This is a genomic window from Streptomyces sp. ISL-36 (assembly GCF_018614205.1).
Lineage (GTDB): Bacteria > Actinomycetota > Actinomycetes > Streptomycetales > Streptomycetaceae > Streptomyces.
Genome location: NZ_JAGGOS010000112.1, coordinates 1 through 42,518 on the forward strand (window position 1 = coordinate 1; position 42,518 = coordinate 42,518).

Sequence of the window (42,518 nt, forward strand, 5' to 3'; positions counted from 1 at the left end):
CGCGGCTTCCAGGCCACCGACCGCTGACATTCCCTGCGGACACCCGAGGAGGCCGCCGTGGCCGGCTACGTACAGCACAAGGAAGACATCATCAGGCGCCTGAGGCGCATCGAGGGGCAGGTACGGGGGGTGCAGCGGATGGTCGACGAGGACGTCTACTGCATCGATGTACTGACCCAGGTCTCCGCCATCAACGCGGCACTCCAGTCCTGCGCCGTGGCCCTCCTGGACGAGCACCTCAGCTGCTGCGTCACCGAGGCGATCGCCCAGGGCGGGGACCAGGCGAAGGTGAAGGTGGGCGAGGCGTCCAAGGCCATCGCCCGGCTGATCAGGACCTGACACTCCCCCAGGCGAGGGATCAACCGCTCTTGCGTGAAGGGCAGTCGGCGGACAGCGTGACGCTCAGGCGGAGACAGAGCCCGAGCACCTGCCGAAGGAGCACCAGCTCCGCCGAACCGGGCAGACCGGGGCCGCAGACCTTCGCGCAGGGGCGGTTCGTCATGAGGGTCGACATCCCGCCATCGTACCCCTGGGGGGTATATCTATGCCGGGTGGACGGCCCGTACGATGAACTGCCCGTGGTCCTGTCCGGTCGATCAGCCCGGCAAGACCGGCCGGACAGGGCCGTAGGGGGAGGGGATGCGCGTGCGCCGGCTGGGAGAGCTCGAGGCCGAGATAATGGACCGCCTGTGGGCCTGGCGAAGGCCCGCCACGGTCCGCGAGATCGTCGACGACATCAATCTGGGGCGCCGGGTCGCCTACACGACGGTGATGACGGTGGCGGACATCCTCCACCGCAAGGGCTGGCTCCGCCGCGAGAAGGCGGGCAGGGCCTGGCTGTACGAACCGGTCCGCAGCCGCGAGGAGTACACCGCCGCCCTGATGCAGGACGCCCTGGGCGACAGCGCGGACCGCCCGGCCGCCCTCCTGCGCTTCGTGGAGACCATCTCCCACGAGGACATGGAGGCGCTGGACGCGGCCCTGCGCGCGGCCCGCGGCACGGGGGGCGGCGACCCGGACTCCCCACGGCCCGACACAGCGAGTCCCGACTCCACGGCTCTCGACTCCACGCATCCCCACTCCCCACGGCCCGACACAGCGAGCCCCGACTCCACGGCTCTCGACTCCACGCGGCCCGACTCCCCACGGCTCGACTCCACACGGCTCGACCCCGCAGGTGCCGACTCCCCACGGCTCGACCCGACGGGCCCCCGGGTCCGCGGCCACCGGCCCACCACCCCCGGGCCCGCCGCTCTCCACCGATCCGGTGCCGCGGGCGGCCCGCCCACCGGCGGCGGAACGACCGGATCCGCGCCGGCGCGCTCCCATCCCCGCCCGGGTGATCCGGAGCACGTCCCACGCCACGGCCCCGCCTCCGGCCCGCCGGCCGGCCCGCGGACCGGCACCCCCGACGCACGCCCCCACGGAGGCACCGCGTGAACCATCACGCGCTGCCGCCGCTCGGAGTGGCGCTGCTCTCCGGACTCCTCATCCCCTGGCTTCTCGTACGCGCCCGCTGGGCCCAGCAGGTGCCGCGCCTCGCCCTGGGTGTCTGGGCGGCCAGCGGCGCCCTCTTCGCCGGCTCCGCCGCCCTTTTCCCCGCGCAGCTCGTCCTGCCGGCAAAGATCAGTCACCGGCTGACGGACATGGCGTTCACCCTTCAATTCCCCTCCTTCAACCGCCTTCTCGAAATGACCGGCCGCGAATGCCTGGCCCTTTCCCTGGCGCTCGCCGTCCTCGCCCTACCCACCGCCGGATTCGTCCGCGAACTGCTGCGGGCCCGGCGGGCACGCCTGCGGCACGCGGGGGTGCTGCGGCTGGTCGGACGGTACGACCCCGCTTTACGGGCGACGGTCCTCGACCACGCCCGGCCCGCCGTGTACTGCCTGCCCGGCCGCTCGCGCCGCGTCGTCGTCTCCTCGGGCGCCGTGGACACGCTCACGACGGCCCAGCTGGCGGCGGCGCTCGCGCACGAGCGGGCGCACATCGCCGGCCGGCACCACCTGCTGGTCGCGGCGGCGGAGGCCTTCGCCGCCGTGTTCCCCCGGCTCCCGCTCGCCCGGCACGGCGGCACCGCCGTACCGCTGCTGCTCGAAATGACCGCCGACGACCGGGCGTTGCGGCGCTGCTCGCGGGACGCCCTGGCCACGGCGCTGTACGCGCTCGCCTCGGGCAGGGCACCGCGCGAGGCGTTCGCGGCGGGCGGGCCCTCGGCGGCGCTGCGCATGCGGAGGATCCTCACCCCGCACAGCGCGGGACACCCGGTCCTGCGGGGCCTGTTGACGATCGCGGCGGCGGCGACGGCGGTGGCACCGTTGATCGTCGCCTGCTGTTCCATCCCGGGGTAATCGACTCGGTTCAGCGCTCGGCCAGTACGTATTTACTAAGTGAATTCGTAGATTTCGCATCGGTCACATCGGCCTGAATTCCCGGCTATTGTGGGTATGTTGGGGCGCAGGCTCGGCACGTCGAAGGGTACGAACCAATGCAGCTGGCTGACGTGCGGACGGCAGCAGCCGCCGACGCGACGACGATATCCAGGCTGCTGGCGGACGTCATTCGGGGCAGCTACGACGGAATACTCGGCGAAATCCCGGCGCGCCGTCTGGCCTCCACTCAATGTGCACTTCCGCGTATCCGTGCGGAAATTGAAATTCCCGGTGGCGCGCCCGGTTGGCTGGGCTGGCTGGTGGCCACCGACACGGACGGCGCGATCGTCGGCGCGGCCGCGGGCGGGGTCCCGGTGCCGGGCGAGGGCGAGCTGTACGCGCTGTGCGTGGCGGAGGGTTCACGCCGGCGGGGGGCGGGATCGGCGTTGCTGGCGGCGACGACGGACCGGATGCGTCGGTTCGGGGCGCGCGAGATGCGGGTGACGCTGCCGACTCCCGAGGACCCGGCGCTGCCGTTCTACGAGAACCAGGGCTTCGGCCCCCTGACGCCGACGCGCCTGGCGCGGGCGCTGTGACCCCGGCGGTCGCCGCGACCGCCCCAGTGCCGTAGCCCCCTGAGCGCCCCAACCGCCCCAGTGCCGTAGCCCCCGAGCGCCGCAATCCCCTGAGTGTCGCAACCCCTGAGTGTCGCGACCCCGTGACTGTCCTAGCCGCCCGGCCGCCGAGTGCGTGGCATGGCCGAAGTACGCCATCGCGTGTTCACGCCGTCCGATCCGCTGGATCCCGCACCCCTGCCCCCGTCAGGATTGATCCAGCGGCGCGGCCCCGGCGGCACGGGCGCCCCGCCCGGACGGCATGGACCGAGCGAGCCCCTGGAGGAGCGGATGCACACACCGAGCGGCACATCCCTGCCCGTCGTGCCCGCAGCGCTCGCGCCGGTCCTGCCGTCCCGATACGACGGCGGAACCGTCCCGCCCCCCGGCGCCGGCATCCGCGTGACGTCCGACAGCCTTCCCGGACTGGAGTCCGTCGCCCCCGGCGGCCCGGAGTCGATCTGGCTGTACGACGCCCTTCTCGGCCCGCACAGCGCGGACATCGTCCGCTATCTGAGTCTCGCCCGCACCACCGGCGGCCCCGTGCTCGACCTCGGTTCCGGCGCGGGCCGGCTCGCCGTCCCCTTCGCCCGGCACGGCTTCGCCGTCGAGGCCGTCGACCGGGACGTGTCCGCCCTGGAACGGATCGAGACCTGGGCCCGGCGCATCGGACCGCAGGTCGCCGAACTGATCCGGACGACGCGGGCCGACCTCGCCGGACTCCGCCTGCAGCGCAGTTACCGGCTCGCGCTCCTCGCCGGCGCCATGGTGTCCGCCGTCCCCCCGCGGGCCCGCCCCGGTCTGCTGCGCGAGATCGCCTCGCACCTGGACACCGGCGGCGCCCTCGCCCTGGACTACACCTCCCACCTCCTGCCCGGCCTGATCGCCGAGCCGCAGCGGACCTGGGCCTTCCAGGTCCCCCGGTTCGACGGGATCGACGAGTGGGTGGTGGCCCGGCAGGTCTTCGACCTGCGCGCGATGAGCGAGCGGATCACGTACTACGCGGCCAGGACCGGCAAGCTCTCCACCGAGCGGGCCGTCCTGACGACCGACAAGTGGATCATCGACCCCGAGCGCCTCGCGGCCGAGCTGCACTCCGCGGGCCTGCACATCGAGGGCCGGCGCCGGCACCGTATCGACGAACGCACGGAGAGCGTGCTGCTCGTCTGCCGTACGGACGGCTGACCCCCATTCCGAAGGGGCAAGAGGTACGATGCCCACAAATGTTTGAGCCGACCAGGTGGCGGGCGGGCGGAGAAGATGGCAGTCGTGGATGAGCTGACGGGCCGCGAGGCGGTGATCCAGCGCCTGCGTGATGTCGGGCTGCGGGTCACGGGTCCGCGCCTCGAGGTGCTCACGGTGCTCGCCTCGGCCGGCCATCTCGACGTGGAGGCGATCACCGCCACCGCTCGCGAGCGGCTCGGCACCCTCACCAGCCAGGCCGTGTACGAAATGCTGCGCCACTTCCAGGAGACCGGCCTGGTCAGCAAGTTCGACCGGCCCGGGCTGCCGGCCGTCTTCGAGATCTCCGGCCCGCCGCACCAGCACGCCCTGTGCGTGCAGTGCGGCCGGGTGGAGAACGTCGAGGCGGACGCCCCGAAGCCGCCCCGCCGCGCGCTGCCCGACTGGAGCATGAGCGAGGCCGAGATCGTCTTCAAGGGCCTCTGCCCGGACTGCGCCCGCGAGAGCGCGACGGGCTGAGCCCGACCCGGACACGGCCGGCGCACGGCCGGCGCGCAGCCGGGGCAGGGCCGACGCAAGGCCGGCCGGCACATGGCCGAAACCCGGCTTCCGTTCCGGCTGCGGCCCAGCTGAGACCGTATGAACACCGTGCGTGGCGTTCGATTCTGTGGCAGGGTCTAGCGGGGCGATTCAACGGGATCCACAGGGGTCCGAGGGGAGTCTGCTGCGCTGTGACCAAAAACGCCACCGGAACGCGTACGGGAAGCGATCAGGCTCTCGCCGTCTATCTCGAGCTCCGTGCCCGCCCCGCCTCCGCCTTCGACGAGGTCGCGGACGGGCTCGCCCTCTCCGCCGACGAGCGGGAGCGATGTCGTGGCGAACTCGCCACCCTCGGACTGATCGAGCCGGCCGCGTCCGACGCGCACGCCGTCGTCGACCCCGACATCGCGCTGGTCCGCCTCCTCCAGTGCGAGCGCGACCGGCTGGAGAACCGGCTCGCCGAGACCAGCCGGGCGCAGACCACCCTGGCCACCCTCGCCGGCCCCTTCCTGCGGGCCGGTAGCGCCCCCCGCTCCGAGGTCGAGGTCGAGATCGTCACCGATCCGCAGCGCGTACGGCAGGAACTGGCCAGGCTCACCGACACCGTGCGCACCGCCGTCCACTCCATGCACACCGGCTCCGTGCGCCGCGAGGACATGGCGGACGAGCTGGAACGCGACCGGCGCAGGACCTCCCGGGGGGTGCGTGTCCGCGCCATGTACAGCCGCCGGATCACCTCCGTACCGGACATGGGGCAGCATCTGGAGGAGCGGGCCGCCCTCGGGGTGGAGGTCAGGTTCTCCCCTGTCGTGCCGATGAACATGGTCCTCGCCGACGAGAACTTCGCGCTGCTGCCGACCGATCCGCACGACCCGGACTCCGCCACGAACCTCGCGCGCGGCCCCGGCCTGGTCCGCTCCTATCTCGCGCTGTACGAGTACTGCTGGCACGCGGCCACCGCCTACGGCGACGAGGGGACGGCCGAGCACGGCGGCGACGGGCTCTCCGACCAGCAGCGGGCCGCGCTCCACATGCTCGCCTCCGGCATCAAGGACGAGCAGATCGCGAAGAACCTCGGGGTCTCCCTGCGGACGGTCAGCCGGCTGATCTCCGAGGTCATGCAGGAGCTGGACGCGGCGAGCCGCTTCGAGGCCGGCGTGAAGGCGGCCCGGCTCGGTCTGCTCGACGGCGTCGATCCACGCGAACCGGAGGCCTGACACCGGGAGTTCACGTGACGCACGACACATCCAAGATCGGCATGAAGGACTCCCGCCGAGCCGTGTGACAAGGTGAAGCGGGGCGACTCGGGACGGACGAGGGGGGTCACTTCGCCATGGTCACGACGGGCGACGGCATCGGAGAACACGCGACCGAGGCGGCGGTACTGGCCCTCTATCAGGAGCTCCGACGCCGCGGGGTGTCCAGCTTCGAGGAGGCCTACGCGGAGCTGAAGCTGGCGCCGGAGGAATTCGAACGATGTCGCGCCGAACTCACCTCCCTGGGTTTGATCGTTCCGACGAACGCCATCCACGCCACCGTCGCCGATGTACGGGACGGCAACTGGCGTCCCGAATCGGACACGGTGGCCGCGGTCGACCCGGAGATCGCCCTGCTGCGGCTCCTGGAGCGGGAGCGCGAGCGGCTGCGTGAGCATCTCGCCGAGGCGGACAAGGCGTACAGCACGCTCGAGATCCTGGCGGGCACGTTCCTCCGGGCCGGTGCGCTGACCCGTTCCGAGGTGGAGGTCGAGGCGTTGACCGACTACCGCCGTATCCAGCAGGTGCTGGAGGACATCACCGATGTGATGCAGGAGAGCTCGGCCTCGATGCACCCGGGCGGACCGACCCGGCAGATCCCGGAGCGCATGCTGGACCGGGACCGCCGCCAGCTCGCCAACGGGGTGCGCGTACGCGCCATTTACGAACAGCGGGACGTCGGCCGGCCGGAGATGGCGGAGTTCCTGCGCCGGCGCGTCGAGCTGGGAGTGGAGATCAGACTCGCCCCGGCCGTCCCGATGAACATGATCATCGCCGACCAGCAGTTCGCGCTCGTCCCCATCCGCCCCCAGGACCCCCGAGAAGGCGCCATCCTGGCGCGGGGTTCGGTGCTCGTGCGCTCGTATCTGGGTCTGTACGAGCACTGCTGGCACACCGCCTCGCCCTACGGGGACGACGTGGTGCCGGAGCGGGGTGGCGACGGGCTCTCCGAGCAGCAGCGGGCGGCTCTGCGGATGCTGGCCTCGGGAATGAAGGACGAGAAGATCGCCCGGAGTCTGGGGGTCTCGCTGCGGACCGTCAGCCGCATGCTCTCCGAACTCATGCAGGAATTGGGGGCGTCGAGCCGATTCGAGGCCGGGGTGCGTGCCGTGCGGCTGGGCTGGCTCGACTGAGAAACCGTTCCGGGAAATACGATCGGCCCCGCAATCGCCGTGCGGCGATTGCGGGGCCGTCCTGTTTCCAGCTGATACCCGCTGACTCCCCAGCTGAATTCAGCTCGTCGGTGCCTCAGTTGGTGGGGGCGACCGGCGTCGGGGAGGCCTTGGGCCAGTCGTTCTCCGCGCCGGCCTGCTGCGAGACGGGGGCGGAGGCGGAGTCGGGGGCGGCGACCAGGGCAGCACCGCCAGCGACGGCCATACACGCCACGACCGCGACGGAGAACTGGCGGACGGTCTTGCGAACACCGGCGATACGCACAGCAGACATGATTCCTCCAGGAGTTGGAATGTGAATTCCGCCTTCTGGGGGCCCGTGCCGCCGGGCGCTCCCTGAAGACATCTCCATATTGGCCCGCCCCGGGAAACGGATCCAGAGTTTCTCCATGCGTGGACTCGCCATGGCGTGGATGCGTCAATGTGCCACGGTGGCAACGGAATTAAGGGATCCGGAGCCCCCCATACCTTTGGTTAGACCAAAAGAGATGCTAGGCTTGTGGTACGGCCTTCTCGTTCCTCCAGGAGAGAGGGGCCGCCGGGGCAGGAGCGTGCCGCCGCTCCTGCCCCACCCCGCGCCCCGCTGCTCCCCGCCTCCCCCAGCGCGGCCTCGTAGACCTCGATCGTCCGAGCGGCGGAAGCCCGCCAGCTCATCCCCCGGGCGTGCCGGACCGCCGCCTCCCCCATCGTGGTCCGCGCCTGCCGATGCGCCGCCAGCCACAGCAGCCGGCGGGCGTACTCCACCGGGTCGTGGCCGCGTACCAGCATCCCCGTCACCCCGTCCCACACCGCTGTCGGCAGCCCGCCCACCGCCGCCGCGAGCACGGGAGTCCCGCACGCCTGCGCCTCCAGGGCCACCAGACCGAAGGACTCGCTCCGCGACGGCACCACGAGCACGTCCGCCGCCCGGTACCAGTCCGCGAGCCGCTCCTGCGGTACGGGAGGACAGGGCCGCAGCACATCGGTGACGCCCAGCTCCGCCGCCAGCTGCCAGGCCGAACCCTGCCGGGTCGCCCCCGAGTGCCCGCCCACCACCGGCACGAGCAGCCGACGGCGCAGGTCGGGCGCCATCGCCAGGAGCTCCGCCACCGCCCGTACGAGCACATCAGGGCCTTTGAGGGGCTGGATGCGGCCCGCGTAGAGCGGGACGAAGGCGTCAGCCGGCAGCCCGAGCCGGGCACGTGCGGCGGCCCGGCCGTCGCCGGGGCCGAAGGTCCGCAGATCCACCCCCGGCCGGACGACCTCCGTGCGCGGCGGCTCCGCCCCGTAGAGCGACCGCAGCGCCTCGGCCTCGTCGGCGGTGTTGGCGATCAGCCGGTCGGCGGCCCCGACCACCTGGTGCTCGCCGCGGATGCGGAGCTCGGGCTCGGGGGTGTCACCCGCCGCCAGAGCCGCGTTCTTGACCTTGGCCAGGGTGTGGGCGGTGTGGACCAGCGGTATCCGCCAGCCGACGGAGGCGATCCGGCCGGCCTGCCCGGAGAGCCAGTAGTGGGAGTGCACCAGGTCGTAGCGCCGCCGCTCCTTGAGCAGCGCCAGCGAGAACGGCACGACGAGGTCGGGCATGGCCTCCTTGGGGAGGGCCTGGCGCGGGCCCGCGTGGAGATGGCGGACCCGTACCCCCGGGGCGAGATCGACGAGCGCGGGGCGGCCCTCGCCCCGGCAGCGGGTGAAGAGGTCGACCTCCGCGCCCTGTTCGGCCAGGGCTCGGGAGAGCTCGACCATGTAGACGTTCATGCCGCCGGCATCCCCGGTACCGGGCTGGTGGAGCGGGGAGGTGTGGACGCTGAGCATGGCGACGCGCAGGGACACGTGGGGCTCCTGTGAGGGTGGGCCACGTGTCCCTGCGTCGCGCACGGCCACGCGGCGGTGAGGAGGAAAGGCGGTGACGGTGGTACAGGTGGTGACGGTGTGACGGTGGTACGGGTGGAGACGGTGCCACCGGTCGTGGCGGTGGTACGGGTGGCTCAGAAACCGAAGACCGGGCCGGACGGCGGAGCCAGCCGGGTCCCCGGAAGGGGCGCGTTCAGCGCCGACACGTCGATCGCCCGCCCCGGCTCCACCTTGAGCGCGGCGGCCAGCCGGTCGGCGCCCTCCGGCATCACCGGCCGCGCCCATGCGGACAGGGCCGAGGCGACCGCCAACTGGGCGGCCAGGGCGGGCAGATGGCGGCACGCGGTGGTGGGCCGGCAGCGTTCGTGGGCGTTGACATGGCCGAAGTCGGCCACCGAGCGGACCATCTCGTCGAGGACGGCGACCGCCCGGCGCGGGTCGAAGGCGTCGGGGCCGTACGCGTCCCGCAGATCCTCCACGCCCCGGCCGAGACGCCGCTCCAGGACCTCCCAGCCGGTGCCGCCGGGCAGCGCCTGTGGGGCGAGACCCGCGCACTCCTCCCGTACGGAGGTGAAGAGCCGCGACAGCCAGCTGTTCCAGTTCTCGTCCAGCTCCTGGCGGGCCGTGGCCAGCCGGTCGCGGTGGAAGACCGTGCGACGGCCGGTCGGGCGGGCCTGCAGGACGTGGCGGCGCAGGGTGTCGGAGCCGTACTCGGTGAGCAGGTCGAGCGCCCAGACGTTGCCCTCCTGGACGCCTTCCTGGACGACGTACGACTCGTTGACGCAGAAGTCCTGCGGCAGCTTGATGTCCTGGGCGAGGAGCAGCACCGGCAGCAGCACGGCGTGGCAGAAGGCGTGCCCGAAGCCGCAGAAGTGGATGGCGCGGCGGGGCAGCGGACCCTTGGTGTCGTAGCCGAAGAGGTGCATCGCGGCGGCCTCGAAACAGCCGTCGATACGGTGGTCGGGGAAGCCCTCGACCGGCACCGGCAGACCCCAGTCGGCCGGGTGGCCGACCGCGATGTCCGGCAGCCCGTCCTCGACGAGCGACTCGCACAGCGCGGCGAGGCGGGGCGGGAGCCCGGCCGCGGCCCAGTAGTCGGCGAGCGTCTCACGGAAGGGTTCGAGGGGGACGTAGAGACGCCGGCACCGCTTGGCGAGCGCCGGGGTGTCGCAGAGCGAGCAGCGCGGCGCGATCAGGTCGCCGCCGTCGTTGGGGCGGGCGCACTCGTGGCACATCCCGCCGTCGCTCGCCGCGCCGCAGTGCGGGCAGGTGCCGGTGACGTGCGCGCCGTACAGCCAGCGCTCGCACGGCTCGCAGTAGGGCAGCAGGCGGGTACGGGGGGCGATGACACCGTCCGCGTACAGACGGCTGAAGAGGTCCTGCACCCAGCGGCTGTAGCCGCGGTCGCGGCGCGGCCGGACGATGTGGTCGAACTCCACGCCGGAGCGCAGCCAGTCGGCGGTGATCGCCGCGCGGTAGCCCTCGGCGACCTCCTCGGGCTTGCGGTGGTGGCGCAGGGCCCTGACCTCGACGGAGCTGGCGTGGTCGGCGGTGCCGGTGGTGAACCGCACGGGCTCGCCCTCGGCGCGCAGGAAACGGCTCAGGACGTCGGCGGCGACGTACGGCCCCGCGAGGTGACCGATGTGCAGTTCGCCGTGGGTGGCCGGAGGGGTCGCGGTGATCCAGACAGGGGTGCTCATGGGACCTCCTTGACGCTGTGGTGCGGTGAGCTCAGCGAGGTTCGAAGTGGAAGGAACGGATGAAGCAATCGCGAGGCTGCTCGACCGCGTAGACAATGCATTCGAAAAGCGCCTGGGTGGTCAGCTTCTCGTCCGGCGCTATTCCGTCCGGATTCGATCCGTCCCATTCCGCGAACCGCGGATCCGACGTGGAGAAATCCGGCGGGTAGAGGGAGAAGACCCGTACACCGGAGGGCCGCAGGCGGCGCGAGAGAATGTCGGCGAAACCGGCCTGCGCGCTCTTGGCCGTCCAGAAGGCCTCATGGGCGACGCCCGCGGTGGCGGCGGAGGCGCCCTCGGCGTCCCGCACCGCCACCATGTTGACGATGTCCGGGCGCAGCGAGCCGCGCAGCAGCGGCAGGAAGTGTTTGACCATCAGGACGGTGCCGCCCGCCGTCGACTCGATCGTCTCCACGATCTCGTCGTCGCTGGCCGCCTCCAGGTCCATGCCGTCGAGCCAGCGGGCGCCGTTGTTGACCAGCAGGTCGACGCGGTCGGTGTGTTCGCCGACCCGGGCGGCGAACTCCCGGATCTCGGCCGGCCTGCTGAGGTCGCAGCCGAAGGCGTGGATGCGGTCACGGGCGGATCCCATGACTTCGGTACGTGTCCGCTCGGCGGCCTCGACGGTACGGGCCGAGACGTACACCTCGGCACCGAGGTGTGCGAATCCGACGGCGAGTGCGCGACCGAAATAGCGGGACGCTCCGGTCACGACGACACGCAGATTCTCGAATTTCATGCTCGTCTGCTCTCCCCTGCCCGGCGGGCGAATGCGGTCGAATTCAGCGTGGCAGAGGAAACGGCGCCGGGGCCTGGTGAGAGGGGTGCGCGTTCACGCCGTTGCGTGGATACGCCACGGCAGTTCCAGCCTGTCGAGGACGGTCGCCCGCTTGTGGTGGACGCCGACGCCGCGGGGGCCGGCGGAGACGGTGACGGGCCCGCCGGGGGTGCGCAGCGGCCCGTCGAGAGGGGGCACGACGGTCCCTTCGAGGTGTGCGGCGGTGGCGAGTGCGGCGGCCCCGGTGAGGGCGAGCCGGGGGTGCCAGCCGCCGACGGTGAGGGCGCGGACGGCTCCGTCCCCGGTGAAGGCGGCGACCTTGGGCAGGGCGGAGTGCGGCGGGTGACCGAGCAGGCGGGCGGCCTCGGCGCGCAGGGCGAGGAGGCGGCGCAGGGTGGCGTCCCCGGCCCGGAACAGTTCCTCGGCGGTGCGGAGGCCGAGGTGGGCGGCGTCGACGAGGACGTACGGATTCCCGTACCGGACGAGGGAGACGGGCAGCTCGTCGACGATGTCGAGGGGCCGTCCGGTGGGGAGTGTGCCGGGGGCGTCGGGAGGCCGCAGGAAGCGGAGGGTGTGGGCGGCGGGCGGCGCGTACGGGGACTCCGGTCGCGGCCTCGGCTCCGGCCCTGGCCCCGGTCCCGGCTGCAGCGCTGAGTCCGGCCCGGACTCCGGTCCCGGTCCCGGCCCCGGCCCTGACTCCCGCCCGGGCTCCGGCCCCGGCTCCCACCCGGACTCCGGTCCCGGCTCCGGTCCCGGCTCCGGCTCCGGTTCGCACCGGATGTCGTCGCCGGTCGTGACGGCACGGACGGTGACCGGCCCGGGGTGGGCGCCGGCCACCACGCAGGCCAGCAGCGAGTGCCCGCACCCCGTGCGGAAGTCGAAGCCGCCGTCGGGCAGGGCCTGGACGAAGCGGTAGTCGAGATCGTGCCCGGGGCGGGCGGAGGGCCCGTACAGCGCGATCTTGTTGAGCCGTGCGTACGGCGTGGCCGCGAGCGCCCGGCGCAGCGCCGTCAGCTCACCGCGCAGGGCCAGCGCTCCGGCGGGGAGTTGGGACAGCTGGACCACGAGGGTGGGTCCGGGGGCGTCCTCGGCCCGTACGACGGCGGCGATCACGCGCCCGCTCCCCCGCCCGGCACGGCCGGGCCCGCCACCCGGGCGGACCCTCACGCCGCACAGCCCACCGGGATCCGCATGCCCTGGACGACGTCCGACCACAGTTCGTGGACCGCGAGCCCCCACAGGGCCAGCGCGTCGCGCTGCGAGGGCCGTTCGAGGTGGCGGGAGAGGAGTTTGCGGACACGGTCGGCGCGGACCTTGCCGCCGAGGACCAGGCGGGCCGGTGAGAGGAGTTCGCGGACCGTGTCGAGCAGCGGACCGCCCGGCGCCAGCATGGCCGCGATCGGCAGGGTGAAAGGCTGCTTGGGACGGCCGAGGACCGACGCCGGCAGCAGTTCGCGCCCGGCCTCGTACAGCGCCCGCTTCCCCCGCAGGGCCGACGGCGGCAGCGAGCGCGCGTACGCCACCACACCCGGCTGGCAGAACGGCAGCCGCGCCTCGACCGCCCAGGCCATCGACAGATGGTCCAGGCGCCGCAGGTGGTACGCGGGCAGCCGCCACCGCGTCTCGAACGCGGTCATCGCCGTCAGCCGGTCGGCGCCCACCGCCTCCGCCGAGCGCAGCTCCTGTTCGATGCGGTCGGCGGCCGAACCCTCGTCGGCGAGGTAGGCGCGGTACGCCGGGGTGTACAGGTGCTCGCGCAGCATCCGCGGCGCCGCCGACAGCGCGTCCGCGTACGCCCCCGCCCAGTCCGCGCCCTCCGGCGCGTCGAGCGCGGCACGCATCCGCTCGTACCCGCCGAAGAGTTCGTCGGCGCCGTCCCCCGTGAGCGCGACCGTGAAGCCGGCCTCCCGTACCGCGCGGAAGAGGGCGTACGTGGAGAGCGCGATGGGGTCGGCGTTGGGCTGGCCGAGATGGCGGACCGTACGGGTCAGCAGCGAGCCGAGCTCGTCGGGGTCGAGCGCGACCTCGTGGTGGGTGGTCCGGGCGCGGCGGGCCACCGAACGGGCGTGGGCGGCCTCGGAGTCGGGCCATTTGCCACGGTAGGTGAGGTGGAAGGTGTGCAGCGGGGGCGCGTCGCTCTCCCGGGCGTACTCGGCGGCGAGCGCGGTGACGAGCCCGGAGTCGAGCCCGCCGCTCGTGATCGCGCAGACGGGCATGTCGGAGCGCGCGAGCCGCCGCACCTCGCGCCGCAGGACGTCCTGCGCGTCGCCCACCGGCGCGGCCGGGCGCGGGGCCCGGCGCCGGACGAAGGGCGCGCAGCCGGGCCGTACGACCGCTGTGGCGCCCGGCGGCAGCACGTCGATGCCGTCGAGCGCGGTGTGGGTGGAGAAGGAGGTACGGGTGGCGAGGACGGTGTCGAGGGAGTCCTCGCGCGGGGATATCCGTACGCCGTCGAAGGCGAGGAGCGCGGGGATCTCGGAGGCGAAGCGGAGGGATCCGTCGTGAGGGTCGTGGTGGACGTGGATCGGCTTCATGCCCATGTCGTCGACGGCGAGGACGAGTCGGGGGCCGGGGCCACCGGCCCTGAGGTCGAGGATAGCGACGGCGAACATGCCGTCGAGGTGCTCGGCGAAGGCGGGGCCGTACTCGGCGTAGAGCGCGGGCAGCACGTTGCCGTCGCAGCGGTCGGGGAAGCGGTGACCGCGGGAGGCGAGGTGCCGCCTCAGCTCGGTGTGGTTGTAGATCTCGCCGTTGAGGACGGCGAGGACGCCGGGCAGGTGCGGCAGCCGGTAGGGCTGCTGCCCGCCGCAGGGGTCGGTGACGGCGAGCCGGTCGCACCCCAGCGACCAGCCGGCCCCGCTGAGCACCTGGTGCTCGTCGGGACCGCCGTGGCGCTGGCGGGCCGACACCGCCGAGAGCTCGGCCGGCTCGGGGCGGACCGCCCCGGCGGCGAAGGAGCCGAAAATCCTGCACATGCCGGTCGCCTCCGGTTCGTCTGCGGCTCCACCGCCGCATGTCTCATGTCGCATGTCTCATGTCGCACCCAATGATTTGAATCTACCAACTTTTTGAATGGCGCGTAAGTGCCATGTCCAGTTCACGCCACGACATGGCCTTGCGACGCCCCCGCCACCCCAACAGGCTGGCCCCATGGAGGACTTCGCGACCGATCTCGGCGATCTCACAGACCGCAGCGCCCCCGCATCCCTACTGGTGGTGGCCGCGCACCCGGACGACATCGAGTTCTGCGTCAGCGGCACGGTCATGCAGTGGATCGCGCGCGGCACCCGCGTCACGTACTGCATCGTCACGGACGGCGGCGCCGGAGGTTACGACGAACAGCTCCCGCGCCAGGCGATGGCGGATCTGCGCCGCGCCGAGCAGGTCCACTCGGCCAAGCTCAGCGGCGTCGCGGACGTGCGCTTCCTCGGCTACCCCGACAGCTTCGTGGAACCGAGCGTCGAGCTCCGCCGCGACCTGTGCCGCGTCATCCGGGAGGTACGCCCGCAGCGGGCGATCATCCCCTCCCCCGAGATCAACTGGGCCCGCGTGGCCGACCTCCACCCCGACCACCGCGCGGTCGGCGACGCCTGTCTGCGCGCCGTCTACCCGGAGGCCCGCAACCCCTTCGCCCATCCCTCGCTGCTCAAGGAGGAGGGCCTGGAGCCGTGGATCGTCCACGAGCTGTGGCTGATGACGGGCCCGACGCCCAATCAGTACGTGGACGTCACCGGCGTCTTCGACCGCAAGGTCGAGGCGCTGCGGATCCACACCTCGCAGACGGCCCACTTCGACGACCTGGCGGGGCTGCTGCGGGAGTGGCTGAGCGAACACGCCACGGCGGGGGGCCTGCCGCCGGGACGGATGGCGGAGGCGTTCCAGATCGTGCACATCGACTAGCTGCCCGGCGGATCCGCCGGGCAGCCCGTGGACCTCGGCCCTCGGCCCTCGGCGGGTCATGGCGTGCGGCTGATCCAGCGCTGGAGCGCGATGTGGGTGGTGTCGTCCAGCGCGCACAGCGCCTCGATGGCGGCGAGGTCGCCCGGCAGCGGCGCGATGCCGGCCGTGGTGAGGGCGGCGTGCAGCTCCAGGCGGCGGCGGTCCGCCGGTTCCAGGGGCAGGGGGAGCCGGCTCGCGGGGGCGGGCGCGGGGAGCTCGTAGTCGCCGGACTCCATGACGCCGTGGAAGGTCTCGGTGTCTTCGGGCAGAGCGTCGACGAGGACACCGGGGTACCGGTACGGGTCGAACTCCGACCGCAGCGTCGAAGCCGTGGGGAAGGTCTGCAGCCCAGTCATGAGTGCCTCCTCAGGTGTGGTGCGACTGCAGTGGAGGAGTGCGCGGAAGCCCGGGCCAGTTCCGGTATGGGCGGCGGACCACCCGAATGTCCCCTATCCCATTTCGTCACACATGAGATGAAACGACGCCCGAAGGCCGGTGCCCTCCGGAGGCACCGGCCTTCTCGGTCGGGTCAGGGCCGTGCACCGCGGGGTCACACCACCAGATGCACCGCCAGGCCCGCGATCAACGCGCTGGACGCCAGGGCCGTCACCAGGCGGCCCCGGGGGCCCGTCAGGGTGCGGCCGAGGAGCGCCCCGCCCGTGGCCAGGAAGAGCTGCCAGCTGGCGGAGGCGACGAGGGCGGCGAGGACGAAGGCCGACCGGTCCACGGCCGTCGCAGGGGCGGAGGGGCCGGTCGCCAGGATCAGGGCCGCGAAGTAGATCACGGTCATCGGGTTCAGGACCGTGATGCCGAGGAAGGTCAGATACGCCCGCGGCGGGGTCATCGGGCTCTCGCCGTCCCCTCGCACCGCGAGGCTGCCCGCGCGGTACGCACGGAGCGCCGTCCATGCCGAGCGGACCGCCAGGGCCACCAGGACGAACGCCGACGCCCAGCTCAGCGGGACCATGACCGGGACGAGCAGCGGGACGAGCGCCGAGCCGCCCAGGACCGCGATCAGGGCGTAGAGCCCGTCCGCCGTGGCGACACCGAGCGCGGCGCCCGCTCCCGTACGCCAGTCGGTGCGCGCCGTGACCGCCACCAGGTAGGCGCCGACCGCGCCGACCGGGATCGCGATGCCGTAGCCGGCCAGCAGGCCGGCCACCACCGCGGCGGTCACGCGTCGGACGGGATCGCGCCTCCGGGGGAGCCGGGCTGCTGCTGTCGGCGGTAGGAGGCGCCGTCCCTCGTACGGCAGAGCCGGTCACTGCTCACGAGGTAGCGGCGCAGGGCCGGGAAGTCGTCGTGAACGGTGAGCAGCGCCTCGTTGACCTCGCGCTCGGTGTAGGAACGGGCCGGGTCGAAGAGGCTCTCGGCCAGATGGTCGAGGAGCTGCTCGCGGCGCGGGGCCCTGCGCGGGATCGCCTTCAGGCGTCCGGCGGCGGAGAACAGGTCCGCCACCGGGTGGGATGCGGCGTGGGAAGTCATGGGCCGAAGCGTGGCAAGCCGGCCCTGGGCGCGGCAAAGGGTTTTCCCGTACGCCGCCCAGGCGGCCGGCTCCCACGGCCCGGCCGCGGGTGGTGCCGCTAGCGCGTGTCCACGTTCACGGCTTCGTACAGCTGCGGTTCGACCATCGGCATGTCGTTCTCCTGGAAGATCGGCCCGGCCTTCTCCCTGAACGCCATGAACGCCTCCCTCGAATCCCAGAGGTCGACCACGAGCCAGCCGTCGTCCGCCGGGGCCCCGGCGTGGGAGATGAAGCCGTCGACCGGCCACCACGACGCCTTGTGGATGGCCGCGTGGCTGGCCTGGTACTTCTCCTTCGTGACGCCCGGCAACTCGATGATGACGATGACTGCCATGAGGGTGACCGCCTTCCGCTGTCCGTACGGGGGGAGGGTGTGGGCGCCTCTCAGTCGAGCAGCGCTCGGGAGACGCCGCACCGTGACGGCGGCCATCCGGACTACTGACCCAGGCGGTATCTGATCTTCTTCACCAGTTCCTGCAGGTCCGGCTTCCGCAGCAGGCTGTAGTGGTCCGCGTCCAGCTCCACCACCGTCGGCGGGTGCGCCGACCAGCCCTCCGTACCCTCCAGGAAGGAGTAGTCGTCGCCCCGCGCCTTGAAGATCGTCACCGGGCAGTCCACCCGCCGTTCCGTCAGCTCACGGAAGGTGTAGGTGAACTCGAAGGTCTGCTCCACGATGGCGACGATCCGCCGGATCAACTCCGGGTCGAGGGACGGGAAGCGCTCCGACACGTACGCCAGGAAGGACTCCCGGTCCGTGGCCGGCACGTCCTGGAGCGCTCCGGAGAAGACGGAGTGGAGGATGGTGACGAAGGCGGGGTCGGCGTACGACGCGCGGCCCGCCGCCGACTCCGACCGCACCTTCGGCGAGCCCGGCGCGATGAGGAAGAGGTGCTCGACCCGCTCCCCCGCGGCCTCCAGCAGATGCGCCGACTCGAAGGCCACCCGCGCGCCGAAGGAGTATCCCCACAGCGTGTACGGCCCCGCCGGCTGCCGTCGCCGGATGGCCGCCACGTCGGCCGCCGCCATCTCCCGGATCGTGGCGTACGGCGTCTCGCCCCGGTTGATGCCGTGGGCCTGCACACCGTAGAAGGGCCGGTCGATGCCGACCTCCTCGGCGAGGAACCGCAGGTTCATGGTGTAGCCGCCGAGCCCCGGCCAGCAGTGGACCGGTGACTGCGCGCCGTCCGCGTGCAGGCGGACGAGCCGGGAGGCCGGGGCCGCGGCCGCGCCGTCCACACGGTGGGCAAGCTTCTCGATCGTCGGGCACTCGAAGAGGATCTGGAGCGGCAGCGAGGCGTCGAACTCCCGGTTGACCTTCGTGATCAGGGCCACCGCGATGAGCGAGTTGCCGCCGGACTCGAAGAAGTCGTCCTGGACGGAGACGGCCGCCGGTTCCTCGGCGTTCTCGTACTTCAGCGCCGTCGCCCAGATCTCGGCCAGGCGCTTCTCCGTACGGGTACGGGGAGCGACCTGGGGACGGCCGTGCAGTCCGGCGTTGACGACGGCCAGCTCGCCGAGCGCCTTCGCGTCGACCTTGCCGTTGGCGGAGAGCGGGAGCCGGTCCAGGACCACGACCCGGTTGGGGATCATGTAGTCGGGCAGGTGGCGGGCGAGGTCGTCGCGGATCATCTCCGCCGGGCCCTTCATGTGGACCGTGTCCTCGTACATCCCCTCGCTGAGCCGCTGCTCCTCGCTGACCCGGCCGCCGACGAAGAAGTACGAGGGGCCGGTCGGGAGCCCGGCGGCGTCCAGGATCGCGTCCATGCGGCGGGCGGCCGGAAGCGCGTGGCCGGACATGGAGCTGTAGCCGGAGGCCATGAAACCGAGGCCGTGTCCGCCGAGTTGGAGCCGCTGGAGGGTGCGTCCGAGGTCGATGTACGAGAGCCGGGCGTCGGCCGTGCGGCTGACGACGGTGACGCCGAGGCTCGCGCGTTCGTAGACCGCCTGGTTGATGGCGATGACGTGCTTCTTCTCGACGAGGTCGGCGGAGACGGGCCACAGGGCGCCGTCGCGGTACCGGTACTGGCCTGCCGGAAGGTCGGCGATCCGGCCGGGGTGCGCCTGGACGTAGAGGTCGACCTCCGGCTCGGCGCGGCTCGTCTCGTCGTACGGGACGATCTCGAAGGCGCCCGAGTCGGGCCGTGGCCGGATGTCGAGGCCGTATCCGGGCAGGATCTCCTCGAAGAGGCCGACCATATGGCCCGTCTCTATCTCCAGGACCTCACGGATGTTGTTCTTGTAGACCGGTTCGACGGCGGACTCCTTGCCGAGGAAGCGGACGCGGAGGAAGGGCTCGCCCTCGGCGGCGACGGGCTCGATCAGATGCAGCCGGTGGTGGACGGGGTGGTAGTAGTACGTCCCCGATTCGACGCCGGCGATCCCGCGCGTCTCCACGTACAGCTGGGTCGCGTAGAGGGCTCCGGGCGAGGCGTAGCCGTACTTGGGCAGGAGCCGCTCCTCGCTGCCGAACTGCCCGAACCAGCGCAGCACGGCGCCGAGGTCGGCGGCGGTGAGGGTGCCGACGGCGCGCGAGCCGATGCCCTCCGGGCGGCGGTCGAGGGCGGCGAGGATGTCGGCGGCGCTCACCTCGCCGCCCTCGTAGAAGCGGTAGGTCTTGCGGGCGAAGACCGTCCGGCGCACCTTCTCCGGCGGGGTGCGGCCGGGCAGTTCCACCACCGGGCGGCCGGCGAGGTCGGCGGCGTCGCGGGTGCCGGCGTTGGAGAGCTGGGCCCTGACCTGGAGCTTGCTCTCCTTGGACTGGTGGTGGGCGCCGTGGTTGCCCTGGTCCATCAGGGCGGCTTCCTTCGGGGAGAGCTCGACGCAGGCGACGAGGTTCTGGAAGCCGGTACGGGGCTCGTTCCTGACGATGACGGCCGCGTTCTTGACCCAGTCGTGCTGCTCGATGGCGAGGGCGATCTCGTCCAGTTCGACGCGGAAGCCGCGGAGCTTGATCTGGTTGTCGGCGCGGCCGGCGAACTGGACGGTGCCGTCGTCGTCGACGTGGGCGAGGTCGCCCGTGCGGTAGAGCCGTTCGCCGCCCTCGTGGGTGATGAAACGTTCCTCCGTCAGCTCGGGACGGTCCAGGTACCCCCGCGCCACCTGGACCCCGCCGATGCACAGCTCGCCGTCGAGGATGTGGAAGGTGGTGTCGTACGCCGGTCTGCCGATGGGTATCGCGGCGGGACCGCCGGCGACGGTGGCGCGGTCGACGGTGTGGGAGGAGGCGTTGATGGTGCACTCGGTGGGGCCGTAGAGGTTGACCAGTTCGGTCTCGGGCGGCAGCTCGGCCAGGAGCTGTACGGCGAGGTTCCGGGAGAGGATCTCGCCGCCGGAGTAGACCCGGCGGAGGGTCGTGCAGGTGGCGAGGCGCTCGGTGTCGAGGAGCGCCTGGAGGAGCGTGGGGACGCACTGGAGCATGGTCGCGCCGTGGGCACGGACGGTGTCGATCAGCCCCTCCGGGTCGCGGTAGACCCCGGGCGGTCCCACCGCGGTCCGGGCGCCGACGGCGGGGGCGAGGATCTCCCACTGGGCGGCGTCGAAGCTCATCGGGGTCTTCTGGAGGACGACGGCTCCGGGGCCCAGACCGTGTTCGGCGGCCATCCAGCGCATCTGGGCGACGATGGAGCGGTGCTCGACCATGACGCCCTTGGGCTTGCCGGTGGAGCCGGAGGTGTAGATGACGTACGCGAGCTGCCGCTCGTCCAACGCGGTCGGGAGGGCCGGCTGTTGGTCGCCGGTGGTGCGCCAGGCGTGCTGGACGGCGTCCTCGAGGGTGACGACGGTGGTGCCGGGCGGCGCGAGTTCGGTGACGCGGTCGCGGAAGCGCTCCTGGGTGACGACGATACGGGCGCCGCTGTCCTCGATCATGTAGCGCAGGCGTTCCTCGGGGTACTCCGGGGAGAGCGGGACGTAGGCCCCGCCCGAGCAGACGACACCCCAGGTCCCGATCACCAGTTCGAGTGACGGTTCGAGGTGGACCCCGACGCAGTCGTCGGCGGTGACGCCGAGGGAGCGGAGGCGGGCGGCGAGGACGGCTGCACCTTCGTGGAGCTCGCGGAAGGTGAGGGTCTCGTCGGCGAAGACGACGGCGGTGTCGTCGGGCCGGGCGTCCGCCTCGGCGCGGAGCAACTGGTCGAGCGTGGAGAGCATGAACGTGCCCTTCGTCTGGGGCCCAGGGGGCCGGGTTCCGGGGGCCGGGTTCGGGGCCGGGGCCCAGGGGGGCCTGGCCCAGGCGGCCTGGCCCCGAGAGAGGCCGGGCCCCCGCGGATCGGGCCCCCGCGGGCCGGGGAAGGCCCGACCCGCGGGGGGCCTGCGCGGCAAGAGGCGGTGAAGGCGGCCGGCGGGAACGGTCAGCGGTAGATGAGGAGTTCCCGCTCCCTCGCGCCCCACAGTTCGTACCGCGTCCGCACCAGCGGGCGGCCCGAGTAGAGGCGGATCAGGGTCGCCGCGTCGCCCGTGTAGCGGGCCGGAGGGCGGTCGGGGATCTCGTTGCCGAGGACGACCGGCGACGGGCGGTCCTCCAGCGCGGCCACCAGACGCGGCGTCTCCCGCTTGCGGCTGGTCACCGCCAGCAGCGGGAGAGCCAGGTCCAGGCTCGCCGCCCCGCAGTACGCGCCCGGTTCGCCGAAGGCCTCCCGGACGTCGCCCGCGTGGACCCACTCGCCCAGCGCCACCGCGTCCAGCGTCCCGTCCGACGTCTCCGCGATCACCGGACCCGCCTCCGAGAAGCCCCGCTCCAGCTCGTCCAGGATCCGTCCCAGCGGCCAGGACTCCCGCTCGGCGACATCGGCCGCGTTCGCGTCCGGCAGGAAGACGCCCTCCTCCAGGCGGCCTTCGACGATCCGGACGAGGGCCGCCCCGCAGTGGGCCAGCACCTCCCGGACCGTCCAGCCCGGGCAGGCCGTCCGCAGGTCGAAGAACTCCTCCGGCGTACGGCGCAACAGCGGCATCAGCGCGTCCCGTTCCGTCCGCAGCAGACGGTCCGGGAGCCATGGATCGCGGACCATCAGTAGCGGTAGTGGTCCGGCTTGTACGGGCCCTCGACCTCGACGCCGATGTAGGCGGCCTGCTCGGGGCGGAGGGTCGTCAGCTTCACACCGAGCGCATCCAGGTGGAGGCGGGCGACCTTCTCGTCGAGGTGCTTGGGCAGCACGTACACGTCGGTCGGGTACTGCTCCGGCTTGGTGAAGAGCTCGATCTGGGCCAGGGTCTGGTCCGCGAAGGAGTTCGACATCACGAACGACGGGTGCCCGGTCGCGTTGCCCAGGTTCAGCAGCCGGCCCTCGGACAGCACGATGACGACCTTGCCGTCGGGGAACGTCCAGGTGTGGACCTGCGGCTTGACCTCGTCCTTCACGATCCCCGGGATCCGGGCGAGACCGGCCATGTCGATCTCGTTGTCGAAGTGGCCGATGTTCCCGACGATCGCCTGGTGCTTCATCCTGGCGATGTCCGACGCCATGATGATGTCCTTGTTGCCGGTCGTGGTGATGAAGATGTCGGCCGTCTCCACCACATCGTCCAGCGTCGCGACCTGGTAACCGTCCATCGCCGCCTGCAGCGCACAGATCGGGTCGATCTCCGTGACGATCACCCGGGCACCCTGGCCGCGCAGCGACTCAGCGCAGCCCTTGCCCACATCGCCGTAACCGCACACGACGGCGGTCTTGCCGCCGATCAGCACATCCGTGGCGCGGTTGATGCCGTCGATCAGCGAGTGGCGGCAGCCGTACTTGTTGTCGAACTTCGACTTCGTCACGGCGTCGTTCACATTGATCGCCGGGAAGAGCAGCCGGCCCTCGCGGTGCATCTCGTACAGACGGTGGACACCGGTCGTGGTCTCCTCCGTCACGCCGCGGATCTCCGACGCCATCGCCGCCCAGTCGAGCGTCGAGCGCCCCAACAGCTGAAGGACGACCCGCAGTTCGTCGTTGTCCGCCGTCGACGGGTCCGGCACTGCCCCCGCCTTCTGGTACTCCACACCCTTGTGGACAAGAAGCGTGGCGTCGCCGCCGTCGTCCAGGATCATGTTGGGGCCGACGGCGTCCGGCCAGGTCAGCGCCTGCTCCGTACACCACCAGTACTCCTCGAGGGTCTCGCCCTTCCAGGCGAACACCGGAATACCGGCGGCGGCGATCGCGGCGGCCGCGTGGTCCTGGGTGGAGTAGATGTTGCAGGACACCCACCGCACCTGCGCGCCCAGCGCGACGAGGGTCTCGATCAGGACGGCCGTCTGCACGGTCATGTGCAGCGAGCCGGTGATCCGCGCGCCGGCCAGCGGCTGCGCGTCCGCGTACTCGCGACGGATCGACATCAGGCCCGGCATCTCGTGCTCGGCCAGCGTGATCTCCTTGCGGCCGAACTCCGCCAGGCCGATGTCGGCGACCTTGTAGTCCGTGAAGCCCGTGAACTCAGACATGAACAACGCTCCTTGACGCGTGAATCGTGCGATGGATTTCGAGGGCCGCCGTCGATCTGTTCAACGTGATGTAGTGCAGGCCCGGCGCCCCTTCGTCGAGCAGCCGCAGGCCCATCGCGGTCGCATGCTCGACACCGATCCGGTACGCCGCGGCCGGATCGTCCCTGGCGGACTCCAGCCGGTGCGCCAGGTCCTCCGGGAACGCGGCGTCGCTCAGTTCGGCGAACCGGCGGATCTGTCGGACGTCGGTCGCCGGCATGATCTCCGGAATGATCGGGATGTCACAGCCGGCCGCCGCGACCCGGTCCCGCAGCCGGAGATAGTCCTCGGGGTCGAAGAACATCTGCGTGATGGCGTAGTCGGCGCCCGCCCGGCACTTCGCGACGAAGTGCGCGAGGTCGCTCGCGGGGTCCGGCGACCGCGGATGGCCTTCGGGGAAGGCCGCCACCCCGATCCGGAAGTCGCCCGAGGACCGCACCAGCTCGATCAGTTCGTACGCGTACGTGAGCCCCTGCGGGTGCGGCGTCCAGGCGCCGCGCGGATCGCCCGGAGGGTCGCCGCGCAGCACGAGCACGTCCCGTACCCCCGCGTCGGCGTAGGCGCCGATGATGGCCCGCAGCTCCTTCACCGAGTGGCCGACCGCCGTCAGATGAGCGACGGGGCGCAGGGTCGTCTCCGCGACGATCCGCTTCGTGACCTCGATGGTGCGGTCGCGGGACGAGCCGCCGGCGCCGTACGTCACCGAGACGAAGTCGGGCGCGAGCGCCTCCACCCGCCGGATCGCGTCCCACAGCACCGTCTCTCCGCGCTCGCTCTTGGGCGGGAAGAACTCGAAGGAGAACGTCACCGCCGGCCTCCCGCGTTGAAGTAGCTCGCCTCCGGGTGGTGGACGACGATCGCGTCCGTCGACTGCTCGGGGTGCAGCTGGTACTCCTCCGACAGCTCGACGCCGATCCGCTCCGGACGCAGCAGCTCGGCGATCTTCGCCCGGTCCTCCAGGTCCGGGCAGGCGGGGTAGCCGAGCGAGTAGCGGCAGCCCCGGTACTCGGTGCGCAGCATCCCCTCGATGCCCGCGGGCTCCGAGGCTCCCGCGATGCCCCACTCCTCGCGCACCCGCGCGTGCCAGTACTCGGCCAACGCCTCGGCCAACTGCACGGACAGCCCGTGCAGTTCGAGGTAGTCGCGGTAGCGGTCGGCGGCGAAGAGCCGTGCGGTCTCCTCGCCGATCCGGGAGCCGACCGTCACCACCTGCAGGGCCAGGACGTCGACCTCGCCGGAGTCCTCGGCGCGGAAGAAGTCGGCGAGGCAGAGGCGGCGGCCCCGCTGCTGGCGGGGGAAGGAGAAGCGGGTCCGCTCGCCTCCCTCCTCGTCCAGGACGATCAGGTCGTCGCCCTTGGACACACAGGGGAAGTAGCCGTGGACCACGGCCGCTTCGAGGAGGTGGTCCGTCTGGAGCCGGTCCAGCAGGCCGCGCAGCCGCGGCCGGCCCTCCGACTCGATGGTGCCGGCGTCCTTCAGGCCCCACTGGCCCTTGAAGAGCGCGCCCTCGTCGAGCCAGGAGGCGTACTCGGCGAGCTGAATGCCCCGGGTGACGCGGGTGCCGAGGAACGGCGGCTCGGGGACGGGGTGGTCGGTGGCCACGTCCGAGCGGCCGGCCGGCTCCGGCTCCCGTACGTCCAGGACGGGCGCCTCCCGGCGGGGCACCCGCCGCTGCTTCAGCTCGGGCAGTACGGCTCCGCGAACGCCCCGCTTGATCCCCATCAGGGCGTCCATCAGCCGCAGGCCCTCGAAGGCGTCCCGGGCGTAGCGGACCTCGCCCTGGTAGATCTCGTGGAGGTCCTGCTCGACGTAGGCGCGGGTCAGGGCGGCGCCGCCCAGGATCACCGGGAACCGCTCGGCCAGCCCGCGGCCGTTGAGCTCCTCCAGGTTCTCCTTCATGATCACCGTGGACTTGACCAGCAGTCCGGACATGCCGATCACATCGGCCCGGTGCTCCTCGGCCGCCTCCAGGATCGCGGAGACGGGCTGCTTGATCCCGATGTTGACGACGTTGTAGCCGTTGTTGGACAGGATGATGTCGACGAGGTTCTTCCCGATGTCGTGGACATCGCCCCGGACGGTCGCGAGGACGATGGTGCCCTTGCCCTCGTCGTCCGTCTTCTCCATGTGGGGTTCGAGGTACGCCACGGCCGTCTTCATGACCTCGGCGGACTGGAGCACGAACGGCAGCTGCATCCGGCCGGAGCCGAACAGCTCACCGACCGTCTTCATGCCCTCCAGCAGGGTGTCGTTGACGATGTCCAGAGCGGGGCGCGACTCCAGCGCCTCCTCCAGGTCCGCCTCCAAGCCGTTCTTCTCGCCGTCGACGATCCGCGCCCGCAGCCGTTCCTCCAGCGGCAGCGCGAGCAGCTCCTCGGCCCTGCCGGCCTTCAGGGACTTCGCGGTGGCGCCCTCGAAGAGCTCCAGCAGGCGCTGGAGCGGGTCGTACCCCTCCCGCCTGCGGTCGTGGATCAGATCGAGGGCGACCTCGACCTGCTCCGGTTCCAGCCGCGCGATCGGCAGGATCTTCGACGCGTGCACGATCGCCGAATCGAGACCGGCCTTCACGCACTCGTCGAGGAAGACCGAGTTCAGCACGATCCGCGCCGCCGGGTTGAGCCCGAAGGAGATGTTGGAGAGCCCCAGCGTGGTCTGCACCTCGGGATGGCGGCGCTTGAGCTCGCGGATCGCCTCGATCGTGTGGAGGCCGTCCTTGCGGGACTCCTCCTGCCCGGTACAGATCGTGAACGTCAGGCAGTCGATCAGGATGTCGGACTCCCTGATCCCCCACTTCCCGGTGAGATCGGCGATGAGCCGCTCGGCGATAGCGACCTTCGCCTCGACCGTCCTGGCCTGGCCCTCCTCGTCGATGGTCAGCGCCATCAGCGCCGCCCCGTGCTCCCTGGCGAGCGCCGTGACCCGCGCGAACCGCGACTCGGGCCCGTCGCCGTCCTCGTAGTTGACGGAGTTGATCACCGCCCGTCCGCCGATCTTCTCCAGCCCGGCCCGCAGCACCTCGATCTCGGTGGAGTCGAGGACGATCGGCAGGGTGGACGCGGTCGCGAAACGGCCGGCCAGCTCGGCCATGTCGGCCGCGCCGTCCCGCCCCACGTAGTCCACGCACAGGTCGAGCAGGTGCGCGCCCTCGCGGATCTGGTCGCGGGCCATCTCCACGCAGTCGTCCCAGCGGCCCTCCAGCATCGCCTCGCGGAACTTCTTCGAGCCGTTGGCGTTGGTCCGCTCCCCGATGGCCAAGTAGGACGCGTCCTGGCGGAACGGGACGTGGCTGTAGAGCGAGGACGCGCCCGGCTCCGCGACCGGGGTGCGCGCCGGCACCGCCGCGCCCCGGACCCGGTCCACGACCGCCCGCAGGTGCTCCGGGGTCGTACCGCAGCAGCCGCCGACGAGCGCCGGACCGTACTCACGGACGAAACGCTCCTGGGCGTCGGCCAGTTCGGCCGGCGAGAGCGGATAGTGGGCGCCGTCCTTGCCGAGGACGGGCAGCCCGGCGTTCGGCATGACCGACAGCGCGACACCGGCGTGCCGGGAGAGGTAGCGCAGGTGCTCGGCCATCTCGGCGGGCCCCGTCGCACAGTTCAGCCCGATCATGTCGATGCCGAGCGGCTCCAGGGCGGAGAGCGCCGCCCCGATCTCCGAGCCCAGCAGCATCGTCCCGGTCGTCTCCACCGTCACCTGGACGATCAGCGGCAGATCGAGTCCGCACCACTCCAGGGCCCGGCGGGCGCCGATGACGGCCGCCTTCGTCTGCAGCAGGTCCTGCGAGGTCTCGATCAGCAGGGCGTCCGCGCCGCCGCGGATCAGTCCCTCGGCGTTCTGCTGGTACGCCTCCCTCAGCGGCTCGTACGTGATGTGGCCGAGCGTCGGCAGCTTGGTGCCGGGGCCCATGGAGCCGAGCACCCAGCGGGGGCGGCCGTCGGCGGCCGTGTGGGCGTCGGCGGTGGTACGGGCGATCCGGGCGCCGGCCTCGGACAGCTCGTACACCTGGTTCTCGATGCCGTACTCGGCGAGCGCCGCCAGGTTCGCGCCGAAGGTGTTGGTCTCGACGCAGTCCACGCCGACGGCGAAGTAGGCGTCGTGGACGGAGGCTACGATGTCCGGCCGCGTCAGGTTCAGGATCTCGTTGCAGCCCTCCAGGTTCTGGAAGTCGTCCATCGACGGGTCGGCGGCCTGGAGCATCGTGCCCATCGCCCCGTCGGCCACCACGACCCTGGTGGCGAACTCGTCCCGCAGCGACCGCCTCACCTCGGCCTCCTCATGACAGCCCTCATGACAGTCCCCCCAGATGAGTCACCAGCGACGCCGTGCACCCGAGCCCGTACGTCGTCCTGATCCGGTCCAGCAGGGGCTCCCGGTGCAGCCGGTACTCCTGCGTCCCCACGTAGTCGAGTACGGTCGCGGCCACCGCGCAGCCGAGCTGCGCCGCGCACCGCTCCGGCACGCCCCACGCCGTCCCGGCGAGGAACCCGGCGCGGAAGGCGTCCCCGACCCCGGTCGGGTCGACGACCCCCGCGACCTCCACCGCCGGCACGGCCAGCGGCTCGCGGCCCTCGCCCCGGATGCGGACACCCGCCGCGCCGTGGGTGGTGACCCAGGAGCCGACGCGGCGCAGGATCTCCGCCTCCGACCAGCCCGACTTCTCACCCAGCAGGGCCGTCTCGTACTCGTTGGTGAACAGCCATCGCGCGCCGTCCACCAGCTCCCGCACCTCGTCCCGGCCGAGCCGCGCGAGCTGCTGCGACGGGTCGGCGGCGAACGGGATCCCGAGCTCGCGGCAGGTGCGGGTGTGCCGGAGCATGGCCTCGGGGTCGTCCGGGGAGACCAGGACCAGATCCAGCCGCCCGGCCCGGGCGACGACGTCCCGCAGATCGATCGCGCGGGCCTCCGACATCGCCCCGGCGTAGAAGGTGGCGATCTGGTTCTGCGCCCGGTCGGTGGTACAGACGAACCGGGCGGTGTGGAGCGACTCGCTGACGCGCACCGAGTCGGTGTCCACACCGTGGTCCTTCAGCCAGACCCGGTACGGCTCGAAATCGGAGCCGACCGCGCCCACGAGGACCGGCCGCAGTCCGAGCACCCCGAGCCCGAAGGCGATGTTCGCTGCCACTCCGCCGCGCCTGACCTCCAGGTTGTCGGCGAGGAACGACAGGGAGACCCGGTCCAGCCGGTCCGCGAGCAGCTGCTCCGTGAACCAGCCGGGGAAGGTCATCAGATGGTCGGTCGCGATGGATCCCGTGACAGCGATACGCATGGCCCTAGACCCCCTCCCCTTTTCGCGCCGCCTTCTTCAGGGCGTCCACGCGGTCCGTGCGCTCCCAGGTGAAGACCGGGAGTTCGCGGCCGAAGTGGCCGTACGCGGACGTCTGCGCGTAGATCGGGCGCTTGAGGTCCAGGTCGCGGATGATCGCGGCCGGCCGCAGGTCGAAGACCTGGCTGACGGCGTCCTGGATGGCCTCGTCGGACAGGGTGCCCGTGCCGAAGGTCTCCACGAACAGTCCGACGGGCTCCGCCTTGCCGATCGCGTACGCGACCTGCACCTCGCAGCGCCTGGCCAGGCCCGCCGCGACGACGTTCTTGGCGACCCAGCGCATCGCGTAGGCGGCCGAGCGGTCCACCTTGGACGGGTCCTTGCCCGAGAAGGCGCCGCCGCCGTGGCGGGCCATGCCGCCGTACGTGTCGATGATGATCTTCCGGCCGGTCAGGCCGGCGTCACCCATCGGGCCGCCGACCTCGAAGCGGCCGGTCGGGTTGACGAGCAGCCGGTAGCCGTCCGACTCCAGGTTGACGCCCTCCTCGGCGAGCGCCTTCAGCTCGGCCTCGACGACGAACTCCCGGATGTCGGGCGTGAGCAGCCCCTCGACGCTGATGTCGGCCGCGTGCTGCGAGGAGACCACCACCGTGTCGAGGCGGACCGGGCGGTCGCCGTCGTACTCGATGGTCACCTGCGTCTTGCCGTCGGGCCGCAGGTACGGCACGGTGCCGTTCTTGCGGACCTCGGTCAGCCGGCGCGCGAGGCGGTGGGCCAGCGCGATCGGCAGCGGCATCAGCTCGGCCGTGTCGTCGCAGGCGTAGCCGAACATCAGGCCCTGGTCGCCGGCGCCCTGGGCGTCGAGCGCGTCCGGGTCCTCACCCGCGGCCCGCCCCTCGACCCGGGTCTCGTACGCCGTGTCCACCCCCTGCGCGATGTCCGGCGACTGGGAGCCGATGGAGACCGACACCCCGCAGGAGGCGCCGTCGAAGCCCTTGGCGGAGGAGTCGTAGCCGATGTCGAGGATCGCCTCGCGCACCAGCTTCGCTATCGGGGCGTACGCGGTGGTGGTGACCTCGCCCGCGACGTGGACGAGTCCGGTGGTGAGCAGGGTCTCGACGGCGACCCGCGCGTGCGGGTCCTCGGCGAGCAGCGCGTCGAGGACGGTGTCGCTGATCCGGTCGGCGATCTTGTCGGGGTGGCCCTCGGTCACCGACTCGGAGGTGAACAGGCGGCGGCTGCTCATGCCTGGCCCACCTCCGCCCCGGTCTTCGCGAAGAAGTGGGTGTCGATCGCCGCGAGGGTCCGGATGGCGTCGACCTCCAGGGTCTCCATCTGGATGGACTGCCCGCTCTCCTGCTCCAGCAGGAAGACGAACTCGACGAAGGACAGCGAGTCGATGAGCCGGTTCTCGATCAGGTCGAGGTCGGGCGCGATGTCGTCGCGCTCGGGGTGACGGTCGAGGATCCAGCTCTTCACCTGCTGCAGGCCGTCGGCCATGGTGGGGCTCCTTGTCAATGGTGTACGGAAGGGGTGGGGGGCGCGACGATGATCGGGGCGGCCACCGCGACCGCGTAGTCCACGTCGTGGCTGATGGACACGGTGATCTCGGTGATGCCGGACGCGGCGGCCATCTCGGCGGCCGACCGGTGCAGCTCCACCAGCGGCCAGCCGCCTTCGGAGCGCCGTACGACGATGTCCGGCCAGGGCAGGAACCTGCCCCGGACCCGCAGGGTCTTGAAGGCCGCCTCCTTGGCCGCGATCCGCCCGCACAGGCTCATCACGTCGAGCCCGGAGGAGGTGCGGCAGTCGGCGAGTTCGCCGGGGGTGAGCATCCGCTCGAAGAACGTCTCGCCGTACTCGGCGAGGAGTCGGCGGACACGGTTGACGGACACGATGTCCATGCCGAGGTTCGCCCAGCCCAGGCCGCCCGCCGGCGGGGCGACGGGTCGGGCCGGCACGTCAGATCACCGGCCCTGCCGCCACGCTCGCGTCGGCCCGGGTGCGGGCGTTCGCGTCGAGGACCGCCTGCGTGGCCGCTTCCCAGCTGCCGTGGCGCCGGGTCAGCGCGGACAGCCAGCGCTCCAGGCCGAAGGCGACACAGCTGGTGAAGGCGGGGCCGCCGCTGGAGGTGAGCGTGATGTCGCAGCGCTCGCCGAAGAAGTTGCGGTGCGTGTTGACCGAGGCGATCGCCAGGTCCTCGTACAGGAACTCGTGCTTCACCGGCGTGAGTCGCTGCAGCAGCGCCTTGGATCCGCCCTTGTCGAAGAACGGGTCGCAGGCGGCCTCCCTGCGCAGGGGCAGGTCGAGCGCCTCGGCGAAGGCCTGGACGCGGGCGGTGAAGTCCGTCAGATGGGTCTCGGCGTGCTCCCGCGCCCCGATGGCGACGATCTCGCGCATGCGGAAGCCGAGTTGGCGCCGCATGCCCTCGTAGTGGGTCTCCTTGCGGAAGCACCAGGAGCAGACGGTCACCAGCGTGTCGTCGGCGACCTGCTGGCCCTGGTGGTCGAGGTAGACGGCGTAGCAGGACGCCGAGGGCAGTCCGAGCGCGGCGGGTTCGAGCGCGTCGCACGGAAAGCAGCCGGTGTCGGTGCAGAAGGCCGAACTCTCGCGGCGCTCCAGGTCGAGCGGGGCGGCGACGACGGCCTGGTGGGGGAAGTTGTCGTAGTAGTCGAGCCGGGCGAGGTCGGCGGCCGGCAGCAGCGGGGGCATGGTCATCGGGCGGGCGCCCGCGGCCACTCCCCAGCTCTCGAAGGTGTCGTCGAGGAGCCGCAGCAGGGCGGTCGCCTCGGGTCCGAGGGAGGGCAGGCCCCTCGTCTCCCCGACGTTCGCGGGGGTCGTCACGGTCATGATCTCTTCACCTCTCGGGTGGGAGCGCGCTCAGACGACGGGCAGGGTGTCGTCGGAGAAGATCCCGGTCTTCAGGAAGAAGGCGAGCGGCTTGCGGATCGCCTTGCGCTCGTGGGGGCGGCGGCGCTCGTCGGCGACCAGCGCGTTGCGCAGGGCGAGCGGGTCGGCGATGCCGGCGTCGCGGTAGACGTGCGGGTTGTAGAGGGAGTTGACGCTGTAGACGACGTACCGCTTGAGGTACTCCTCCACCTCGGCGACCCGCTCGGCGGGGACGGCCTCCCGCATCCGGGTGAAGAGCAGCGAGACGAGTTCGCGGCCGAACGCGATGTGGCGGGACTCGTCCTGGTGGTGGATGCGGTTGACCTCGCGGATGGTGTGGCACAGGGAGTCGTCCTGGGCCATCCGCATGTTGTAGTGGTCGACGAGCTCCTCGAAGAAGAGGATGCGGGCGAAGACGAGGAAGTTCTCGACCTCCGGCTCCCAGGCGGAGTCGGCGCGCATCGCGGTGGAGCCGTAGATCTTGTTGCCGTAGCGGCGGCAGAACTCGGCGAAGAACCACATGTGTTCGTTCTCTTCACCGATGAAGTGGTGGAAGAAGTCCGAGGGGACCTCGAAGCCGGGCATGTGGATACGGCCGACGACCTCGATGAGCAGTTCGCGGATGCCGTGCACATTGAGGCTGTAGAAGTTGACGCTCTCCCACTTGGAGAGGCGCTGAATGGTTTCCTCGCCGAGCTCGTCGTAGTACGGGGTGCCGTACACGGTGAGCAGTTCGGGGGTCATCCAGAGCTGCTTCTCCTCCAGCTGCTCGGGCCAGTCGAACTGCTGGTACGGGTTGTAGTACTCCTCGATCGAGCGGGAGCTGAGCCGCTCCAGGACCTCCAGGAAGCGGTCGCTGACGGGCAGGGGGGCGGTGACGCCCATGGTGGACTCCTTTTCTCTTGAGGCTCGGTTCGCCTCCGGGCGCCTCTTGCGTGTGTCGACGGTCGATCGTGCTCGGTCCCTCGTTCCTCGGGACCTGTGCGCGTTCTCCCTTTCGACACCCGCGGCGCCCTTCGGCTCACTCGCCCTCGGGCGCACGGGGTGGAGGTGAGGGCCTCGGGGTGCGGGGACCCGGGCGCTCAGGGCCGGACTTCGTAGACCGCGTTGACCGGGGTCTCGGTGGCGCGACGCCAGCGGGTGAAGCCGGCCTCCTCGGCGATGGCGCGGAAGGCCTTCTCGCCCGAGTGGTTGCCGAGCGCGTGCGGTCCGCGCTGGGCGACCGCGACGGGCAGGCACATCACGGCCGACAGGGCCATGAACATCCGGGCGGCCGGGGTGTTGGTGTCGATGTCGGCGGGCGACACGTTCGACTCGACGAGCATCCAGGTGCCGTCCGCGTCCAGGGACTTGTGGACGTGCTGGGCGGCGGCGACCGGGTCGCCCATGTCGTGCAGGGCGTTGAAGAAGGTGACCAGGTCGTAGCCGGTGCCGGGGTAGTCGTCGGCCGAGGCGACCTCGAAGACGACCCGGTCGGACAGGCCGGCGTCCTCGGCGAGCTGCCGGGCGATGGCGATGGCCTCTTCGGAGTAGTCGAAGCCGTGCACGGTGGCCTGCGGGAACGCCCGGGCGATCAGCAGCGTGGTGTGGCCGACGCCGCAGCCGACGTCGGCGACGGTGCCGCCGGCGGCGAGCTTGTCGGTGACCTCGTGCAGGGCGGGCAGCCAGTCCGGGACGAGCTTGTGCTCGTAGGTCGGCTGGAAGAAGGAGCCCATGCCGGTGTCCAGGGCCGCGTCGTGCTCGGCCCAGCCGACGCCGTCCCCGGTGCGGTACGCGTCGACGAGCAGGTCCTCGGTGGCGTACAGCGCCTTGAGCGCGGTGAAGAACCCGGCGGCGAAGGTGACGGACTTCGGATCGGCGAGGACCTCGACGTGGTCGGCCGGGAGCGTGTACGTGGCGGCGCTCGGGTGGCGCTCGACGTAGCCGGCGGAGAGCTGGGCGTGCAGCCACTCCTCGATGTACCGCTCGTTCGTGCCGGTCTTCTCGGCGAGCCGGGCGGCGGTCAGCGGGCCGTGCTCGGCGAGGCACTTGTAGAGGCCGAGCCGCTCGCCGAGGGCGACGGTCAGCCCGCGGACGGCCGCGCCGGCGTCGGTGATGACCTTCTGGTGGAAGTCGTGGGCGCTCATGCGGGTTTCTCCTCACGGGTCGGGGGGCCGGTCACGCCTCGGGGGCCGGCCCCACGGGCGGGACTCACGCGGCGACGCCCGTGCCGGCGCCGGACGGACCCGGCAGGTCGCAGGTGAACAGGAAGGACCTCGGTACGCGCGGCACGCTGCGCGGCGGGACCGGGTAGGGCCAGCGGTCGAAGTCGGCGCCGTCCTCACCGGGCTGCTTGACCTCGCGTACGTCCCAGCCGCAGGCGGCGAGCAGCGCCTCGGGCTCCTCGGTGCCGAAGAGCCACGGGTTGCCGTCCTCGCGCAGCGCGTTGAGGAAGGGGCGGGAGAGCGGGTTCTCCAGGGCGGCCCTGGAGATGACGTCGCCGAGCAGCACGGAGCCGGGAGCGGCGTGCGCGGAGAGCGTCGAGATGAGGGTCCGTACGGCGTCCTCGGGCAGGAAGAACAGCAGCCCCTCGACCACCCACAGGACGGGCTCCTCGCTGCGCCAGCCGGCCTCCTTCAGGGGGCCGGTCCAGTCCTGGGTGAGGTCGACCGGGACGGTGACCCTGGTGCGGCCGGCCGGCGCGGGCTCGTCGCTGAGCATCTTCGCCTTGGCCTCCAGGAGCGCCGGGCGGTCGAGCTCGTAGACGGTGACGCCGTCGGGCCAGGGCAGACGGAAGAAGCGGGTGTCCATGCCGGCGGCGAGGAAGACGACCTGGCGTATGCCCCGCTCCTCCACCGCCTTGACGATGGCCCGGTCCAGGTAGGTGGTGCGGATGGCGAGGAACGGCACGGTGCCGGCCCCGGCGTAGCGCTCGAGCAGCTCGAAGCCGATCCGGTCGGCGACGGTGCGCGCGTAGGGATCGGCGAACAGCCGGTCCTCGCGCTCGGTCTCCAGGGCGCGCGCGGCGGCGGTCCACTGGGCGGTGCGGGATACGGCCTCCACAGGAGGTCCCCCTTCACTTGGTGTGGGAAGAATGCGGACGGCCGTGCTCAGGCCATGACCCGTGCACAGGCGACGGGGTCCTCGGCCGCGGGCATCGACGACAGATGCTCGGCCTCGGATCCGGCAGGACGGCGTCGGAAGATGCTGTGCAGGATCATGCTGAACACGGCCGTCCCGTCGGCGGCCACGAGCGTGCACCGCGGTTTGACGGTGCCGGTGGCGGGATTGAACGGCGACGGGGTGGCGCCGAGGATCTCCACGCGGGCGGTGAGGACGTCCCCCGGCCGCACGGGCCGCAGATAGCGGACCTCGTCGATGCCGGGCGAGCCCATGCAGACGCTGTAGGCGAGCAGTCCGTCCACGTAGCGCCGCATGAACATCGCCTGCGTGTGGAAGCCGCTGGCGATCAGTCCGCCGAACGGCGAACGCGCGGCGAGTTCCTGGTCGGTGTGGAAGGGCTGCGGATCGAAGCGCCTGCCGAACTCCAGCACCTCCTCCGTCGTGACGGTGACGGTGCCCAGCTCATGGACGTCGCCGGGCCGGAAGTCCTCGAAGTAGCGCATCGCGCGCCCCCCTTGACCTAGGAGTGGTCGTTTCCTGGCATCACCCAATCTACGAACGACCCATTTATTTTGTCAACCCAAAAGAAGCCTCATGCGAGGGCCTGTTCGATGTCGTCCCACAGGTCCTCGACCCCCTCGATGCCGACCGACATCCGCACCAGGCCCCCGGCTATGCCGGCCGCCTCCAGCGCGGCGGCGTCCAGTTCACGGTGGGAGGTGGACGCGGGGTGGGTCACCAGCGTCTCGACCCCGCCGAGCGAGAGGGCGAGCTGCGCGACCCGTACGCGCTCGATGAAGGCCCGTCCCGCCTCCCGGCCGCCCGCCAGCTCGAAGGAGAGCAGCCCGCCGCCGCCGGAGAGCACCTTGCGCGCGGTGGCGTACGAGGGGTGGTCCGCGAGCCACGGGTAGTGGACAGCCGCCACGTCGGGGTGGGCCGCGAGCCGTTCGGCGAGGACGGCCGCGTTGGCGCAGTGCTCCCGCATCCGCAGCGGCAGCGTCGCCACCCCGCGCAGGGTCAGCCAAGCGGCGAACGGGTCGGCGCAGGCGCCCAGTTCGACCGTCCGGGGCCACACCGCACGCCGCAGCTCGTCGTCGGCGAAGACCGCCGCGCCCCCCAGGACGTCGGAGTGCCCGGCGAGGTACTTGGTGGTGGAGTGCACGACGATGTCGGCGCCCAGCTCCAGGGGGCGGCACAGCACGGGTGAGGCGAGCGAGTTGTCGACGACGGACCGGACGCCCATCCGGCGGGCCGCGGCCAACAGACCGGGCAGATCCGGCACCTGGCCGGTGGGGTTGGCGATGGTCTCCAGGACCATGAGGCGGGTACGGGGGCTTTGCGCGGCCTCCTCGAACGCGGCCGGGTCGTCACCGGAGACGTACACCACCTGGATCCCGTACCGCTCGGACAGGTCGGAGAGGACCGCGTACGTCCCGCCGTACAGACACCGCTGCGCCACCACCCGGTCGCCGGGCCGCAGCAGGGCGAGCAGGACACCGCTGATCGCCCCCATGCCGGACGCGAACGCGAGGGCCGACGCCCCGCCCTCCAGGCCGGCGAGGGTCTTCTCCAGCGCCCGTACGGTGGGATTGCCGCGCCTGCTGTACGCGTACGGGCCGTCCGGCCCCGCCATCGCCCCGGCGAGCCCGTCGGCGGAGTCGAAGGCGAAGGCCGAGGACTGCACGAGCGGGACGGAGAGGGGGCGACTGCCGGGCGGGGAGGGCTCGTTGACGACGTGCACGGCGCGCGTGCTGATGTCCATCTCTCTTCTCCTTCACGGGAACGGAAAAAGGGGTCGCCCGATGTCCGGGGCGGACATCGGGCGACCCCTGGGCGGGGCGTTTCACACGGTGGCCGTCTCGCCCTGCGGGGCGGAGGAGGCGGACGCGTCGGGGGCGCCCGCGAGGGCCTTGTCGCTCTTCATGACGAGGAGCGTGATGACACCACCGGCGGCGGCGATGACCGCGGCGCCGATGAAGGCGGCGGAGAAGCCGTCGGTGAGCGCCGGGAGGTTGCCCAGCTGGTCGGCTCCCTGCGACATGGCGAGCGCGGTCAGCGCGGCCAGGCCGAGGGCGGAGCCGACGTTGTAGGTGGTGTTGACGATGCCGGAGGCGAGACCGGCCTGCTCCTGCGGGGCGCCGGACATCGCGGCGATCATCGCGGGGATGTAGGCGAGGGACATGCCGAGCGCGGCGACCAGCGAGGCGGGCAGGACGTCGACCAGGAAGGAGCCGGTCGGCGGGACGGCCGCCAGCCAGACCAGACCGGCCGCGAGGACCAGCAGACCACCGGCGATCAGCGGCTTGGCACCGAACTTGCCCATGAGCCGGGCGGTGATGGCCGTCATGAAGATCATCAGCAGGACGGTCATCGGGAGCAGCGCGGCGCCGGAGGCGAAGGCCCCGTAGCCGAGAACCTGCTGCAGGTAGAGGTTGAGGAAGTACCACATCGGGATCCAGGCGGCGCCCAGCAGCGTCATGGCCAGGTTGGCCGAGCCGAGGCGCGGGACCCGCCAGACGCTGAGCGGCATGAGCGGCTCGCGGATGGACTTCTGGATCACGAAGAAGAGGACGAGCAGGGCGGCGGCGCCGACCAGCTCCAGGATCGTGGCGGTGGCCCCCCAGCCGACCTCGGGGGCCCGGACCACGGCGAACACGGCGAGCGCGAGGCCGGCGGTGACGGCGACCGCGCCGAGGATGTCGACGGAACCACGACGGGACTCGACGGCCGGGAGCAGCTTGGTCGCGGCCAGGGTGGCGAGGCCGATCGGGATGTAGATGATGAAGACCCACTGCCAGCTCATCCACTCGGTGAAGACGCCACCGAGGAAGACACCCGCGGTACCGCCCGCCGGGGCGGCGGCGCCGTAGAGCGCCATCGCCTTGCCGAGCTCCTTCGGGTCGTGCATGAAGAGCATCATCAGCAGGGTCATGGCGGAGGGCGCGATCAGCGCACCGCCGACGCCCTGGACGGCGCGGCCGACGATCTCGACCCAGGCGGTCTGCGCGGCGGCGGCGACGACCGAGCCGGCGATCATGATCGCCCAGCCGGAGACGAAGATCTTGCGGGCGCCGACGAGGTCGGAGAGGCGGCCGCCGAGGAGCAGGAGTCCGCCGAAGACGATGACGTAGGCGTTGAAGATCCACTGGAGCTCGCTCTGCGAGAAGCCCAGGTCCTTCTGCATCTCGGGGAGCGCGACCCCGATGATCGAGGTGTCCATGATGACCATGAACTGGGCGGCGGCGAGCACGACAAGTGCCCACCAGCGCCGGGGATTGACGGTTGACATTGCCCTGCTCCTTCTCTCGCACATACCCCTAGGGGGTACCTTGCGCAGCACCGTAGCATACCCATGGGGGGTATGTAAGTCCGTAGGTAAGAGCGAGGTAAGGACACGACCGGAGACGGGCACTCCGGGGGGGCAGAATGCCCCCATGACCACCGAAGAGGAGCACGACCTCCTCCAGCGCTGGACCTCGACCCTGCTCGCGGCCCGAGCCGGCCGCGAGGGCCCGGACCCCGCCCCGTACGGCCGGAACCTGCTCGCGCGCTGGGCCGAGCCGCAGCGCAGGTACCACACGGTCGAGCACCTACGGGCGGTCCTCGACCGGATCGACGAACTCGCCTCCACGGCAGCAGAGTTGGAGCTCGTCCGACTGGCCGCCTGGTTCCACGACGCGGTCTACCGCCCGGACCGGTCCGAAAACGAGGAACGCTCGGCGACCCTGGCCGAGAAGGCCCTCACCGAGGCGGGCCTCGCCGACCGCGAGGTGGCGGAGGTGGCCCGCCTGGTCCGCCTGACGGTCACCCACGACCCGGCGGAGGGCGACCTCAACGGCGAGGTGCTCTGCGACGCCGACCTGGCCATCCTGGCGAGCGGCACAGACACCTATAGGGGGTATGCGTCCGCGGTCCGGGAGGAGTACGGCTTCGTCCCGGACGACGCCTTCCGGGAGGGCCGGGCCGCGGTGCTCCGGCAGCTGCTGTCGCTCCCGCGGCTGTTCCGTACGGCACACGGAGCAGCGGCCTGGGAGGCGTCGGCGCGCCGGAACCTGGAACGGGAGCTGACGACACTGACGACGTGACAGCGCCGACGACACTGACGGCGGACTGGCCCGCCCCCGGCCGTCCCAGAGAGACCTGGACGCCGTCCGTGCCCCTTACGACCCGTACCGTCCCGTATGACGAGACGACGGCGGAGAGGGGAATGTCAGGCACAAACCCCCCGTTGACCCATGTCATGCCGTCTTCGCCTGCCGAGCCCACGACCGAGCACTCCACCGAGCCCACGACGTCCGGCCGCACCCGCATGCCCCTGGCCGTCTACATCCTCGGGCTCTCCGTCTTCGCGCTCGGCACGAGCGAATTCATGCTCTCCGGCCTTCTGCCACCCATCGCCGACGACATGAACGTCTCCATCTCCCGCGCCGGCCTCCTCATCTCGGCCTTCGCGATCGGCATGGTCGTCGGCGCCCCGCTGCTCGCCGTCGCGACCCTGCGACTCCCCCGCAAGACGACCCTGGTCGCCCTGATCACCGTCTTCGGCCTCGGCCAGGTCGCCGGTGCCCTCGCGCCGAACTACGGCGTGCTCTTCGCCTCCAGGATCGTGAGCGCGCTCGCCTGCGCCGGGTTCTGGGCGGTCGGCGCCGCCGTCGCCATCGCCATGGTCCCGGTGGGCGCCCGCGCCCGCGCGATGGCGGTCATGATCGGCGGCCTCTCCATCGCCAACGTCCTCGGCGTCCCGGCGGGCGCCTTCCTCGGCGAGCACCTCGGCTGGCGCTCCGCCTTCTGGGCGGTCGCCGCGGCCTCCGCGATCGCGCTCGTCGGCGTCATGACCCGCATCCCGCACATCCCGGTCCCGGAGACGAAGCCGCGGCTCAAGCGCGAGCTGGTGATCTACCGCGACCGCCAGGTGCTGCTCTCGATCGTGATCACCGCACTCGCCGCAGGCGGCATCTTCTGCGCGTTCTCCTACCTCGCGCCGGTGATCACGGACGTCGCCGGGATCGACACCCGGTGGGTGTCCGCGATCCTCGGTCTCTTCGGCATCGGCGCGCTGATCGGTACGTACATCGGCGGCCGGGTCGCCGACGCCCACCTCTTCGGGGTCCTGCTCAGCGGCATCACCGCCTCGACCGTCTTCCTGATCGCCCTGGCCCTCTTCGCCTCCAGCCCGGTCGCGGTCGTCGCCCTCTCCTTCCTCCTCGGCGTCTCGGCCTTCTACACCGCCCCCGCCCTCAACGCCCGCATGTTCAACGTGGCCGGCGCCGCTCCGACCCTCGCCGGCGCCACGACCACGGCCGCGTTCAACCTGGGCAACACCGCGGGCCCCTGGTTCGGCGGCACGGTCATCGACGCGGACCTCGGCTTCGCTGCGACGGCCTGGGCGGGAGCGGCGATGACCGCGGTGGCGCTGGCGACCGTCGCGCTCGCCCTGCGCCTGAGCCGCCGCAAGCCGGGGGGCAGCCACATCGTGAGCCGGGGCGCGGTCGCGTCCGCCGAACGGGTCGAGTCCTCCCGCTGACCCACCGCCCGCCCGGCAGGATCGGCAGGATCGGCAGGATCGGCAGGACACGCCCTATGCGGAGACCACGCCCTATGCCGAGATCACGCCCTGCACCAGCCGCGTCATGAGCGGTGACGGCTCGACCGCCAACTCCCGGTGCAGCAGGCGCCGATACTCCTTGTAACGCTTCACCGCGCAGGCCCTGTTGCCCTCGGCGAGATGAATCTCTATCAGGATGCGCTGCGCCGTCTCCCGTATCGGGTCGATCTCCGCGGCGGTCAGCGCCGTCTGGAACGCGGCCAGGTACTCCCCGTCCCGCTGCAGCCGCTGGGCCACGCTCTCCAGCGCGTGCAGCCGCACGTGGTCCCAGCGCTCGCGCTCCAGTACGAGCCACTCGTCCTGCCAACGGGGCAGCAGCTCCTCGCCGAGCGTGGCGACGAGCGACTCGGGGTCCGCGGGCGGCGGGCCGTCCCCGACGGCGTCCTGGGCCAGGCTCCGTACGGCCCGCAGGTCGACCTCGACCAGGGGCGCGAGACGCAGCCGGTGATCCACGCACTCCACCGTGGTCACCTGACCCGCGCGCCGCCCGTGGCACAGGGCGGTCCGGAGGTTCGCGGAAGCTCTGCTCGGGCTGCAGTCGGGCCACAGCCGCTCGGCTGCCGCCCCCCTGTACACGCCGGGCGGGTGCAACGCGAGAAGCGCCAACAGGCGTTGTGCCCCTGAGGGGAGGGGGATGCGGCATCCGGCGTACGAGAGCTCGAAGGCACCGAGCAGTTCGAGGTATACGCCGTTCGATGACACACCCCTCACTCTGCAACCGGCCGCTGGATCACGCATCCGCGCATGCCCCTGTCATACGCCCTGATTCCCCGTCGACAGCGGGCTCCCCGACCCGTCCGGCACATTCGTCGGGCTCACCGTCCGGCCCGCCTGTCCACCGCGCTGACCGGCGGCCCCGACGACTCGGAGGACGTCCCGGAAATGGTCCGGAAACGGTCTGCCGACGCCGTTTGCACATTCCGGGTGACGGAGCGCCGACGGGGCCGACGGAAGGTCTGAACGAAAGCCTTTCCGCACGCGGTGCCCACAGGCACGGAAAGCGGGTCCGGGATGAAGCCTCGGGCGGTCCTCGGAGAACTCAGCGCACGGCGCGACGAGCCGTTCGGCGATCCACGCGTCTGCGTGGCACTGCTCGACGGGCCCGTGGACCTGTCCCACCCCTGCTTCGCGGGCGCGGATCTGACGCGTCTGGACACGCTGGTGCAGGAGCCCGCCGGGCAGGGACCCATGTCCCTGCATGGGACCCATGTCGCCAGCCTCCTCTTCGGCGTCCCGGGCAGCCTCGTCAGCGGGCTCGTCCCCCGCTGCCGCGGCCTGATCCTGCCGGTCTTCCGCGACGACGGCGACGGCCGGGTGCCGCAGCTGGACCTGGCCCGCGCCATCGAGCGTGCCGTCGACGAGGGCGCGCACGTCATCAACATCAGCGGCGGCGAACGGGCCGCTGACGGGCAACCCGATCAGCTCCTCGCCCGGGCTCTGCGGCTCTGCGAGGACCACGGCGTCCTGGTCGTGTCCGCCGTCGGGAACGACGGTTCCGACACCGTCCAGGTACCGGCCGCCGACCCCTCCGTCCTGGCCGTCGGCGCCACCGGTGCCGACGGCCGGCCGCTCGACATCAGCAACTGGGGTGCTACCTACCGCACCCACGGGATCCTCGCCCCCGGCCAGGACATCGAGGGCGCCGCGCCCCAGGGCGGCCTGGCCTCCCTGACGGGAAGCAGTTTCGCCACGCCGCTCGTCGCCGGCACCGCGGCGCTGCTCGTCGCGGCCCAGTCGGCCGCCGGAGGCGTGGCGGACCCGAGGGCCGCCGGGCAGGCCCTGCTCGCGACGGCCACCACCCCCGCCGACTGCGCCGATCCCGACGCCCCGGCCTGCCGGCGCGGGCTCGGCGGCAGCCTCGACGCCCCCCGGGCGTACGCCCTCATCACCAGGAAAGAGGAGACAGCCGTGACCACTCCCGCAGCCGCTTCCGCCCCCGTACCGCAGGGGGCCCCGGCACCGTACGAGAACCCCACGCCGTACGGGACCCCCGCACCGCACGCGACCCCCGCACCACAGGAGGCGGTCGCCCCGGCAGTCGCCCCCGCGGTCGCCCCGGCCGGTTACGAGACCTCCGCCCCGGCCGCCACTCCGACGGCCTATGGGAGTCCCGCCACACCCGTGGCTGCACCCCCCGTACCCCCCGTACCCCCCGCCGCACCACCCGCACCCGCCGTCGCACCGGCCGCGGCCGCCGCACCGCAAGCGTCGCCTCCCCCCGCGCCCGCACCCGCGCCTCCGCCCCCCCCGTCCCC

The 42,518-nt window shown here is 71.8% G+C and carries 39 protein-coding genes and 1 pseudogene; 12 read left to right on the forward strand and 28 right to left on the reverse strand.

Translation table 11 applies throughout. The features are described 5' to 3' along the window. Positions 1-57 precede the first annotated feature (57 nt). Positions 58-339 (forward strand): metal-sensitive transcriptional regulator, encoded by a 282-nt coding sequence (locus J7E93_RS26770; protein WP_137994181.1) that lies wholly within the window; start codon positions 58-60, stop codon positions 337-339. 19 nt (positions 340-358) lie between these two features. Here the strand turns inward: J7E93_RS26770 and J7E93_RS26775 are convergent, their stop codons facing one another. After that, entirely contained in the window at positions 359-514 is a 156-nt protein-coding gene (locus J7E93_RS26775; RefSeq protein ID WP_215072522.1) for a hypothetical protein, read from the reverse strand. Positions 515-645: 131 nt separating this feature from the next. Here J7E93_RS26775 and J7E93_RS26780 point away from each other — a divergent pair. The 7 genes and pseudogenes from J7E93_RS26780 to J7E93_RS26810 all read left to right on the forward strand — a co-directional run. Beyond that, a pseudogene (locus J7E93_RS26780) lies at positions 646-1,008 on the forward strand (BlaI/MecI/CopY family transcriptional regulator); the annotation flags it as partial. Between the two features lie 428 nt (positions 1,009-1,436). Then, positions 1,437-2,348 carry a M48 family metalloprotease gene (locus J7E93_RS26785; protein ID WP_215072523.1) on the forward strand — a complete coding sequence of 304 codons (912 nt, stop codon included), beginning with the start codon at positions 1,437-1,439 and terminating at the stop codon, positions 2,346-2,348. 137 nt (positions 2,349-2,485) lie between these two features. Further along, a complete protein-coding gene (locus J7E93_RS26790) occupies positions 2,486-2,965 on the forward strand; it encodes an N-acetyltransferase (protein WP_215072524.1) in 480 nt (159 codons plus the stop codon). Positions 2,966-3,274: 309 nt separating this feature from the next. Further along, positions 3,275-4,168: a cyclopropane-fatty-acyl-phospholipid synthase family protein gene (locus tag J7E93_RS26795; RefSeq protein WP_215072525.1), complete on the forward strand. Its 894-nt coding sequence runs from the start codon at positions 3,275-3,277 to the stop codon at positions 4,166-4,168. A gap of 84 nt (positions 4,169-4,252) precedes the next feature. Continuing rightward, positions 4,253-4,684: a Fur family transcriptional regulator gene (locus J7E93_RS26800; RefSeq protein WP_215072526.1), complete on the forward strand. Its 432-nt coding sequence runs from the start codon at positions 4,253-4,255 to the stop codon at positions 4,682-4,684. Between the two features lie 212 nt (positions 4,685-4,896). Continuing rightward, positions 4,897-5,922 (forward strand): helix-turn-helix domain-containing protein, encoded by a 1,026-nt coding sequence (locus J7E93_RS38155; protein ID WP_215072527.1) that lies wholly within the window; start codon positions 4,897-4,899, stop codon positions 5,920-5,922. 116 nt (positions 5,923-6,038) lie between these two features. Further along, positions 6,039-7,094, forward strand: coding sequence for a helix-turn-helix transcriptional regulator (locus J7E93_RS26810; protein WP_215072528.1), 1,056 nt, complete (start codon positions 6,039-6,041; stop codon positions 7,092-7,094). Between the two features lie 115 nt (positions 7,095-7,209). Here J7E93_RS26810 and J7E93_RS26815 read toward each other — a convergent pair whose 3' ends face one another. The 6 genes from J7E93_RS26815 to asnB form a co-directional block, all read right to left on the reverse strand. Further along, positions 7,210-7,407, reverse strand: a complete 198-nt coding sequence (locus J7E93_RS26815; RefSeq protein ID WP_215072529.1) for a hypothetical protein — start codon at positions 7,405-7,407, stop codon at positions 7,210-7,212. A gap of 200 nt (positions 7,408-7,607) precedes the next feature. Then, positions 7,608-8,924, reverse strand: coding sequence for a D-inositol-3-phosphate glycosyltransferase (mshA, locus tag J7E93_RS26820; RefSeq protein WP_215072558.1), 1,317 nt, complete (start codon positions 8,922-8,924; stop codon positions 7,608-7,610). A gap of 173 nt (positions 8,925-9,097) precedes the next feature. Continuing rightward, entirely contained in the window at positions 9,098-10,663 is a 1,566-nt protein-coding gene (locus J7E93_RS26825) for a class I tRNA ligase family protein (protein WP_215072530.1), read from the reverse strand. Positions 10,664-10,694: 31 nt separating this feature from the next. After that, positions 10,695-11,441 carry an SDR family oxidoreductase gene (locus tag J7E93_RS26830; RefSeq protein WP_215072531.1) on the reverse strand — a complete coding sequence of 249 codons (747 nt, stop codon included), beginning with the start codon at positions 11,439-11,441 and terminating at the stop codon, positions 10,695-10,697. A 93-nt stretch (positions 11,442-11,534) separates the two neighbouring features. Beyond that, positions 11,535-12,593 (reverse strand): PrpF domain-containing protein, encoded by a 1,059-nt coding sequence (locus J7E93_RS26835; RefSeq protein ID WP_215072532.1) that lies wholly within the window; start codon positions 12,591-12,593, stop codon positions 11,535-11,537. A 50-nt stretch (positions 12,594-12,643) separates the two neighbouring features. Continuing rightward, positions 12,644-14,455: an asparagine synthase (glutamine-hydrolyzing) gene (asnB, locus tag J7E93_RS26840; RefSeq protein ID WP_215072533.1), complete on the reverse strand. Its 1,812-nt coding sequence runs from the start codon at positions 14,453-14,455 to the stop codon at positions 12,644-12,646. Between the two features lie 175 nt (positions 14,456-14,630). Between asnB and J7E93_RS26845 the strand changes: the two genes are divergently transcribed. Next, a complete protein-coding gene (locus J7E93_RS26845; protein ID WP_215072534.1) occupies positions 14,631-15,380 on the forward strand; it encodes a PIG-L deacetylase family protein in 750 nt (249 codons plus the stop codon). A 56-nt stretch (positions 15,381-15,436) separates the two neighbouring features. On the opposite strand, the gene J7E93_RS26850 is transcribed toward J7E93_RS26845, so the two are convergent. From J7E93_RS26850 to J7E93_RS26945, 20 genes are all read right to left on the reverse strand, one after another. After that, on the reverse strand, positions 15,437-15,775 hold the full coding sequence (locus J7E93_RS26850) for a hypothetical protein (protein ID WP_215072535.1): 339 nt from the start codon (positions 15,773-15,775) through the stop codon (positions 15,437-15,439). Positions 15,776-15,969: 194 nt separating this feature from the next. Then, on the reverse strand, positions 15,970-16,596 hold the full coding sequence (locus tag J7E93_RS26855; protein ID WP_215072536.1) for a LysE family transporter: 627 nt from the start codon (positions 16,594-16,596) through the stop codon (positions 15,970-15,972). Then, positions 16,593-16,904, reverse strand: coding sequence for a DUF2087 domain-containing protein (locus J7E93_RS26860; RefSeq protein WP_215072537.1), 312 nt, complete (start codon positions 16,902-16,904; stop codon positions 16,593-16,595). Before J7E93_RS26860 ends, J7E93_RS26855 begins: the two co-directional genes overlap by 4 nt. 98 nt (positions 16,905-17,002) lie before the next feature. Continuing rightward, on the reverse strand, positions 17,003-17,278 hold the full coding sequence (locus J7E93_RS26865) for a hypothetical protein (RefSeq protein WP_215072538.1): 276 nt from the start codon (positions 17,276-17,278) through the stop codon (positions 17,003-17,005). Positions 17,279-17,379: 101 nt separating this feature from the next. Then, complete coding sequence (locus tag J7E93_RS26870) at positions 17,380-21,093, reverse strand: amino acid adenylation domain-containing protein (RefSeq protein WP_215072539.1); 3,714 nt, start codon at positions 21,091-21,093, stop codon at positions 17,380-17,382. 200 nt (positions 21,094-21,293) lie between these two features. Further along, complete coding sequence (locus tag J7E93_RS26875) at positions 21,294-21,950, reverse strand: maleylpyruvate isomerase family mycothiol-dependent enzyme (protein WP_215072540.1); 657 nt, start codon at positions 21,948-21,950, stop codon at positions 21,294-21,296. Continuing rightward, entirely contained in the window at positions 21,950-23,362 is a 1,413-nt protein-coding gene (gene ahcY, locus J7E93_RS26880) for an adenosylhomocysteinase (protein ID WP_215072541.1), read from the reverse strand. The genes J7E93_RS26875 and ahcY overlap by 1 nt, the downstream gene beginning before the upstream one ends. Next, positions 23,355-24,209, reverse strand: coding sequence for a methylenetetrahydrofolate reductase [NAD(P)H] (gene metF, locus J7E93_RS26885; protein ID WP_215072542.1), 855 nt, complete (start codon positions 24,207-24,209; stop codon positions 23,355-23,357). The genes ahcY and metF overlap by 8 nt, the downstream gene beginning before the upstream one ends. Continuing rightward, positions 24,206-27,664, reverse strand: a complete 3,459-nt coding sequence (gene metH / locus J7E93_RS26890; protein ID WP_215072543.1) for a methionine synthase — start codon at positions 27,662-27,664, stop codon at positions 24,206-24,208. Before metH ends, metF begins: the two co-directional genes overlap by 4 nt. A 22-nt stretch (positions 27,665-27,686) precedes the next feature. Then, positions 27,687-28,670: a carbohydrate kinase family protein gene (locus tag J7E93_RS26895; RefSeq protein WP_215072544.1), complete on the reverse strand. Its 984-nt coding sequence runs from the start codon at positions 28,668-28,670 to the stop codon at positions 27,687-27,689. Between the two features lie 4 nt (positions 28,671-28,674). Continuing rightward, the gene (gene metK / locus J7E93_RS26900; protein WP_215072545.1) at positions 28,675-29,913 is read right to left on the reverse strand and encodes a methionine adenosyltransferase; all 1,239 of its coding nucleotides are present in this window, start codon (positions 29,911-29,913) and stop codon (positions 28,675-28,677) included. Then, entirely contained in the window at positions 29,910-30,167 is a 258-nt protein-coding gene (locus J7E93_RS26905) for an acyl carrier protein (RefSeq protein ID WP_215072546.1), read from the reverse strand. Before J7E93_RS26905 ends, metK begins: the two co-directional genes overlap by 4 nt. A gap of 14 nt (positions 30,168-30,181) precedes the next feature. Then, positions 30,182-30,628 carry a holo-ACP synthase gene (gene acpS, locus J7E93_RS26910; RefSeq protein ID WP_215072547.1) on the reverse strand — a complete coding sequence of 149 codons (447 nt, stop codon included), beginning with the start codon at positions 30,626-30,628 and terminating at the stop codon, positions 30,182-30,184. Between the two features lies 1 nt (position 30,629). Then, entirely contained in the window at positions 30,630-31,517 is an 888-nt protein-coding gene (locus J7E93_RS26915) for a hypothetical protein (RefSeq protein WP_215072548.1), read from the reverse strand. Positions 31,518-31,547: 30 nt separating this feature from the next. Then, positions 31,548-32,441, reverse strand: coding sequence for a diiron oxygenase (locus tag J7E93_RS26920; RefSeq protein WP_215072549.1), 894 nt, complete (start codon positions 32,439-32,441; stop codon positions 31,548-31,550). Between the two features lie 197 nt (positions 32,442-32,638). Beyond that, on the reverse strand, positions 32,639-33,682 hold the full coding sequence (locus J7E93_RS26925) for a trans-aconitate 2-methyltransferase (protein WP_215072550.1): 1,044 nt from the start codon (positions 33,680-33,682) through the stop codon (positions 32,639-32,641). Positions 33,683-33,746: 64 nt separating this feature from the next. Beyond that, a complete protein-coding gene (locus J7E93_RS26930; RefSeq protein ID WP_215072551.1) occupies positions 33,747-34,598 on the reverse strand; it encodes an SAM-dependent methyltransferase in 852 nt (283 codons plus the stop codon). 47 nt (positions 34,599-34,645) lie between these two features. Next, entirely contained in the window at positions 34,646-35,161 is a 516-nt protein-coding gene (locus tag J7E93_RS26935; protein WP_215072552.1) for a MaoC family dehydratase, read from the reverse strand. 89 nt (positions 35,162-35,250) lie between these two features. After that, positions 35,251-36,420 carry a PLP-dependent aspartate aminotransferase family protein gene (locus tag J7E93_RS26940; protein WP_215072553.1) on the reverse strand — a complete coding sequence of 390 codons (1,170 nt, stop codon included), beginning with the start codon at positions 36,418-36,420 and terminating at the stop codon, positions 35,251-35,253. A gap of 81 nt (positions 36,421-36,501) precedes the next feature. Next, on the reverse strand, positions 36,502-37,947 hold the full coding sequence (locus tag J7E93_RS26945; protein WP_215072554.1) for an MFS transporter: 1,446 nt from the start codon (positions 37,945-37,947) through the stop codon (positions 36,502-36,504). A 145-nt stretch (positions 37,948-38,092) separates the two neighbouring features. Between J7E93_RS26945 and J7E93_RS26950 the strand changes: the two genes are divergently transcribed. Further along, the gene (locus J7E93_RS26950) at positions 38,093-38,743 is read left to right on the forward strand and encodes a hypothetical protein (RefSeq protein ID WP_215072555.1); all 651 of its coding nucleotides are present in this window, start codon (positions 38,093-38,095) and stop codon (positions 38,741-38,743) included. A gap of 224 nt (positions 38,744-38,967) precedes the next feature. After that, complete coding sequence (locus J7E93_RS26955; protein ID WP_215072559.1) at positions 38,968-40,182, forward strand: Cmx/CmrA family chloramphenicol efflux MFS transporter; 1,215 nt, start codon at positions 38,968-38,970, stop codon at positions 40,180-40,182. A gap of 72 nt (positions 40,183-40,254) precedes the next feature. Here the strand turns inward: J7E93_RS26955 and J7E93_RS38160 are convergent, their stop codons facing one another. After that, entirely contained in the window at positions 40,255-40,716 is a 462-nt protein-coding gene (locus J7E93_RS38160) for a bacterial transcriptional activator domain-containing protein (protein ID WP_215072556.1), read from the reverse strand. Between the two features lie 558 nt (positions 40,717-41,274). On the opposite strand from J7E93_RS38160, the gene J7E93_RS26965 reads away from it, so the two are divergent. Then, a partial coding sequence (locus tag J7E93_RS26965) for a S8 family serine peptidase (RefSeq protein WP_215072557.1) occupies positions 41,275-42,518 on the forward strand: 1,244 nt, incomplete at its 3' end.

What these genes read in the sequence shown, in the direction of transcription:
- J7E93_RS26775 (WP_215072522.1), bottom strand. Translation starts at nt 514, where the DNA reads ATGTCGACCCTCATGACGAACCGCCCCTGCGCGAAGGTCTGCGGCCCC.
- J7E93_RS26870 (WP_215072539.1), bottom strand. Translation starts at nt 21,093, where the DNA reads ATGCTCTCCACGCTCGACCAGTTGCTCCGCGCCGAGGCGGACGCCCGG.
- J7E93_RS26905 (WP_215072546.1), bottom strand. Translation starts at nt 30,167, where the DNA reads ATGGCCGACGGCCTGCAGCAGGTGAAGAGCTGGATCCTCGACCGTCAC.
- ahcY (WP_215072541.1), bottom strand. Translation starts at nt 23,362, where the DNA reads ATGTCTGAGTTCACGGGCTTCACGGACTACAAGGTCGCCGACATCGGC.
- J7E93_RS26790 (WP_215072524.1), top strand. Translation starts at nt 2,486, where the DNA reads ATGCAGCTGGCTGACGTGCGGACGGCAGCAGCCGCCGACGCGACGACG.
- J7E93_RS26955 (WP_215072559.1), top strand. Translation starts at nt 38,968, where the DNA reads ATGCCCCTGGCCGTCTACATCCTCGGGCTCTCCGTCTTCGCGCTCGGC.
- J7E93_RS26845 (WP_215072534.1), top strand. Translation starts at nt 14,631, where the DNA reads ATGGAGGACTTCGCGACCGATCTCGGCGATCTCACAGACCGCAGCGCC.
- metK (WP_215072545.1), bottom strand. Translation starts at nt 29,913, where the DNA reads ATGAGCAGCCGCCGCCTGTTCACCTCCGAGTCGGTGACCGAGGGCCAC.
- J7E93_RS26940 (WP_215072553.1), bottom strand. Translation starts at nt 36,420, where the DNA reads ATGGACATCAGCACGCGCGCCGTGCACGTCGTCAACGAGCCCTCCCCG.
- J7E93_RS26875 (WP_215072540.1), bottom strand. Translation starts at nt 21,950, where the DNA reads ATGGTCCGCGATCCATGGCTCCCGGACCGTCTGCTGCGGACGGAACGG.
- J7E93_RS26935 (WP_215072552.1), bottom strand. Translation starts at nt 35,161, where the DNA reads ATGCGCTACTTCGAGGACTTCCGGCCCGGCGACGTCCATGAGCTGGGC.
- J7E93_RS26830 (WP_215072531.1), bottom strand. Translation starts at nt 11,441, where the DNA reads ATGAAATTCGAGAATCTGCGTGTCGTCGTGACCGGAGCGTCCCGCTAT.
- J7E93_RS26825 (WP_215072530.1), bottom strand. Translation starts at nt 10,663, where the DNA reads ATGAGCACCCCTGTCTGGATCACCGCGACCCCTCCGGCCACCCACGGC.
- J7E93_RS26795 (WP_215072525.1), top strand. Translation starts at nt 3,275, where the DNA reads ATGCACACACCGAGCGGCACATCCCTGCCCGTCGTGCCCGCAGCGCTC.
- J7E93_RS26860 (WP_215072537.1), bottom strand. Translation starts at nt 16,904, where the DNA reads ATGACTTCCCACGCCGCATCCCACCCGGTGGCGGACCTGTTCTCCGCC.
- asnB (WP_215072533.1), bottom strand. Translation starts at nt 14,455, where the DNA reads ATGTGCAGGATTTTCGGCTCCTTCGCCGCCGGGGCGGTCCGCCCCGAG.
- J7E93_RS26950 (WP_215072555.1), top strand. Translation starts at nt 38,093, where the DNA reads ATGACCACCGAAGAGGAGCACGACCTCCTCCAGCGCTGGACCTCGACC.
- J7E93_RS26945 (WP_215072554.1), bottom strand. Translation starts at nt 37,947, where the DNA reads ATGTCAACCGTCAATCCCCGGCGCTGGTGGGCACTTGTCGTGCTCGCC.
- J7E93_RS26920 (WP_215072549.1), bottom strand. Translation starts at nt 32,441, where the DNA reads ATGGGCGTCACCGCCCCCCTGCCCGTCAGCGACCGCTTCCTGGAGGTC.
- J7E93_RS26810 (WP_215072528.1), top strand. Translation starts at nt 6,039, where the DNA reads ATGGTCACGACGGGCGACGGCATCGGAGAACACGCGACCGAGGCGGCG.
- mshA (WP_215072558.1), bottom strand. Translation starts at nt 8,924, where the DNA reads ATGCTCAGCGTCCACACCTCCCCGCTCCACCAGCCCGGTACCGGGGAT.
- J7E93_RS26850 (WP_215072535.1), bottom strand. Translation starts at nt 15,775, where the DNA reads ATGACTGGGCTGCAGACCTTCCCCACGGCTTCGACGCTGCGGTCGGAG.
- J7E93_RS26865 (WP_215072538.1), bottom strand. Translation starts at nt 17,278, where the DNA reads ATGGCAGTCATCGTCATCATCGAGTTGCCGGGCGTCACGAAGGAGAAG.
- J7E93_RS26925 (WP_215072550.1), bottom strand. Translation starts at nt 33,682, where the DNA reads ATGAGCGCCCACGACTTCCACCAGAAGGTCATCACCGACGCCGGCGCG.
- J7E93_RS26815 (WP_215072529.1), bottom strand. Translation starts at nt 7,407, where the DNA reads ATGTCTGCTGTGCGTATCGCCGGTGTTCGCAAGACCGTCCGCCAGTTC.
- J7E93_RS26915 (WP_215072548.1), bottom strand. Translation starts at nt 31,517, where the DNA reads ATGACCGTGACGACCCCCGCGAACGTCGGGGAGACGAGGGGCCTGCCC.
- J7E93_RS26895 (WP_215072544.1), bottom strand. Translation starts at nt 28,670, where the DNA reads ATGCGTATCGCTGTCACGGGATCCATCGCGACCGACCATCTGATGACC.